Annotated in this window: 47 protein-coding genes and 2 tRNA genes (1 of these 49 running past the window's edge); 21 read left to right on the top strand and 28 right to left on the bottom strand. The window is 65.7% G+C overall.

What is annotated here, in order from left to right; genetic code table 11:
• From nadA to CJ028_RS15650, 5 genes are all read left to right on the top strand, one after another.
• A protein-coding gene (gene nadA / locus CJ028_RS15670) for a quinolinate synthase NadA (protein WP_105036152.1) crosses the window boundary here: on the top strand, positions 1-905 show its 3' portion. The gene continues 442 nt to the left of window position 1, outside the view; only the last 905 of its 1347 coding nucleotides appear in the window; its start codon lies off the left edge, out of view; the stop codon is at positions 903-905.
• A gap of 1 nt (position 906) precedes the next feature.
• On the top strand, positions 907-2511 hold the full coding sequence (nadB, locus tag CJ028_RS15665) for an L-aspartate oxidase (protein ID WP_105036151.1): 1605 nt from the start codon (positions 907-909) through the stop codon (positions 2509-2511).
• Positions 2505-3383, top strand: a complete 879-nt coding sequence (gene nadC / locus CJ028_RS15660) for a carboxylating nicotinate-nucleotide diphosphorylase (RefSeq protein WP_105036150.1) — start codon at positions 2505-2507, stop codon at positions 3381-3383. Before nadB ends, nadC begins: the two co-directional genes overlap by 7 nt.
• A gap of 3 nt (positions 3384-3386) precedes the next feature.
• A complete protein-coding gene (locus CJ028_RS15655; RefSeq protein ID WP_105036149.1) occupies positions 3387-4529 on the top strand; it encodes a cysteine desulfurase family protein in 1143 nt (380 codons plus the stop codon).
• Between the two features lie 90 nt (positions 4530-4619).
• A complete protein-coding gene (locus CJ028_RS15650) occupies positions 4620-5384 on the top strand; it encodes a GntR family transcriptional regulator (RefSeq protein ID WP_105036148.1) in 765 nt (254 codons plus the stop codon).
• Between the two features lie 65 nt (positions 5385-5449).
• Here CJ028_RS15650 and CJ028_RS15645 read toward each other — a convergent pair whose 3' ends face one another.
• The 12 genes from CJ028_RS15645 to CJ028_RS15590 form a co-directional block, all read right to left on the bottom strand.
• Positions 5450-6247 carry an ATP-binding cassette domain-containing protein gene (locus CJ028_RS15645; protein ID WP_105036147.1) on the bottom strand — a complete coding sequence of 266 codons (798 nt, stop codon included), beginning with the start codon at positions 6245-6247 and terminating at the stop codon, positions 5450-5452.
• Entirely contained in the window at positions 6244-7284 is a 1041-nt protein-coding gene (locus CJ028_RS15640; protein ID WP_105036146.1) for an ABC transporter permease, read from the bottom strand. Before CJ028_RS15640 ends, CJ028_RS15645 begins: the two co-directional genes overlap by 4 nt.
• Positions 7281-8252 carry a sugar ABC transporter substrate-binding protein gene (locus CJ028_RS15635; protein WP_105036145.1) on the bottom strand — a complete coding sequence of 324 codons (972 nt, stop codon included), beginning with the start codon at positions 8250-8252 and terminating at the stop codon, positions 7281-7283. Before CJ028_RS15635 ends, CJ028_RS15640 begins: the two co-directional genes overlap by 4 nt.
• Positions 8253-8317: 65 nt before the next feature.
• Positions 8318-9214, bottom strand: coding sequence for a TIM barrel protein (locus CJ028_RS15630; protein WP_240607345.1), 897 nt, complete (start codon positions 9212-9214; stop codon positions 8318-8320).
• Between the two features lie 2 nt (positions 9215-9216).
• Entirely contained in the window at positions 9217-10215 is a 999-nt protein-coding gene (locus CJ028_RS15625; protein ID WP_105036144.1) for a Gfo/Idh/MocA family protein, read from the bottom strand.
• A gap of 124 nt (positions 10216-10339) precedes the next feature.
• On the bottom strand, positions 10340-12226 hold the full coding sequence (gene iolD, locus CJ028_RS15620) for a 3D-(3,5/4)-trihydroxycyclohexane-1,2-dione acylhydrolase (decyclizing) (protein ID WP_105036143.1): 1887 nt from the start codon (positions 12224-12226) through the stop codon (positions 10340-10342).
• A gap of 47 nt (positions 12227-12273) precedes the next feature.
• Positions 12274-13179, bottom strand: coding sequence for a 5-deoxy-glucuronate isomerase (gene iolB, locus CJ028_RS15615; protein WP_105036142.1), 906 nt, complete (start codon positions 13177-13179; stop codon positions 12274-12276).
• 3 nt (positions 13180-13182) lie between these two features.
• On the bottom strand, positions 13183-14694 hold the full coding sequence (locus tag CJ028_RS15610) for a CoA-acylating methylmalonate-semialdehyde dehydrogenase (RefSeq protein WP_105036141.1): 1512 nt from the start codon (positions 14692-14694) through the stop codon (positions 13183-13185).
• Positions 14695-14730: 36 nt separating this feature from the next.
• Entirely contained in the window at positions 14731-15612 is an 882-nt protein-coding gene (locus tag CJ028_RS15605) for a Cgl0159 family (beta/alpha)8-fold protein (RefSeq protein WP_105036140.1), read from the bottom strand.
• The gene (gene iolC, locus CJ028_RS15600) at positions 15609-16571 is read right to left on the bottom strand and encodes a 5-dehydro-2-deoxygluconokinase (protein WP_105036139.1); all 963 of its coding nucleotides are present in this window, start codon (positions 16569-16571) and stop codon (positions 15609-15611) included. The genes CJ028_RS15605 and iolC overlap by 4 nt, the downstream gene beginning before the upstream one ends.
• 379 nt (positions 16572-16950) lie before the next feature.
• Positions 16951-17024 (bottom strand) — tRNA-Met (locus CJ028_RS15595).
• Between the two features lie 189 nt (positions 17025-17213).
• Entirely contained in the window at positions 17214-17900 is a 687-nt protein-coding gene (locus tag CJ028_RS15590; RefSeq protein WP_105036138.1) for a phosphatase PAP2 family protein, read from the bottom strand.
• A 230-nt stretch (positions 17901-18130) separates the two neighbouring features.
• Here CJ028_RS15590 and CJ028_RS15585 point away from each other — a divergent pair, with 230 nt between their 5' ends.
• A complete protein-coding gene (locus tag CJ028_RS15585) occupies positions 18131-18985 on the top strand; it encodes a PPK2 family polyphosphate kinase (protein WP_105036137.1) in 855 nt (284 codons plus the stop codon).
• 235 nt (positions 18986-19220) lie between these two features.
• Here CJ028_RS15585 and CJ028_RS15580 read toward each other — a convergent pair.
• From CJ028_RS15580 to CJ028_RS15570, 3 genes are all read right to left on the bottom strand, one after another.
• A tRNA-Met gene (locus CJ028_RS15580) sits at positions 19221-19294 on the bottom strand.
• A 174-nt stretch (positions 19295-19468) separates the two neighbouring features.
• Complete coding sequence (locus tag CJ028_RS15575) at positions 19469-22384, bottom strand: UPF0182 family membrane protein (protein ID WP_240607343.1); 2916 nt, start codon at positions 22382-22384, stop codon at positions 19469-19471.
• A gap of 133 nt (positions 22385-22517) precedes the next feature.
• Entirely contained in the window at positions 22518-23618 is a 1101-nt protein-coding gene (locus CJ028_RS15570) for a YlbL family protein (protein ID WP_105036136.1), read from the bottom strand.
• 210 nt (positions 23619-23828) lie between these two features.
• Here CJ028_RS15570 and CJ028_RS15565 point away from each other — a divergent pair, with 210 nt between their 5' ends.
• The 3 genes from CJ028_RS15565 (at position 23829) to CJ028_RS15555 (ending at position 27270) form a co-directional block, all read left to right on the top strand.
• A complete protein-coding gene (locus CJ028_RS15565; RefSeq protein WP_105036198.1) occupies positions 23829-25130 on the top strand; it encodes a zinc-dependent metalloprotease in 1302 nt (433 codons plus the stop codon).
• A gap of 142 nt (positions 25131-25272) precedes the next feature.
• Complete coding sequence (gene adhP, locus CJ028_RS15560; protein WP_105036197.1) at positions 25273-26283, top strand: alcohol dehydrogenase AdhP; 1011 nt, start codon at positions 25273-25275, stop codon at positions 26281-26283.
• A 141-nt stretch (positions 26284-26424) separates the two neighbouring features.
• Positions 26425-27270 carry a TOMM precursor leader peptide-binding protein gene (locus CJ028_RS15555; protein WP_129590525.1) on the top strand — a complete coding sequence of 282 codons (846 nt, stop codon included), beginning with the start codon at positions 26425-26427 and terminating at the stop codon, positions 27268-27270.
• On the opposite strand, the gene CJ028_RS15550 is transcribed toward CJ028_RS15555, so the two are convergent.
• Both CJ028_RS15550 and nudC read right to left on the bottom strand, forming a co-directional pair.
• The gene (locus CJ028_RS15550) at positions 27161-28870 is read right to left on the bottom strand and encodes an ATP-dependent helicase (RefSeq protein ID WP_240607353.1); all 1710 of its coding nucleotides are present in this window, start codon (positions 28868-28870) and stop codon (positions 27161-27163) included. The genes CJ028_RS15555 and CJ028_RS15550 overlap by 110 nt on opposite strands.
• A gap of 2 nt (positions 28871-28872) precedes the next feature.
• Complete coding sequence (gene nudC, locus CJ028_RS15545; RefSeq protein WP_105036196.1) at positions 28873-29856, bottom strand: NAD(+) diphosphatase; 984 nt, start codon at positions 29854-29856, stop codon at positions 28873-28875.
• Positions 29857-29942: 86 nt separating this feature from the next.
• Between nudC and CJ028_RS15540 the strand changes: the two genes are divergently transcribed.
• Positions 29943-31091 (top strand): phosphotransferase, encoded by a 1149-nt coding sequence (locus CJ028_RS15540; protein ID WP_105036133.1) that lies wholly within the window; start codon positions 29943-29945, stop codon positions 31089-31091.
• On the opposite strand, the gene CJ028_RS15535 is transcribed toward CJ028_RS15540, so the two are convergent.
• Together CJ028_RS15535 and CJ028_RS15530 are read right to left on the bottom strand one after the other, a co-directional pair.
• Entirely contained in the window at positions 30974-34369 is a 3396-nt protein-coding gene (locus tag CJ028_RS15535; RefSeq protein WP_105036132.1) for an ATP-dependent helicase, read from the bottom strand. The genes CJ028_RS15540 and CJ028_RS15535 overlap by 118 nt on opposite strands.
• Positions 34366-37578 carry an ATP-dependent helicase gene (locus CJ028_RS15530; protein ID WP_240607341.1) on the bottom strand — a complete coding sequence of 1071 codons (3213 nt, stop codon included), beginning with the start codon at positions 37576-37578 and terminating at the stop codon, positions 34366-34368. The genes CJ028_RS15535 and CJ028_RS15530 overlap by 4 nt, the downstream gene beginning before the upstream one ends.
• A 95-nt stretch (positions 37579-37673) precedes the next feature.
• On the opposite strand from CJ028_RS15530, the gene CJ028_RS15525 reads away from it, so the two are divergent.
• The gene (locus CJ028_RS15525; protein WP_092108379.1) at positions 37674-37898 is read left to right on the top strand and encodes a DUF3107 domain-containing protein; all 225 of its coding nucleotides are present in this window, start codon (positions 37674-37676) and stop codon (positions 37896-37898) included.
• Positions 37899-37903: 5 nt separating this feature from the next.
• On the top strand, positions 37904-38212 hold the full coding sequence (locus CJ028_RS15520; protein ID WP_105036131.1) for a hypothetical protein: 309 nt from the start codon (positions 37904-37906) through the stop codon (positions 38210-38212).
• Between the two features lie 17 nt (positions 38213-38229).
• Here the strand turns inward: CJ028_RS15520 and CJ028_RS15515 are convergent, their stop codons facing one another.
• On the bottom strand, positions 38230-38901 hold the full coding sequence (locus CJ028_RS15515) for a ferritin-like fold-containing protein (RefSeq protein ID WP_439099052.1): 672 nt from the start codon (positions 38899-38901) through the stop codon (positions 38230-38232).
• 256 nt (positions 38902-39157) lie between these two features.
• Between CJ028_RS15515 and CJ028_RS15510 the strand changes: the two genes are divergently transcribed.
• Entirely contained in the window at positions 39158-40759 is a 1602-nt protein-coding gene (locus CJ028_RS15510) for a DEAD/DEAH box helicase (protein WP_105036129.1), read from the top strand.
• Between the two features lie 109 nt (positions 40760-40868).
• Here CJ028_RS15510 and CJ028_RS15505 read toward each other — a convergent pair whose 3' ends face one another.
• A complete protein-coding gene (locus tag CJ028_RS15505) occupies positions 40869-41738 on the bottom strand; it encodes a PHP domain-containing protein (protein WP_105036128.1) in 870 nt (289 codons plus the stop codon).
• 88 nt (positions 41739-41826) lie between these two features.
• Here CJ028_RS15505 and CJ028_RS15500 point away from each other — a divergent pair, with 88 nt between their 5' ends.
• Positions 41827-42870 (top strand): endonuclease/exonuclease/phosphatase family protein, encoded by a 1044-nt coding sequence (locus CJ028_RS15500; RefSeq protein WP_105036127.1) that lies wholly within the window; start codon positions 41827-41829, stop codon positions 42868-42870.
• Positions 42871-42988: 118 nt separating this feature from the next.
• Positions 42989-44530 (top strand): aminopeptidase P family protein, encoded by a 1542-nt coding sequence (locus CJ028_RS15495; protein WP_105036126.1) that lies wholly within the window; start codon positions 42989-42991, stop codon positions 44528-44530.
• Between the two features lie 73 nt (positions 44531-44603).
• Here CJ028_RS15495 and CJ028_RS15490 read toward each other — a convergent pair whose 3' ends face one another.
• Positions 44604-45119, bottom strand: a complete 516-nt coding sequence (locus CJ028_RS15490; protein ID WP_105036125.1) for a YflT domain-containing protein — start codon at positions 45117-45119, stop codon at positions 44604-44606.
• Positions 45120-45230: 111 nt separating this feature from the next.
• Here CJ028_RS15490 and CJ028_RS15485 point away from each other — a divergent pair, with 111 nt between their 5' ends.
• From CJ028_RS15485 to CJ028_RS15475, 3 genes are read left to right on the top strand one after another with little or no spacing between them, the layout of a single operon-like run.
• Positions 45231-46562 (top strand): magnesium transporter MgtE N-terminal domain-containing protein, encoded by a 1332-nt coding sequence (locus CJ028_RS15485; RefSeq protein ID WP_105036194.1) that lies wholly within the window; start codon positions 45231-45233, stop codon positions 46560-46562.
• Positions 46549-47115 carry a DUF1003 domain-containing protein gene (locus CJ028_RS15480; protein ID WP_105036124.1) on the top strand — a complete coding sequence of 189 codons (567 nt, stop codon included), beginning with the start codon at positions 46549-46551 and terminating at the stop codon, positions 47113-47115. The genes CJ028_RS15485 and CJ028_RS15480 overlap by 14 nt, the downstream gene beginning before the upstream one ends.
• Positions 47112-48278 (top strand): Mrp/NBP35 family ATP-binding protein, encoded by a 1167-nt coding sequence (locus tag CJ028_RS15475; RefSeq protein ID WP_105036123.1) that lies wholly within the window; start codon positions 47112-47114, stop codon positions 48276-48278. The genes CJ028_RS15480 and CJ028_RS15475 overlap by 4 nt, the downstream gene beginning before the upstream one ends.
• Positions 48279-48281: 3 nt before the next feature.
• Here CJ028_RS15475 and ppk2 read toward each other — a convergent pair whose 3' ends face one another.
• On the bottom strand, positions 48282-49106 hold the full coding sequence (ppk2, locus tag CJ028_RS15470; protein ID WP_105036122.1) for a polyphosphate kinase 2: 825 nt from the start codon (positions 49104-49106) through the stop codon (positions 48282-48284).
• Between the two features lie 23 nt (positions 49107-49129).
• Positions 49130-49519 (bottom strand): sec-independent translocase, encoded by a 390-nt coding sequence (locus CJ028_RS15465; RefSeq protein ID WP_105036121.1) that lies wholly within the window; start codon positions 49517-49519, stop codon positions 49130-49132.
• An 87-nt stretch (positions 49520-49606) separates the two neighbouring features.
• On the opposite strand from CJ028_RS15465, the gene CJ028_RS15460 reads away from it, so the two are divergent.
• The gene (locus CJ028_RS15460) at positions 49607-50239 is read left to right on the top strand and encodes an O-methyltransferase (protein ID WP_105036120.1); all 633 of its coding nucleotides are present in this window, start codon (positions 49607-49609) and stop codon (positions 50237-50239) included.
• Between the two features lie 77 nt (positions 50240-50316).
• Here CJ028_RS15460 and CJ028_RS15455 read toward each other — a convergent pair whose 3' ends face one another.
• The 3 genes from CJ028_RS15455 to dapE form a co-directional block, all read right to left on the bottom strand.
• Complete coding sequence (locus CJ028_RS15455; RefSeq protein WP_092108645.1) at positions 50317-50493, bottom strand: DUF3117 domain-containing protein; 177 nt, start codon at positions 50491-50493, stop codon at positions 50317-50319.
• A gap of 93 nt (positions 50494-50586) precedes the next feature.
• Positions 50587-51813, bottom strand: a complete 1227-nt coding sequence (locus CJ028_RS15450) for a hypothetical protein (protein ID WP_240607337.1) — start codon at positions 51811-51813, stop codon at positions 50587-50589.
• Positions 51814-51825: 12 nt separating this feature from the next.
• Complete coding sequence (gene dapE / locus CJ028_RS15445; RefSeq protein WP_240607336.1) at positions 51826-52938, bottom strand: succinyl-diaminopimelate desuccinylase; 1113 nt, start codon at positions 52936-52938, stop codon at positions 51826-51828.
• 17 nt (positions 52939-52955) lie between these two features.
• Here dapE and dapD point away from each other — a divergent pair, with 17 nt between their 5' ends.
• Complete coding sequence (dapD, locus tag CJ028_RS15440; protein ID WP_105036118.1) at positions 52956-53939, top strand: 2,3,4,5-tetrahydropyridine-2,6-dicarboxylate N-succinyltransferase; 984 nt, start codon at positions 52956-52958, stop codon at positions 53937-53939.
• A 92-nt stretch (positions 53940-54031) separates the two neighbouring features.
• Complete coding sequence (locus tag CJ028_RS15435; protein WP_105036117.1) at positions 54032-56644, top strand: penicillin acylase family protein; 2613 nt, start codon at positions 54032-54034, stop codon at positions 56642-56644.
• Positions 56645-56794: 150 nt separating this feature from the next.
• Here the strand turns inward: CJ028_RS15435 and CJ028_RS15430 are convergent, their stop codons facing one another.
• Positions 56795-57499, bottom strand: a complete 705-nt coding sequence (locus CJ028_RS15430; protein ID WP_105036116.1) for an HNH endonuclease signature motif containing protein — start codon at positions 57497-57499, stop codon at positions 56795-56797.
• Between the last annotated feature and the right edge of the window lie 172 nt (positions 57500-57671).

Raw genomic sequence — 57671 nt, 5'->3', positions numbered from 1 at the left:
TGATCCTGCCGAACTTGGCCGCTGGCTGCTCGATGGCCGACATGGCCGACATCGACTCGGTCACCGAATGCTGGGAGCAGCTCGAAGAGCTGTACGGGACCGAAGCGGACGCCTCCGGCCGGGTTCCGGTGATTCCGGTCACCTACATGAATTCCTCCGCCGCGCTCAAGGGCTTCTGCGGCGAGCACGGCGGCATCGTCTGCACCTCGTCGAACGCCCAGGCAGTGCTTGAGTGGGCCTTCGAACGCGGCCAGCGCGTTCTGTTCTTTCCCGACCAGCACCTCGGCCGCAACACCGCTAAGGCTATGGGCGTGCCGCTCGATGCGATGCCGATGTGGAACCCGGCCAAACCGCTCGGTGGAAACACGGCCGACGAGCTCGCGGCCGCACGCGTCGTGCTCTGGCACGGTTTCTGCAGCGTGCACCGCCGCTTCACCGTGCCGCAGATCGAGGCCGCCCGCGTCGAACACCCGGGTGTGCGGGTCTTGGTGCACCCGGAATGCCCGATGGCTGTCGTCGACGCCGCCGACTCGGCCGGCTCTACCGACTTCATCGCCAAAGCCATCGCCGCGGCCCCGGCCGGCACGACCTTCGCCATCGGCACCGAGATCAACCTGGTAAACCGGCTGGCTGCCCAGCACCCCGAGCACGAGATTTTCTGCCTCGACCCGGTGATCTGCCCCTGCTCGACCATGTATCGCATCCACGCCGGTTACCTGGCCTGGGTGCTCGAAGCACTGATCGGCGGCGGCGAGGCACCGGGCGAGGTGCTCAATCAGATCACGGTCTCTGCCGATGTGGCCGATCACGCGCGGGTCGCCCTCGAGCGGATGCTGGCAGCCCGGCCACCGGCATCCACCGCACCCAGTAGTACCCTGCCGAACCCGCAGCTGATCGGCGTCTGACATGGCCTCGATCCTCGTCATCGGCAGCGGCCTCGGCGGCCTGCTGGCCGCGGTGCGGGCAGCGGATGCCGGCCACCGCGTGGTGCTCGTCACCAAGTCGCAGCTTTCGGAGAGCAATACCCGCTACGCGCAGGGAGGCATTGCCGCTGCCCTGTTTCTCGACGACTCGGTCGACGCGCACGTGCTCGACACCCTGCGCGCCGGCGCCGGACTCTGCGACCCGGCCGCGGTGCGAGTGCTCTGCGAAGAAGGTCCGGCGCGGGTGCGCGACCTCATCCGCTTTGGCGTGGATTTCGACCGAGATGAATCGGGCGTAGCCCGGGGCCTTGAAGCTGCGCACTCCCGCTCCCGAGTCGTGCACGCCGGAGGCGATGCCACCGGCGCTGCCGTCGAGGCTGCCCTCGTGGCGACCGTGCGGCGCCGGACCGCGATCGAGGTGCGGGAACACACCATGCTGGTCGACCTGCTGACCGCCGACGACGGCGCGGTGCGCGGCGCTCGGGTGCTCGGCCCCGACGGAGTTCAACGAAACCTCGACGCCGACGCTGTGATCCTCGCCACCGGCGGGGCCGGCGCCCTCTACAAGCACACCACCAACCCCTCAGTCGCCACCGGCGACGGGGTGGCGGCGGCGTGGCGGGCCGGGGCATCCGTTTCCGATCTGGAGTTCTACCAATTTCACCCGACCGCCCTCGCTGTGCCGGGGACGCCGCTCGTGTCGGAGGCGGTGCGGGGCGAAGGCGCAGTGCTGCGGGGCTCCCTCGGCGAGCGCTTCATGCTCGCCGAGCACCCCGACGCCGAACTCGCCCCGCGCGACGTCGTCGCCCGCGCTATCGCCCGCCAAATGGAACGGCAGAACGGAGCCCCGGTAGTGCTCGACGCCACCGGTCTCGGGCATGAACTACTCGAAACCCGTTTTCCCACCATCACCGCCGCCTGCCGGACTGCGGGCCTCGACTGGGCGGCCGAGGCGATTCCGGTGGCCCCGGCCGCGCACTACTGGATGGGCGGCGTCGAAACGGATGCCTGGGCTCGCACCACCCTGCCCGGCCTCTTCGCCGTCGGCGAGGTCGCCCGCACCGGGGCTCACGGCGCCAACCGACTCGCCTCCAACTCGCTGCTCGAGGCCGCCGTCTTCGCCGACCGCGCAGTGCGCGCCCTCGACCAGCCCTGGCGAGCCGGCACCCTTCCGCACTCGCGGATCGAAATCTCGACAATCTCGATCCACGGCCTGCCCAACGAGACCGCCATAGGATCCCCATCAGGCGATCTCGCAACGCTGGTCGATCGTCCCACTCTGCAGCATTTGCTCTGGCACTCCGCCGGAGTGCACCGCTCCGGCCTCGGCCTGGCCGCAGCCGCCGCTACGCTCGCTGAGTGGTCGTCACCCGCCGCTAGCAGCACCTCAGTTGCCGCCCTCGAAGACCGCAACCTGCTCGACCTCGCGCGTCTGCTGGTGACCGCCGCTCTGGCCCGCGAGGAATCACGCGGCGCGCACTACCGGTCGGACTTCACCGAGACCCAGCCCGAGCTGGCCCAGTCCAGCTCACAGGCACGCTCGCAATCCCTCGAACTCGTTCCGGCCAAGGAGGCCATCGCATGCTGAGCAATCACTCCATCGACGTTGTCGTACGGGCAGCCCTCGACGAAGACGCCCCCTGGGGCGACCTCACCTCGGCCGTACTCATTCCCGAGGACGCCGTCGCGACCGCCAGGCTCGAGGCCCGCGAACCGGGCGTGTACAGCGGCAGCGCCGTGTTCGCCGCTGCATTCCGCCTCACCGACCCCCGCATCGAGGTACGCCAGTTCGTCGCCGACGGTGACCACTTCTCCCGGGGCGCAACACTGGCCGAGGTGACCGGCCCGGCCCGCGGCATCCTGCAAGCTGAGCGTATCGGTCTCAACTTCGTGCAGCGGATGAGCGGAATCGCCACTCTGACCGCCCGATACGTCGCCGAGACTGCCGGTACCACGGCCCGCATCGTCGATACCCGCAAGACCACGCCGGGCCTCCGCGCCCTGGAACGGCAGGCCGTGCGCGACGGCGGCGGCCACAACCACCGATTCAGCCTCTCCGACACCGTCATGGCCAAGGACAACCACCTCGCCATCCTCGCAGCCGGGCCGCTCGGCCTCACCGAGGCGCTGCGTGACGTACGCGCCCGCCTCTCGCACACCACCCACTTCGAGGTGGAGGTCGACCGGCTGGACCAGATCGAGGACGTGCTCGCGGCCGGCATCGACACAATCATGCTCGACAACTTCAGCCCCGAAGACCTGCTCACAGGCGTCACGCAGGTCGCCGGCCGAGCGATCGTCGAGGCCAGCGGCGGCGTCTCGCTGGAAACGGTGCGGCACATTGCGGCATCCGGTGTCGATGTCATCTCGGTCGGAGCGCTCACCCACAGCGTGCATTCCCTCGACCTCGGCCTCGATATTGCCATTCGGGTGAACGCGCCGGCCGGGTTCGCGCTCTGAACCATGATCTACCTGGACAACGCCGCGACCACCCCGGTACGCCGCGAGGCACTTGAGGCCATGTGGCCGCAGCTCACGAGCGGCTTCGGCAACCCGTCGAGCCACCACCAGGTCGGCGAGGCCGCGGCAGCCGCGCTGCTGCAGGCGCGCGCCAGCGTGGCCCGATCGCTGGGATGTCGCCCCGGAGAGGTTGTGTTCACGAGCGGCGGCACCGAGAGCGACAACCTCGCCATCAAGGGAATCGCCCTCGGCGCCCAGCGCGGCCGTCACATCGTCACCACCCCGATCGAACACGAGGCCGCGCTCGAATCCTGCGACTACCTGCGCCGGCTGCACGGTTTTGAAATCACCCTGCTGCCAGTGGATGCTGCTGGCCGGGTCGACCCCGAAGACCTCGCCCGCGCGCTCCGCCCCGACACCACCCTCGTTTCCGTGCACTACGCCAACAACGAGGTCGGCACAGTGCAACCCGTCACGGAGCTCGCTGCCATCGCCCACACCGCTGGCGTACCGTTCCACACCGACGCGGTGCAGGCCGGCGGCTGGCTCGACCTCACTGTAACGACGCTCGGCGTGGACGCGCTGAGCCTCTCCGGCCACAAGCTCGGCGCTCCCCCCGGTATCGGAGCGCTCTTTCTGCGCGGTCGCCTGGTGATCGAACCGTTGCTGCACGGTGGCGGCCAGGAGCGCGGCAAACGCAGTGGCACCGAGAACGTCGCCGGCGCTGTGGCCCTGGCCGTGGCGCTGCGCCTGGCCGGCGCGGAACGCGTCGAAGCCGCCCAGCGAACCAGCGCCCTCCGCGATGAATTTATCGCCACCGTGTTGCGCGATACGCCCTCGGCCCGGCTCACCGGCCACCCCACCGAGCGCCTGCCCGGCACCGCGTCGTTCGTGTTCCCCGGCACGAGCGGTGAGGCGGTTCTGCTGGAGCTCGAAGCGCGCGGCATCGTCTGTTCGAGCGGGTCCGCCTGCGCGGCCGGAAGCAGCGAACCCTCCCACGTGCTCACCGCCATGGGCCTGCCCGCCGACGTGGCCCAGACGGCGGTGCGGTTTACGCTGGGTGCCGGTACGAGCGCGGCGGAAGCGGCCGAGGCTGCGGCATCCGTTCGTGAAGCGGTCGCCGCGGTTGCCAGCCTCGGTGACTGAACTACTGACAACGAAAACTTGACGTGATATTGTCATGACAACTGGCCAAAGCCCTGAGCTTGTCAGTTAACTCGTCAGCGAAGGGGTCACATGAGCGTGCAAGACGAAAAAACCCTGCCCATGGGTATGTTCATGGATCTGCAACGGTCCGGCCCGATTCCGCTGTATTTTCAAGTTTCCCAGCGCATCGAAAAAGCCATCCTGAGCGGCGAACTGCCCGCCGGGTCACGTCTGGAGAACGAGGTCGCGCTCGGCCAGCGACTGGGTCTCAGCCGCCCCACAGTGCGCCGCGCCATCCAGGAAATCGTCGACAAGGGTCTGCTGGTACGTCGTCGCGGCATCGGCACGCAGGTCGTGCACGGCCAGGTTACCCGCAAGGTCGAGCTGACCAGCCTCTACGACGACCTCACCAACACGCACAAGGTTCCGTCCACACACCTGCTCACGCTCGAATCCCAGCCAGCGGATGCGAAAACTGCCGAGCGCCTCGGCGTAGCCGAGGGTAATCCAACGTTGCACCTGCGCCGCGTGCGGCTGGCTGACGACGTGCCCGTCGCCGTAATGGAAAACTGGCTCCCCGAAGAGTTCATCGGCATCGAACCCAATGATCTCGTCGCGCACGGCCTGTATCAGGTGCTGCGCTCGCGCGGCGTGACGATGCGCGTGGCCCGCCAGCATATCGGGGCCCGCAAGTCCACCATCGAAGAGTCCGCCCTGCTGGAAATCGAGAAGAACTCGGCCCTGCTCACCATGGACCGCACGGCCTTCGACAACTCCGGTCGCGCGGTTGAGTTCGGCCAACACTGCTACCGTCCCGACCTCTACTCCTTCGAAGTGACCCTGGTCGAAAAGTAAAACGCGGTCTGGCCGTCTGACCCCGGAAGGTCAGACGGCCAGACTTTTTCGTGCCCGTAGCTGGGTCAGGCGCGCGCAAGCTCGTGCGCCAGAGCGTCGAGTTCCGCTCCGCCAGCCATGAGCTTCGTCATTTCTTCGATGGAGATCTCGCTCTTCTTGAAATCGCCGAGGCTGGTACCACGCTTCAGCAGCAGGAACCGGTCGCCGACCGGATAAGCATGGTGCGGGTTGTGCGTGATGAAGACCACGCCCAGACCGCGATCGCGGGCCTGCGCGATGTATTTCAGCACCACACCGGCCTGCTTGACGCCCAGAGCAGAGGTCGGCTCGTCGAGAATGACGACCTTGGCGCCAAAGTACACGGCTCTGGCGATGGCCACCGATTGGCGCTCACCGCCCGACAGGGTACCGATCGGCTGGTCAACATCGCGCAGGTCGATACCCATTTTGGCGAGCTCTTCCTTGGTGATCCGGCGCATCCCCTTCACGTCCAGCTGGCTGAACGGGCCGAACCCACGGGTCAGCTCGGAGCCCAGAAAGAAGTTGCGCCACACCGGCATCAACGGAACAACCGCGAGGTCCTGGTAGACCGTCGCAATGCCCAGATCCAGCGCCTCGCGTGGGCTGCCGAAGGTGCGCTCGACACCGTAGGCGAGAAGCTTTCCCTGGGTGTGCGCGTGCGCCCCGGACAGAATCTTGATGAACGTCGACTTGCCGGCACCGTTGTCTCCCAGCACACAGAGCACCTCGCCGATCCCCACTGAGGCCGAAACGCCCTGCAGCGCCAGAATGGAACCGTAGGTTTTACCGATGTCACGAACTTCGAGAATGGGCGGGGCAGCGGATGCCTCTGCGTGCGTCATGAGCGGACTCCTGCCTGTCGGCGTACATATAGGTTGACGAGCACGGCCAGTAACAGCATTCCGCCGAGGAACGCCTTGAGCCAGTTGTTATCCCACTGGGCGAACACGATGCCCTGCAGGGTCATGCCGTAGATCAACGCGCCAACGGCCGCGCCGATGGCCGATCCATAACCGCCGGTCAGCAGACATCCGCCGACCACTGCACAGATGATATAGATGAATTCCTGGCCGATTCCGGTCGTGGCCTGCACAGTTGACACGTCGAACAACTGGAGCATTCCGACGAGCCAGCCGGCACCAGCGGTCGTCATGAACAGGCCCATTTTGACCTTCATGACCGGCACACCCACCTGGCGCGAGCTCGTGATCTGGCCACCGACCGCGAAGATCCAGTTTCCGGAGCGGGTACGCAGCAGAATCCAGGTGGCGAGAGCAGTGATGGCGATCCACCAGATGATGGACACCTTCACGTTCATGCCCAAGAGGTTGAAGGAGGAGCCGAAGAACACCTTGACGGCATCGAAACCCGGCACGGCGCTCATACCCTGAATTGAGACCGTGCCGGTGATGATCTTCGTAACCGCGAGGTTGACCCCCTGGAGAATGAAGAACGTGGCCAGCGTCACGATGAAGCTCGGTAGACCCGTCTTCATCACCACGAAGGCGTTCGCGGCGCCGATGGCCAGTGCAATCGCCAGGGCGATCACGAGAGCGAGCCAGATATTGACGCCCCACTCGGTCGTGACGATCCCGACGATCAGGCCCGTGGTACCGACCATGGCACCGGCGGAGAGGTCGAACTCCCCGCCGATCATGAGCAGGGCCACAGCGACGGCCATGATGCCGAACAGCGAAGCCGAGTAGAGCCAGGTGGCCACGCCGGCAGGCGTCAGAAACGCCTGCGTCGCGACCGAGAAGAAGGTGAAAATGGCGAGGGCGGCAACCGCCGCGCCGACCTCGGGTCGGCGCAGCAGCTTGATGACCAGACCAGCTGGCTTGATCCGCTCATCGGTCACCGCTGGTGCGGTGAGCGTCATCGCGTTCCATTCTTCGCGAACTTCGCGACCTGCTCCGCGTTGTCCTTGGTAACGAAGCCGGGGCCGGAGTAGACCGGCATGCCGCCACCGACAACGTCGCCGTTCCGAGCCTGCAGGGTGAGGAAGGTCACCGGTAGGTAGCCCTGGGAGTAGGGCTGCTGGTCGACGGCGAACAGAATCTTGCCGTCCAGGATGAGCTGCGTGACGTCGGAGGACACATCGAAGGTCGCGAGCTTTGCCGAACTCGCCGCTTCTTCGATAGCCTGGCTCGCCGCAACTGCGACGCCCGGGTTTAGCGTGAGCACGCCATCGATGGACGAGTCGGCCAGAAGACTACTCTTGATGGTGTTCTGAGCATCAGCGACGTTCGCGACGTCGACCTGAACGTTGGTGACTTTGCCGCCGAGGGTGTCAGCTGCACCCCTGCAGCGTTCTTCCAGTCCGCTATTGCCTGCCTCGTGGATGACGCAGATGACGTTGCTGACATCGGCAGCGGCGAGCTGTTCCCCCGCGCCCTGACCGGCGATGAACTCACTCTGTCCCACGTGGGTCTGCGCTCCGAATGCCTTGGACTGCTCCAGGCCGGAGTTGATCGTGATGACCGGGATGCCAGCGGCGATAGCCTTTTCCACTGCGTTCTTGACGCCGTCAGGGTTAGCCATCGAGACGATGAGACCGTCGGGGTGAGTCGCAACGGCGGCGTCGATGAGCTGGCTCTGCTTGACCGGATCGCCGTCGCCCTGGTAGGTGACTGTTGCGCCGAGATCCTTGCCGGCCTGCTCCGCGCCGCTCTTGACCACGTCCCAGAAGGTGTCTCCCGGGGAGCCGTGGGTCACGACGGCGATCGTGACCTCGGCGCCGGCTGTCGCGACGTCGGTGGTGGCTACCGTGTTCGTGGTGGCCGTGCAGCCGGTGAGGGCGAGCGGCAGGACGACGAGCGCCGCCATCCAGCGAGATGTGAGCTTCATTAGTGGATCCTCCATTGGATACTTGTGAATGGTGCCGTGCTGTGTGTGCTGCAGGTCGTGAGAAGTTATTGGGGAGTCGCCAAACCGGCGATGAAGTCGATGCTGGCGCGCACGTCAGAGAGCGGACCCTCGCCCACGGGCGGGTTCTCGGTCAGGATCGTGTCCTGTTCGAGAACGTAGTAGCCGGCGTAGCCGGCCGCCTCAAGCGAACGAACGATCGTCGCAATGTCGATGTCGCCCGTGCCGAGCGTCGTGTACATGCCCAGACGCACAGCGTCGGTGTAGCTGAGGTCCTTGCGCTGCACCTGCTCGGCCAAGTCACGGCGCACATCCTTGAGGTGTACGTGGCTTATCCGGGCGGCGTTGCTCCTGGCCAGTTCGACCGGGTCGGTACCGCCGATCAATAGGTGTCCGGTGTCAAGGCAGAGCCCAATGTGAGAGCCGTTCAACACCCGCGCGACATCGTCGCTCGATTCGATCATCGTTCCGACATGCGGGTGAATGGATGCCACCACCCCACGCGCGGCCGCCGTTTGCACCAGACGATCCAGGTTAGACAGAAGTGTGGCCCATTGCTGCTCGCTTAGCGTCGGCCGGGAGTCATAGCCGATCTGGCCGGTGTCTGCCGACAGTACGAGCCGGGTTGCCCCAGCCGCCACGAACGAGTCGAGTTCAGCTTCAATCACCGGAACTGGGTCGCTGCCCGCGTCATGCAGCACAATCGGCACGAACCCACCGACGGCCTTGAGACCCGCGTCGGAGAGTGTTGCCGCTCTGTCACTCGGGCTGACCGGCAGGAACCCGTCGGGGCCGAACTCGGTCGCCACGACGCCAAGGTCACGCATCTCTCCGAGGACACGCTCGGGGGTGAGTTGAAATCCCCAGCCGGGAACCTCACACACTCCCCAGGAAATCGGTGCGGCGGCGATGCGGCTCAGCAGGGTGGCAGATGCCTCGGACACGGTCACCGCTTGACTTCGTCGAGACGTACGGGGCGGCCCTCGGCGCGGGACAGTTCGGCAGCCTCGGCGATATAGAGCGCTTCAAGGGCATCCCGCGGGGTGCACGGGCTCACGGTCTCACCGGCGGCGACGGTGACGAATCGGGCTAGCTCAGCCGCGTAGGCCGGAGCGAATCGTTCCTGAAAGTTCGGCCAGGCGGACTCGGTGGGAAAGCTTACGCCGGGCTCGGCGCTGGTCAGCGGCACGCGCTCGTCGAGTCCGACGGAACGGTTTCCGAGGCTGCCGGCCAGTTCCATGCGCACGTCGTAGCCTGCGCCGTTGTAGCGCGAGCCCTGCACGGTGACCAGGGTGCCGTCATCGAGGGTGAGCAGGGCTGCTGATTCGTCGACGTCGCCTGCATCGCCGAAGAAGGAGGCGCCGCGGTTGGCGCCGGTCGCGAACACCGTAGCGACCTCGCGGCCGGTGACCCAGCGCAGAATGTCGAAGTCGTGAATGTGGCAGTCACGGTAGATTCCACCGCTGGTGGGAATGTACTCGGCCGGGGGCGGTGTCGGGTCGCAGGTCAGCACGTGCATGCGGCGCAAATCGCCGATGTCGCCGTTTTGCAGGGCGCGCCTGGCCTCGGTGTAGCCGGCGTCGAAACGGCGCTGGAATCCGATCTGAACGGGAACGTCGTGACGCTCGACCTCGTCGACAAGCGCGATGCTTGAAGCAAGATTCTCGGCCAGCGGCTTCTCGCAGAAAGTCGGAATGCCGGCGCGCACGGCCCGCACAATGAGCTCGGCGTGGGCCGAGGTCGGCGCGGCAATCACGAAGCCGTCCGGCTTCGACGCGAATGCCTCGTCGATCGTGGCGGAAGCCGAACCGACCGAAGCGGCAGCGGCGGCTGCGCGGGCCGGGTCGAGATCAGCGATCAAGAGGTCGGTGACACCGGCCTGCGCCTTCAGCGTGCCGACGTGAGAGAGCCCGATCCTGCCGGCGCCCAGAACTACGAATCGCACGTTATTGCCTCCACAGTGAGTTTGTTTTGTTGTCCTGATGTTGTTGCTTTTGACCACGGTATACGGTTGCCAAACGGTCGTCAAGGGTTTGTCTTGACATACTGACAAATCTTGTCGACACGGTTTAGGCGCCGAGATACGGGCGCTGATTTTCACGTTGAGCCATGTAGTCCAGACGCGCTTGTGTCGTGCTGTCGAGAGCTGAAACTTCGGCCACCGGCACGTCCCACCAGCTCTCCGTATCGGGCGAGAACAACAAGGGATCGCTGTTGATGTGGATGAGGGTGGCCGTGCTGGATGCCTTCGCCGTTTTCATGGCCACGGCAAGATCGGCGATGGCGTTTGTCCCCGGTTCGACTCTGATCACGGCAATTCCGAGACTTGCTGCGTTGGCCGCCAGGTCGATCGGCAACGTCGCATCCGTTTCGAAGTTGTTGTGGGCCTTGTCCTGAAAACGATACTGCGTGCCATACCGTTGCGAGCCCACCGTGTCGCTGAGATGGCCGATGGAGGCGTAGCCGTGATTTTGTACCAGCACGATGATGACTTTAAGCCCCTCGGCCACGGCCGACACGATCTCGGTGTGCATCATCAGGTAGGAGCCGTCGCCGACCAGGACGATTGAGTCGCGGTCCGGTGCTGCACGCCGCACGCCGATGCCTCCGGCGATCTCGTACCCCATGCACGAGAACCCGTATTCCACGTGGTAGCCGAGTTCGTCGCGCACCCGCCAGAGTTTATGCAGGTCCCCGGGTAGCGAACCGGCCGCGCAGACGACCACGTCGCGCGGGTCCGAGGCGTGCTGCACGGCACCGATAATTTCCGACTGTGCTGGCAACGGCCGCCCGCTGGGCGCGATCGCTGCATCGACGACCGCGGTCCACTCTGCCTTTTCCGAGCGGATGCGATCGGCGTATTCAGCGTCGACGCGGTAGCGGTCGAGACCCCCCGTTAACTCCAACAGAGCTTCCCGGGCATCGGCGACCACCGCAATGGTGGCACCGTGCTTGATCGCGTCGAATGACGCCACGTTGATGTTGACGAAGCGAACCCCCGGATGTTGAAAGGCGGTGCGGCTGCCAGTCGTGAAGTCGCTGTAGCGGGTGCCGATTCCGATGATCAGGTCGGCGTCACGGGCCACGCGGTTGGCGGCGGTCGTTCCGGTGGTCCCCACGGCGCCGAGGCTCTGCGGGTGGTCCCACACCAGCGATCCGACGCCGGCCTGCGAGGTACCCACCGGAATACCGGTGAGTTCGACGAAGGCGGCGAGCGCCGCTGCAGCGTCCGAGTAGATGACGCCTCCGCCGGCGACGATCATGGGGCGATTGGCCTCGCGAATGGCCCGCACCACCTGGTCGATGACGCCGCGATCGGGTCGGGGGCGCCGGATGTGCCAGTCCCGGTCGGCGAGAAACTCTACCGGCACGTCCAGCGCCTGCGCCTGCACGTCCTCCGGAAGGCACAGCGTGACCGCACCCGTTTCAACCGGGTCGGTGAGTACCCGCAGGGCGCCGATCGCGGCCGAGAAGAGCTGTTCGGGGCGTTGCACCCGGTCAAAGAACCGAGACAGCGGTTTGAAAGCATCGTTCACGCTGATGCTCGCGTCGTGCGGCAGCTCCAACTGCTGCAGCACCGGGTCTGCCACCCTGGTGGCAAAGGTATCGGAGGGAAGGAGCAGCACGGGGAGCCGGTTGATCGTCGCCAGGGCGGCGCCGGTCAGCATGTTTGTGGCACCGGGCCCGACCGAGGCGGTGCAGGCGAAAGTCGACCGCCGCCGACGCATCCGTGAAAAGGCCACCGACTCGTGCACCATCCCCTGCTCATTTCGTGCCTGGTGATACGGCATCAGCGTGGGGTCTTCGACGGACAGCTGTTTGAGGGCCTGGCCGATTCCCGCGACGTTTCCGTGACCGAAGATGCCGAAGGTTCCCACGATCGTGCGCTCCCGCACGTCGCCATCAACGGTGTACTGGTGCGCGAGAAACTCGATGAGGGCCTGGCTAACTGTCATGCGACGAGTAGTCACTGCGTTGTGTCCTTTCGGTAATGCCTGGGAAGTCAAGAAGTGTAGGGAAGCCGGGAATCGAACTCCTGGCCCACCCAAGTGTCACGAATCCAGCCGTGCGCCGGATCATCGCTGATCTGCCACGAGCGGTCCGGATCCGGCCCGGCCATCACATTGAGGTAATAGAGGTCGTAGCCGGGGGCCGCCACGCACGGTCCATGCCAGCCGAACGGAACGAGGGCGACGTCACCGGTGCGCACCTCGGCCATGATGTCGATATCGCCGGCCTCGGAGGAATAGGTGCGCATGAGGCCGAACGGTTTCGCCGTCTCCGGCGCAATCTGGCCACGGGTGACGTTGCTCTCGAAGTAGTAGATCTCCTCCAGCTTCGACTCCACGCCGGGGGTGTACTCGTCGTGCTTGTGCGGCGGGTAGCTCGACCAGTTCTCGGCCGGAGTGATCACCTCACACACGATCAACCGGTCGGCCGCAAGGCTGGCCGGAGTGCCGAAGTTGTGCACCTGACGGCTGGAGCGACCAGCCCCGCGCAGCTCGATCGGGACATCCGCTTTCGGAATATAGGCCACCGGAAGCACCCGGTCGGTCGGCGCCTCGGCCACCGCGACCCGGCCTGCGCCTTCAACCGCCAGAGCGGTGCCGGTGGGCAGGTAGAGCGTGTCGGTCGGTCCGTGAAAAACGGATGCTCGCCCCGCGAGAACCCGCACCCGCGGCTCGGTCTCCCCCGCGAGCCTGTACCGCACCGTGAACGAGCCCGCGAGGGGCACCACGATGCGTTCGACCGCTTCCGCAGCCAGCGACACGGAGTCTCCCGCAGCCAGGGCGGCGACGCGGATACCGGTATAACGCCATCCGCTGATAGCGGTGTCGACGACGGATTCCCAGCCGTCACGCTCGAGGGAGCCCCTGGCATAGAACCAGTCAGCGGATGGCGTCGCCATCGTCTAGTTGTTCTCTGGGAAGCCGAGGTTGATGCCGCCGTGGCTCGGGTCGAGCCAGCGGCTGGTGATGGCCTTGCCGCGCGTGAAGAAGTGCACGCCCTCGACGCCGTGCGCCTTGGTGTCGCCGAACAGAGAGTTCTTCCAGCCCCCGAAGGAGAAGTACGACACGGGAACCGGGATCGGTACGTTGATGCCGATCATGCCCACCTCGATCTCGTTCTGAAAACGGCGAGCCGCGCCGCCGTCGTTGGTGAAGATGGCGGTTCCGTTGCCAAAGGCACCGGAGTTGATCAGCTCAACGCCCTCCTCGTAGCTCGCCACGCGTACCACCGAGAGTACCGGGCCGAAGATCTCTTCGGTGTACGCCTTGGACGTCACCGGCAGGGCATCGATCAGGGTCGGGCCGAGCCAGAATCCGTTCGGGTCGCCGTTAACCTCGATGCCGCGGCCATCGACGACGATGTTGGCACCGTCTTCCTTCGCAATGTCGATGTAGCTGGCGACCTTGTCGCGGTGCACCTCCGTGACGAGCGGGCCCATATCGCAGGAGCGACGACCGTCGCCAACGGTGAGGGTGTTCATGCGCGTGACAATTTTCTCGATCAGCACGTCGGCGACGGGTTCGACAGCGACGATCACGCTGATGGCCATGCAGCGCTCCCCCGCGCTGCCGAAGCCGGCGTTGATGGCGGAGTCAGCGACGAGGTCGAGGTCGGCGTCTGGCAGCACCAGCATGTGGTTCTTAGCTCCGCCGAGGGCCTGGATGCGCTTGCCGTGGCGAGTGCCGGTTTCATAGACGTACTGGGCGATGGGGGTCGAACCAACGAAGGAGATGGCCTTCACGTCGGGGTGCTCGAGCAGGCCGTCGACGGACTCCTTGTCGCCCTGTAGCACGGTAAACACACCGTCGGGGAGGCCGGCTTCCTGGAGCAGTTTGGCCATCCAGATGGCCGAGCTCGGGTCCTTCTCGCTCGGCTTGAGGATGACCGCGTTGCCGGCCGCGAGCGCGAGCGGGAAGAACCACATGGGAACCATGGCCGGAAAATTGAAGGGGCTGATCACGGCGACAACGCCGAGGGCCTGGCGGGTGGAGTATACGTCGACGCCGGTGGAGACGTTTTCTGAGTAGTCCCCCTTGAGCAGATGCGGAATACCGCAGGCGAATTCAACGACCTCCTGGCCGCGGGAAATCTCGCCGAGGGCATCGGAAAGCACCTTGCCGTGCTCGCTGGTGATGATCTCGGCCATTTCACCCTTGCGGGCGTTGAGCAGCTCACGAAAGCTGAACAAAACCTGCTGACGCTTGGCCATGGACAGGTCGCGCCAGGCGGGAAAAGCGGCCTTGGCGCTCGCGATGGCGGCCGCAATCTCGGCCTGGTCGGCGAGCGACACGTTTTTGCTGACCGTGCCCAGAGCGGGGTCGTAAACCGGGGCGGTGCGGCCGGAGATTCCCGGTTGCTCCTTTCCGTTGATCCAGTGCGCGACGAGGGCTAAATCCGTGGTTGTTCCGGGCATAGTGGTCTTCTTTCTGAACGAGAGTGGATGAAAGTTTCAGGCGCCGTGCACGAGGGCGGCGGCGGTGTCGATAGCCGACTCGACGTTGCCGTCGTGCGGGTAGAGCAGGCTGCGGCCCACGACGAGTCCGCGCACTCCGGGGAGGTCAAGGGCGTGGCGCCAGGATTCGAACGTTTCGGTCTGGTCGCCGACCGGGTCACCACCGAGGAGCAGAGTCGGTAGAGTGGTGGCCGCCATCACGCGGTCCATGTCGGCAACGACCGGCAGCTTCAGCCAAGAGTAGGCGCTGGAGTTGCCGAGGCCCTCGGCGATGGCAATCGAGAGGATGACGGCATCCGCCGTGAGGTCGTTCTTGACGCGACCGTCGACCCAGGAGCTCATGAACGGCTCCAGCATGATCGGGATACCGGCCGCTGCCGCCTCGCTCACGGCCAGCGCTGTCGCCTCGAGGGTGGTCAGCGAGCCGGCATCTTCGAGGTTGATGCGTACGAGATTCTTGGCGAAGTCGATGCGGTCGCGCTGGATGCGGTCGATGTCGTAGGCGGTGTAGCGGTCATCCATTTCGAAGGACGAACCCCACAGCCCGCCGCGGTTCATCGATCCGACCACGATCTTGTCGTCGAGCAGTCCGAGCAGGGCCAGGTCGTCGATGATGTCGGGGGTACCCAGCACGCCGTCAACGCCCGGACGGGAGAGCGCGGTCGCGAGGCTTTCGAGCAGCGCATATCGGTTGGCCATGGCTGTGGCATCTTTACGCACGCCGAGGGCGCCGCGGGCACGATGATCGGCGGCCACGATGAATAGTCGGCCATCGCCGCGAATCAGCTCGCGCCGCGTGCGGCTGGCCAGAATCTCGCCGATGCGCTCGGGGTTCGCCGCGCGGGCATGACGCAGCGCGTCGAAGTCAAGCCTGGTCATGCTGGCAGTCCCTTCATGATTTCTTCAACCTCAGTGGTCGTTGGCATGGCAGTCGAGCATTCCCGACGGCTGGCGACGATGGCGCCGGCCACATTGGCGAATTGCAGGATACGGCGCAGCGGCCACTCCTGCAGCAGTCCGTAGCAGAGCGCCCCGCCAAAGCTGTCGCCGGCGCCGAGGCCGTTGACCACGTCGACGAAATACGGCGGCACCTCGACGGTTTCGGTGCGAGTCTTCGCGAGCACGCCCTTGGGACCCTGTTTAACGATGGCCAGTTCGATGCCGCGTTCCAACAGCGCGTCGGCGGCGCGCAGCGGTTCGGTCTCCCCGACGGCGACCTCACACTCCTCCTTGTTGCCGACAGCGACGGTGACGTGACTGAGGGCCAGTGCGACCTGGGCGCTCGCTTCCGCGGGCGAAGCCCAGAACATGGGCCGGTAGTCCAGATCGAGAATGGTCAGCGGCCTGCGGCCTCTGGCCTGCCAGGCCGCGAAATGAGCGGATCGGCTCGGTTCTTCGCTCAGACCGGTCACGGTCGACCAGTAGATGCTGGCGTTCGCGATGGCCGCGAGGTCGAGTTCATCAGGATTAATGACGAGGTCGGGGGCTTTGGGTGCCCGGTAGAAGTAGAGCGGAAAGTCATCCGGCGGAAAGATCTCGCAGAACACGACGGGGGTGTTCAGGTCGGGCACGCCGGAGACGTACTCATCGCTCACGCCCAGGCGGCGCAGTTCCTGGTGAATGTAGTTGCCGAACGGGTCGTTTCCGGTACGCGTGACGACCGCTGAGGCCAGGCCATGCCGCGCCGCTGCGACGGCAACGTTCGTGGCACTGCCACCGAGGTACTTGCCGAAGGTCGAGACGTCTTCGAGGCCGACGCCATCCTGCAAGGGATAGATGTCAACGCTGACGCGACCAATGGTCAGCACATCGTGGGGGGTTCGCGGTGAGGTCGTCATACGTCGATGGGCAACTTTCAGAACTCGAAGCGGTCGGCGTTGCGCCGTTTACCCCACAGTAGCGCCCTTTGCGCTTAATGTCATGACATATTCACAACAACTTCGATCAGAGTCAGCGCGGAGCGTCGGGAACGGCGCCGCCGGGCGAGGAAACTCTTGTTCTAGTGCGCCCGGTGCCCGATCCGGTCGAGTCAGCAAGGGGGCCGGAACTCGACGCCAGGCCGTCCTGGTTACGGAGGCTTTACCTAGTCGGGGCCGTCAGATCGCGACGGATGCCGCCGTCAGAGCAAGCCAGGAACCGGTGAGCGCAGCTGCGGTGGTGTGGAGGGAGACGGGCACGAGAAAAAGCCCCCGGAACCAAGGGTTCCGGGGGCATCGGTTGCGGGGGCAGGATTTGAACCTACGACCTCTGGGTTATGAGCCCAGCGAGCTACCGAACTGCTCCACCCCGCGACACTGACCACTTTGCGGCGGTCGTCCTTCGAAAAAAGCCTAGTCAGATCGGGTTTCTCGATCCAGCTGTTTGCGTTGGTGCTCTTAGTTTAGCTCACTCTTCGTGATAGCTCGGCCAACTTCGACCTCGTTGGGGACGCTATCGCGCCGAGTTTTCGCCGAGTGCTCGAGCGGGAGGGTGGGGTGCCCTCAACCAGACGGATGCTGGCGCGCGAGTTCACGTTCGCCGTCCAGTTTGGCCGCAACCGGCGCCCAGAGCACGATCGCCACACCGATTCCGAGCAGCATCGCTCCGATCGTGTCGGACAGCCAGTGCGCGCCGACGTAGGTGCGGCTGAGCATCATTCCGATTGTGTAGATGGTGCCGGCCACTCGCATCCACCAGAACGGGAAGAGAATCGACAAGACCACGGCCATGACCGCCGCATTGGCCGCGTGACCAGACGGGAAAGATCCAAAATCCACGGTGACGATGATGTCCCCTGGCCGGGCCCTGCCGAACAGGTGCTTGAGCACCTGCACCAGGCCTCCGGTCAGCGCGGTCGCTACCAAGAAATATCCGGCGCCCCACGGTCGTTTCAGCCAGACCAGGACGGCAATGATCAATACCGGGATGATCAGCGTGCCTGGCCAGCCGCCGCCGATGAAGCTCATTGCCAACGCGACGACGGTGAAGGCAGGCGCTCGGTGCGGGTCGATGAAGTTCATCCACGCCGTGTCGACCGTGAAGGGCGCGCCGTTGTCGCGGAACACAATGTACGCACCCAGGCCGGCACACAATAGTAGGGCGGCGATACCGCTGATTAGTGGCCAGCGGCGAGTGACACGTTTCGCCGGTGGTGTGGCAGCAACTACCGGATTCCCGTGGGCGTTCATGAGGTAATGCTAGATCGTCCGTGGCGGGACTACGAGGGTGGACCCGGAACGGGACCGCGCACCGTGAGCGCAACCTTTGGTCTGGCGGTTGGCCGCCTGGGCTCGAACGGATCGGGCCCGCGGAGGGGAATCAATGAGATGCAGGGATTTTACTCGCACAGCCCGGCCTGCTCTGGCTCTAGCATCGGCGCGGGCAGCGGTGCAGAATATGCAGCAGCGAAGGGTGCACCATGTCCAGCAGAAGCTATTGGAGCGAAGATTCACTCAACCAGCTGAGGGTGACCCCCGGGTTCACCCTCGCAGGTGTAGATACGCGGGCGACGCCGGGGTTCTACGGAAGAAAGAAACACGCGCCCGCGGCGGCAAAGCAAGCCGCCGGCGTTCTCTCGCAGCTACAGGAGAAACTCTTCGCCAACAGCAAGTCTGGCGACAATCGTAGAATTCTGCTCGTGCTGCAGGCCATGGACACGGCGGGCAAGGGCGGCATCGTACGACACGTGATCGGTGCCGTCGATCCGCAGGGCGTCAGCCTCTATGCGTTCAAAGCCCCAACCAAAGCGGAACTGACGCACGACTTTTTGTGGCGCATTCGCAAGCGGGTGCCGGCGGCCGGAATGATCGGGGTGTTCGACCGCTCCCATTATGAGGACGTTCTCATCGCGAGAGTGCACGAGCTCGCGCCGCTCGCCGAGATCAAGAAACGTTACAACCAGATCAACGCGTTCGAGCAGGAACTCGTCGACGACGACACCACCGTGATCAAGGTCATGCTACAAATCAGCTCCACCGAGCAAAAATCACGCCTTGGCGAGCGACTCGTCCGACCAGACAAATACTGGAAGTATCACACGGTCGACGTCGACGAGCGGATGCACTGGCCGGCCTACCAGGAGGCCTTTCAGATTGTCTTGGAACGCACGTCAACGGCGGCAGCGCCCTGGTTCGTAGTGCCGGCCGACCGCAAATGGTACGCCCGCCTCGTCGTGCAGCACCTGCTCATCGAAGCGCTCAAGAGCATGGTCCTCACCTGGCCGACGGCAGACTTCGACGTCGAGGCCGAGAAGGTACGCCTCTCGACCACCTGACCGAGTGGTGCCGGTGTCGGGGTCACATGCAGTACAGGTCGCCTGCGTGTGCTGTCTCAGTCATACCAGACAGGTGTACGAACCCGTCCGAGCGTCGACGAGGAGGTTCAGGCGCGCCTCCACTGGAGATAAAAAAAATCCGGCGTAGCCAGGGGCTACGCCGGATTTGCGCCGAGTCAGTCATCTTTATTCCCTATTGCGGGGTCAAAAAACTTTTCTGATCTGGACTTCTCTGTTGCGGGGGCAGGATTTGAACCTACGACCTCTGGGTTATGAGCCCAGCGAGCTACCGAACTGCTCCACCCCGCGCTACAAGTACAAATTTAGCACACCCTGAAAGCACGGTCGACCACTTTGGGCTGATATCGCCAGTTGGGCACCGAAAATGGATTCCTCTACTGGCATCAAACACCATCGGTTAGATACGCTGCAAGCCCCCACCCAAGACTGGATGGGGGCTTGCAGATGGTCGTGCGGGTCAGACTACTCGCCGAGCAGGGCGAGCATGCTCGCGATCGTCTCGGAGAGCTTGGCGTCTGCCGTGCCGTAGTCGGCGAAGTTGCCGGCGGCGAGTGCGGCTGCCTTGTCGGCGAGCGCGGTCTTGGCGACGGCGAGCAGCGACTTGAGTTCAGCATCCGTTGCGGCATCGCCGGTCGAGCCGGTGGGCACATCCGTGCCTGCTGCCGGCGTCTCACCGGTCGCACCACCTGAAGCAGCAGTGTCCGGCACAGCCGTATCACCGGCCGTCGCACCCGAGTCACCGCCGAACAGAACGTCGAGGGCACCGTCGAGGGTGTCTTCGAACGCGATCTGGTCGCCGAAGGCCACGAGCACCTTCTGCAGCAGCGGGTAGCTGGTCTCGCCGGTTGACTTCACGTAGACCGGCTGCACGTAGAGCAGTCCGCCACCAACCGGGAGGGTCAGCAGGTTACCGTTGAGAACGGTGGACGACCCCTGCCGCAGCAGGTTGAGTTCGGTCGACACTGTCGGGTCGGCGTTGAAGACGTTCTGCACCTGGCCGGGGCCGGGAACGGTGCCGTCCTTGGGCAGGTTGAGCAGTCGCAGCTGACCGTAACCGTCGGCGCGCACACCGTCTTCGGATCCGGCGTCGGCGTCAACGGCGAGGTAACCGTAGAGCACGTTACGGCTGGATTCACCGGTTGCTTCCGGCTGGAAGGTCGAGTACAGCGAGAACGACGGCTTGTCCGATCCGGGTACCTGCATGGTGAGGTAGTAAGGGGGCTGCAGCGTGGGGTCCGTCGGCGGGGAGTCCGGGTCGTTCGGCGAGATCCAGGCGTCGTCCTTGGAGTAGAACGACCCGGGGTCGGTCACGTGATACTGGCCGAGGATGGCGCGCTGTACCTTGAACAGGTCGGCCGGGTAGCGGACGTGGCTCATCAGGTCGCCGCTCATATCGCTCATGGGCTTGAGAGTCGAGGGGAAGATCTTTTGCCAGGTCTGCAGCAGCGGTTCTTCGTCGTCCCAAGCATAGAGGGTGACCTCGCCGCTGTAGGCGTCGACGGTGGCCTTGACCGAGTTGCGCATGTAGTTGATGCTGTCGAGGGCGTACGGCTGCGGCGGTGTCTGCGTGTCGGCGATGGCCTCACTCAGGCTCACTGGCGTTGAGTACGGGTAGTTCGCCGAGGTCGTGTACCCATCAACGATCCAGACGACCCGGTTGTCGACGACGGAGGGGTAGGCGTCGGAGTCAAGCGTCAGGTACGGCGCAACTTTCTGCACGCGGGTGACCGGGTCCCGATCGTAGAGAATCTCCGACTGGTCGTTGACCGAAGAGGCCAGGAAGATCTGCTCGGACTGGAACTTCAGCGCATAGATCAGTTTTTTGAACGCGTTATCGAGCTTCGGTCCGCCGTCGCCGGAGAACGTCGTGTAGGTCTGGCCGGCACCCTCTTCGCCGGACGGATAGTCCAGTTCGATCGGGTCGGCGCCGTCTTCGTCACCGACGATGGAGTAAACGGGCGAGGTCTCGCCAAAGTAGATGCGCGGTTCGAAGTCACCGAGCGCACCGCTCGTGGGGATGCCCGATTCAAGGAACACGGGCTGGCCGTCGACCGAGCGCTGGTTGCCGTATGCGGCCACCACGCCGTAGCCGTGGGTGTAGACGGTCTTCGAGTTGACCCAGGTGTTACCGGTGTTGAGACCATCGATGTTGAGGTCACGCACTGCAACGACGGTGTCCTGAGACACTCCGTCGATCATGTAGCGGTCGACGTTCAAGTTGTCCGGGAACTGGTAGTACTGGCGGAACTGTTCGAGCTGACGAAATGAGTCACTGACCAGGGCCGGGTCGAGAATACGGATGTTTGCAGTCGTCGCGGCGTCCGCGCGAAGGGCGCCCGGCTCGGCCGTGGTCTTCGCGTTGTACGGAATCTCCTCGATGTTCGAGACGCCGTAGGCGTCCCGGGTGAGATCGATATTGCGGTCGATATATTCGGCTTCAAGCGCCTTCGCGTTCGGCTCCACCTGGAAACGCTCGACGACCCAGGGGTAGAGCGAGCCGATCAGCAGGCTCGACACGATGAGCAGTGCGGTGCCGATGACCGGCAGGCGCCAGCGGCCGATGATGGCCGTGAGAATGAAGAGCAGGGCGACGACGGCGGCGATACCGGCAAGGATGGCTCGGCCGGGGATGGTGGCGTTCACGTCGGTGTAGCCGGCGCCGGTGATGAGCGAACCCTGGTTGGTCAGGGTGGAGTACTGGTCGAACCAGATGCTCACGGCCTGCAACAGCAGATACAGACCCGCCGTGACGGCGATCTGTACCCGGGCAGCCTTGGAGATGAGCACCTCACGGCCGGATACCCGGATGGACCCGTACAGGTAGCTGGTCGCGACCGTGACGAGGGCGGAGATGAGTACGACAGCGGATGCGAAGGCGAGCACGGCCTGGTAAAACGGCAGATCCATCAGGTAGAAGGAGATGTCAAAGCCGAACTGTGGGTCAACGCGGCCGGTCTCGGTGCGGTTGAGCCACATGAGCACGGTTTGCCAGCGAGTCGCGGCGGCCACACCAGCGAAGAGACCGAGAAGGGCTGGGATGCCGTACATGGCGAGGCGACGCAGCGGCTCAATGACCTGCTGGTAGCGATCGAGCTGCGAGTTGAGCTTCGCGTACACCGGGCGCAGGCGGTAGGCCAGCTGGATGCTCACCCAGACCGGCACGGCCATGGCGACGAACCCGATCAGGAACAGCACGGTGCCGGCGATCCACTGGGTGGTCAGCACATTGAGGAACCCGAGTTGGTCGAACCATAAGACATCGGTATACAGTCCGGCGAAGATAAAGAACAGGATCACCAACCCCGCGATAATTGCTGCGGTAATTGCTAGCGGGGCTCGGCTGCGCCGTGGGGCGTTGTCGGCTGCTGATGAACTCACGAATTGGCCTCTTGCGCTCAGTCGTTGGGTACAGGGTGATCATTGACTACATGATCAGGGTCAGCCTCCATCTTACTTAAGCGCCCCTGAGAGAGTCATCACTACCACTCATTCAGAGGACTACCCGGTCAGGCTATTTAACCGGGCAGGTGGGCAGGTTGCTCGTGTCGCCCGTTTTGATTCCATCGAGGGCCGTGAGCGCCTGATCGAGTGTCGAAACCGAGAATACGGTCAGACCATCGGGGATATTGCCGGTCACCTCGTCGCAGTTGTCGGCGGGAGCCAGGAACCAGGTTGCCCCACTCTCAAGCGCGCCGTGCAGTTTCTGCTGGATGCCGCCGATCGGGCCTACCTCGCCGGACTGATCAATGGTTCCGGTTCCGGCCACGTTTTCGCCGCCCTGCAACTGCCCGGGGGTGAGCTTGTCGATGATGCCGAGCGCGAACATCATGCCGGCGCTGGGGCCGCCGACCTTGTCGAGTTGAATCTGCACCTCGAACGGAAAGTCGTAGGCGACCGACACGTTGACTCCGGCGACAATCGTTCCGTCGTTGTCGATCGGCGTGACCGAGACGGTTTGGGCGACGCCACCGCGCACGATGTCGATGCTCGCCGCGTTATCAGCGCCGTTGACCTGCAGCGCAGCGCGAAGTTCGGCGACATTGGCCACCGGTGTGCCGTTCACCGCGGTGATCTGATCCTCACCTTCGATGACCCGCGCGGCCGGCGAACCGTCGGGCAGGCTCACCACTGAAACCGTCGTGGGGTAGTCGTAGCCGAGGTGCGTGAGAGCGGCGGCAATGGCATCCTGTTGAGAATTGATCATGTCGGCACTGGAACGCGCATCGCGCTGCTCGGTACTGATGTTCTCGGGAAAGACCTGGTCAATGGGCAGTACGGCCTCGCTCGGGTCGAGCCAGGCGCCGACCACCGTGAGCCAGCTCGGGCGGTTCTCCCGGTTGCCGAGCAATGACACGGTGAGCAGGTCGAGGGTACCCTTGGTCGGGTAGACCGTCTCGTCAGGGATGGTGATGAGTGCCGTCTCGACGTCGTCGTAGGTGGCCGAGCCCAGAGTGTTATAGACCGGGCCGGGCTTCTCGATGACGTAGGGGGCCGGCATAATGCCCAGGATCACCCCGGCAACGAGGGCGATCAACAGCGCCATCCAGCCGATCGATGGGCGACGGCGCCGTGCACTGGCGAGTGCCGGTGAGTCATCGGTGAAGAGAGCCACCGTGCTCCTTCCGTGTTGGTTCTGGCCTGGTTACGGGTCGTGTTCGCGACGGGCGCACAGCAAGCCCTTCAGCCTAGGATATTTCCCAGCCCCAAGCGGGCTACTCGCACTAGCGTAGAAGTATGCAACTGAGAGGGGCCTGAAGTGGCCGACGACTCCCTACCCCCGAACGACCAGAACCCGAACGAGCCGAGCGACGAGTTTCGTGACATGCTGCGCGACATTCTGAGCGGCAAGAGCGGCATCGACCCGAGCCAGCTCGCCGGCGCGGCCGGCCTACCCAATGACCCGGCCAGCGTGGCCGCCCTCATGCAACAGCTCCAGGGTGCCATGAACTCTCAGGGCACCGGCGTGGACTGGCAGATTGCACTCACCCAGGGCCAGCAGCGAGCGTCCAACGGCCAGCTCACGGCGACCGATGAGCAGCAGACCCAGTTGCGCCAGGCCTTTCACATTGCGGCGCTCTGGCTCGATGACGTCATCTCCGTGGCCGAACTGACCGTTGAACCACGCCTGATGACCCGCCGCGAATGGGTCACCGCGACCATGCCGCTCTGGACCCAGCTGGCCGAACCCGTCGCCACGAGCATCTCCGATTCGCTCACCCGGGTGTTCGCCGAACAGGTACCCGAAGAGATGCAGGGCATGGTCGCCAACGCGAGCCAACTGGTGCGCAGCATTGGCGGAACCCTGTTCGCGATGCAGCTCGGCCAGGTCGTCGGTCAGCTGGCCAGCGAGGTCGTCAGCGGCGGCGACGTCGGCATTCCGCTGCTCGGCGAGCAGCAGGCCGCCCTACTCCCCCAGAACGTTGCCGACTTCGGCACCGGCCTCGACGTTCCGACCGACCAGGTGCAGATCTACCTGGCCGTGCGCGAGATCGCCCACGCCCGACTGTTTCGTCACGCCCGTTGGCTGCGCCTGCACCTGACCAGCGCAGTCACCGCCTACGCGCGCGGAATCAGTATCGACTCCAGCCGGCTCGAAGACCTGGCCGGAAGCTTCGATCCGTCGAACCCGGAAGACCTGCGCCAGGCCATGGTGGACGGCTCGCTGATACAGCAGAAGTCCGAGTCGCAGATTTCGGCCCTGTCCCGCCTCGAAACGATGCTCGCCCTGGTCGAAGGCTGGGTCGACGTCGTCACCGCGCGCGCCACAGTTCGGCTGCCCAAAGCGGATGCCATCGCCGAGACGGTCAAGCGCCGCCGGGCCTCCGGTGGCCCGGCCGAATCCGCGTTCGCAACCTTGGTCGGTCTCGAGCTGCGCCCGCGCCGACTGCGGGAGGCCGCAGCGATGTGGCAAGCCGTGACGGATGCCGTGGGTAACGAAGTGCGCGACGCACTCTGGTCGCACCCTGACCTGCTGCCCACCGAGCAGGACATAGACGATCCCCAACAGCTCATTGCTCGCCTCACGAGTGCGGCTCGCGGCGAGCCCGAAGTTCTCGACGACATCGACCAGGCCCTCGAAGACCTGCTGCGCGATGACGGTGCCGAGCGCCCGCACGAGGAATAGTTTCTCGCACTCTACCCCGCAACGTTGCCGCAACCTTTGCTGATCTACCGTCGTTCAACGGACGAAATGTCCCAAACGAAGGAGTTTGGCAATGACGATTACCGCGAGCGATACGAAAAAATCCACCCGGGTGCCCACGACCATGCACGCGGCCGTCGTGCACGAGTTCGGCCAGAACCTCACCATCGATGAGGTACCGGTACCAACGCCCGGCCCCGGCCAGGCCCTGGTCAAGCTGATCAGCAGCGGTGTCTGCCACACCGACCTGCACGCTGTGGAGGGCGACTGGCCGGTCAAGCCGAGCCCGCCGTTCATTCCCGGCCACGAGGGTATCGGTGAAGTTGTCGCGCTCGGCGACGGCGTCGATGACCTTGCAATCGGCGACCTCGTCGGCAACGCCTGGCTGTGGAGCGCCTGTGGCAGCTGCCAGTACTGCCGTACCGGTTGGGAAACCCTGTGCGAAGCCCAGCAGAACGGCGGCTACAGCGTGGACGGTTCGTTCGGGCAGTATATGCTCGTCGACTCCCGCTTCGCCGTGCGCATTCCCCACGGCGCCGACCCGGTCGAAATCGCCCCGGTGCTGTGCGCCGGCGTCACCGTCTACAAGGGTCTGAAGATGACCGAGGCCCGTCCGGGCCAGTGGGTCGTCATCTCCGGCATCGGCGGTCTCGGTCACATCGCCGTGCAGTATGCCAAGGCGATGGGCCTGCGCGTTGCCGCCGTCGACATCGCCGACGATAAGCTCGCGCTCGCCCGCAAGCACGGCGCCGAACTCGTAATCAATGCCCTCGACGGCGACCCGGTCGCCGCCATTCAGAAAGCCACCGGCGGAGTGCACGGCGTACTCGTAACGGCGGTTCACCCTGCCGCCTTCGGCCAAGCCATCGGCATGACCCGTCGTGGCGGCACCATCGTCTTCAACGGCCTGCCGCCGGGAGACTTCCCAGCCCCGATCTTCGACATCGTGCTCAAGGGCCTCACCATCCGCGGCTCCATTGTGGGCACCCGCCAGGACATGGAAGAAGCCCTGCAGTTCTACGCCCGCGGCCAGATCCATCCCACGGTCTCCGAACGCCGCATCGACGAAGTCAACGAAATACTCGGGGAGATGAAGCACGGCAAGATCGACGGTCGTGTCGTCATCCGCTACTAAGTCACCGCGCCACGATCTGCGCTGAGGTGCGGGCCGCGGACATGTTCGAATCCCAATGTTCGAGCGTGGCCGCGCCCGCAACTCTGTGCGTGCCTGTGCATAACTTTTTCGAGTTTGCGACATGTGCGTCATCATGTCGGCATGGCCCTTCGACTGAATCCTCGATACCCCCTGGTGTGGCGCACACCGGATTGCGTCCAACTCGGCGTCGACCACGCCATCGTCACGATCGACGGGCTCACCCTCGCCCACGAAGCAGTGCTGTCGGCCCTCGCTGCGGGAGTGCATCGATCTGGTGCGATGCTGCTGGGAACGCTGGCCGGGGCATCCGCTGCGGAGGTGACGCACCTACTCGAATTGCTCGCGCCTGCGCTGCTGTACGTGCCGGACGATGCGCCAACGCCGGTCACGCCGCTGCCCCGCACGGTGCTCGTTGACGGCGTTGGACCGACAGCTTTTCGCGTGCGCACCCTGCTGGCCAACCTCGGCATCGAGGATCCGCTGCCCGGCAACGAACCCGACCTGGCCGTGCTGGTCGGGCAGTACGTTTTCTCACCCGAGCGTCACGGGCACTGGCTGCGCCGTGATATTCCCCACCTGCCGGTGGTGTTCAGCGACAGCGCAGCGCGGGTCGGACCACTGGTCGAACCGGGCCAGGGGCCCTGCCTGACCTGCCTGGAACTGGCACACGTCGACAGTGATCCGGCCTGGCCCGCCATGGCCTGCCAGCTGGCCCCGCGGCAGGCCCCGAGTGAAACGCCCAGGCTGAGCTTTGAGGTGGCGGCCCGAGTGGCCGGGCTCGTACAGGATCGCCTGGAGACGGGTCAGTCAGCGGTGTTCGCCCGGTCCTTGCGCATCGACGCCGTCACCGGCACCGTCACGCGGAGCGAGCACCGGCTCCATGAGCGGTGCGGCTGCCAAGCTCTTGCAGAAAACGAGACCGTTCCCGAGGCGCGCGAGCCTGCACACCCGAGGACGACCAGCTGAGCGCGAGTCGGCGCCGGGCCCGCGTGATGCCGACGTAGAGCAGTCGACGTTCCTCATCGATCTGGTCGAATGTGCTGGCATAGCTGATTGGCACGAGACCTTCGCTCAGCCCGACCACGAATACGACGTCCCACTCCAGGCCCTTGGCCGAGTGCATGGTGGCGAGCGTCACCGCCGACACGGTCGGTTCGTGCTGGCCGGCCTGGCGCTCCATCAGCTCGTCGGTGAACTGGCGAAACGTGGTTTTAGGGGCGGCCTGGTCGACCAGCCCCATCAGAGCATTGAGCGATTCCCACCGAGCCTGCACCGCGCCGCGCGTCTCCGGGGCGCTCTGGCTCCAGCCGAGCGAACGAAGCACGTCGCTGACCGACTTGAACAGCGGTTCCCCGACGATGGAAACGGATGCCGCCCGCAGGCTCATCACCGCCTGCTTCACCTCCGGCAGGTCGAAGAACCGTTTCGCCCCGCGAATCTGGTAGCTCACGCCCACCTCGGTGAGCGCGGTTTCGAGCAGCGCTGCCTGCACGTTGACCCGGAACAAAACGGCCACGTCTTCGGGTTTGGTGCCGGTGCCGATGAGCTGCAGAATCTGCTCGGCGACACCGCGCGCCTCGGCCATATCGGAGGCATAGCCGCGCACCGAGGGATCGGGGCCGATGTCGGACTGTGCGGCGTGCAGGGTCAGCGCGCCGGAACGGCCGCGCATGAGCTGGTTGGCGGTGGCCACAATCGGCGCGGTCGACCGGTAGTTCTGCTCGAGTCGCACCACTGTGGCGTCTTCGTAGTGTTTGGGAAAGTCGAGCAGGTAGTCGCTGCGGGCCCCGGCGAAGGAGTAGATGGTCTGGCTGGCGTCGCCGACGACGCAGAGGTCGCGGCGGTCGCCGAGCCAGAGCGCGAGCAGGTCGTGCTGAAGCGGGGAGACGTCCTGGTATTCGTCGACGACGAAGAAACGGTACTGCTCACGCACCTGCAGCGCCACCGACGGTTCCGCCTCGATCATTCCGGCCATGGCGAGCAGCACGTCTTCGAAGTCGATCTGTTTGCGATCGTCCTTGAGCTTCTCGTAGGTCTGCTGCAGGGAGACCACCTGGTCAACGGAAAGCCGACCGGGCAGGCTGCGGCGGGCGATGCCGGCCGCGTACTGCTCGATGCTGAGGCCCGACGTTTTGCGCCATTCCACCTCGGCGGCGAGATCGCGCAGGGTGGCCGTATCAATTTTAAGGTGCAGTGCCTCCGCGGCGTGGCCGAGAATGCGTCCCTTGCCGTCGAGGATGCGCGGTGCCTGACCGCCGACGACGTGTGGCCAGAAGTAGTTCAGTTGGGACAGCGCGGCTGCGTGGAAGGTGCGCGCGGCCACTCCCCCGGCACCGAGCTGCCGCAGACGACCGCGAAGTTCGGCGGCCGAGCGGCTCGTGAAGGCGAGCGCCATGACTCGGTTGGGGGCGTAGGCGCCGGTCAGCACACCGAGGGCGATGCGGTGGGTGATGGCGCGGGTCTTGCCGGTACCGGCCCCTGCGAGCATGCAGACCGGGCCGATCAGCGCTTCGGCGGCGATCCGCTGCTGCTCGTCGAGGCCAGCGAGCAACGAATCGGCGGTCACCGTCACGGGCGGATCAATTCCGTCGCGGCGGGCAATGGGGCGCCGAGCCAGCGCTCGATCATGGCGTGCGCGATCGAGGACGGGCCGGGCAGCAGTATCCATTCGCCGGCGTCCTGCAGTTCCTGCCGGCTGAACCAGCGCAGCGCCAGAATCTCGGCACCGTCGGGCTGCAGGTCATGGGCCTGCTGGTCGTCGGCGAGGCGGGCGGTGAACCCGCACATGACCGAGGCCGGGAACGGCCACGGCTGCGAGCCGACGTAGGCCGGGTCTGTGACACGGAGGCCGGATTCTTCAAACATTTCGCGGATCACGGCCGATTCGAGGGTCTCGCCGGGTTCGACGAATCCGGCGAGCAGCGAGTACCGGTTGTTCTCCCACATGGCGTTTGATCCGAGGAGAATGCGATCGTCGGCGTCGGTGATGAGCACGATCACGGCGGGGTCGGTGCGCGGAAAGACCTGGCTGTTGTCGACCGGGCAACGGCGCACCCAGCCGCCCTCTTCCACCGTGGTGGCGGCGCCGCAGCGTGGGCAGTGAGCGTGCGAAGCGTGCCAGTTGAGCACGCCGAGGGCCTCGGTGAACAGCCCGGCGTCACGGTCATCGAGCACGGTCGCGACCGAGCGCAGGCCGACCCAGCGGTTCTCGTCGGGTTCGAGGCGGGCGGCGTCGGCGTCGTCGAGCTGCACCGCGACGATGCGGGTGCCCGCCGATTCCGGCAGGCCGGTCGGTAATGACCGGCCGAGGTAGACGCGCAGGCCGGGGTCCTGTGGGCTCAGGGGCAGGCTCGTCGGCGGCAGCAGGGCGAGGTGCACGGCGCTGGTGTGGTCGCGCGGCGCGAGCAGAATTTTGCCGTGCCAGATAGGTAGAACGCGGGTGGCGGCATCCGCCCAGAGCTGGTCGAACAGCCCGGGAACGCTGCGGGTGAGGTGATCGCGGTCGACCGCTTGCCGAGACAGCGGCAACCGCGTCGTGAAAGTGAACGACATGGTGAATCTCCGAGCTCTGCGAGAACGTGGGTGTGGAGGCGTGGCGAACAACCGGCAGGTGCGTAAGTCGATCTAACCTAGTAGGTATGGCCAGAACTCAACTCACTCTAGCCGCGTTAGCCACCTCCGCTGTTCCGGGGCTCGACGTGGCCTACGCCCGCAAGCACAGTGCCGGCGCGCACGGACTGTTCGACTCGGCGCTCGTTATCGACAGAGACGGGAGGGCGCTGATCATTCGCGTTCCCACGAGCCAGTCGGCCGAAACCGAGCAGTCCGCCGACCTCGTGGCGCTGCGCGCGCTCACCACCGGCAATCGCAGCCGGCTGCCGTTCGATGTGCCTGAATATGTCGGGCAGACGCCGATTCAGGGCACCCGCGCGGTCGTCTATGAGCTCTTGGCCGGCGACAGCTTCGAAGCGGATGCCCTTACCGGACACGAGGGCGTCTCGGGGTCGATCGGCCGGGCCATCGCCGCGATCCACTCGCTGCCGAGCGCCTTCATCGGCACCGCCGGGCTGTCGCAGCAGAGCGCCGAACAGTGCCGCACTGATGCGATCGACCTGATCGACCGGGCTGCCAATACCGGCTACCTGCCCGCCGCGCTGCTGCGCCGCTGGGAACAGGCCACCGACGACGACGCCCTCTGGCAGTTCGCGCCGGCCGTGGTGCACGGGTCGATGTCTGCCGATTCCATTCTGATCACCGACGATGCCGTGTCGGGCATTCTCGGCTGGTCTGGCTTGGCCGTCGGCGATCCGGCCCGCGACCTGCACTGGTTGCTCGCGGCGCGCGGTGATTTTGCCGAACAGGCCATCGACGCCTATTCGAACGCACGCCAGGGCAGCGATACCCACATCACCCAACGCGCCATGCTCTATGCCGAGCTCGAGCTGGCCCGCTGGTTGCTGCACGGCGCGAGCAGCCACGACCAGTCCATCGTCGATGACGCCGTCGCTATGCTCGACGGGCTCGTCGACACGGTGCACAGCCACACCCAGCAGCCGCTCTCCCCCGAAACCGGCCCGATCATGACCGTCGGCGACGTTGAGAACATGCTCGACCACATGCCGCGCGCCGCCCGCGATTACGATCAGCACGCGGCGATGCACACCGACAGTTACAACTTCTCGGGACTGACCATCGATTCCGAATCAGACGACGACTCTGAGGACGATTCGTCGAGCACTGGGGTCATCGCCCCAGACCAGGCGGCGAGCAGGTCCGCCTCCGAGTAAAGACGCTCGGGGGCGATGACGGTGTCATCGGCCACGAAGTAAAACACCGCGTCGACAATACTCGGATCGATGCCCTTCCACCGGGCGTAGGCCAGCCGGTAGAGCGCGAGCTGGGTCTGCTTGAGTTCGAGGTCGGCGGCGTTCTTGGGTGCCCGCCCGGTTTTCCAGTCCACCACCTGGTACCCGGTCGGCGTTTGGTAGACGGCGTCGAGCTTGCAGACGAAGACCTGACCCCCCAGCACGTGGTGAATTTCAATCTCGACGTCAACGGGCGCTCGATCGGCCCATTCGGACCGTTCGAAGGTGGCCTGCAGCGCCGCAAATTGTTCCTGCTCTGGCACCCCGAGGTCGCTCAGCGTGCCGGTACCGCCGTCGTTGTCATCGATACCGAAGTCCAGTTCATTGAGTCCGGCATCGACGCGGTCGGTTCCGGTGGCACCGCCGGCGCGCCGCTCTACCCAGGAGTGGAACAGGGTGCCCAGTCGGGTGGCCCGATAGGGACGTTGCGGCATCGGGCGCCGCAGCTCGGCGGCGACTCCGGCCGGGTCGTCGACGTAGTCCTTGAACCGGGAGGCCGGAATGCGGGTGGGTACGGCGGCCACTGCGCCGCCGGCCAGCCGCAGAGCCCGTTCCTTTAGCAGCAGGGTGACCACGTGGGACCAGCGGGTGGGGGCATCCGCATGGCTGCCCCGCACGCGGGTCGCGGCGGCTTCGACGAGCACCCGGCGGGTGCCGAGCGGGTCGAACGGCCACACTTCGGTGCCGTCTTCGGCGGAATCCGGTTTGACGGCCTCGTCGCTCGTGTCGGGGACGGCGGGGATGAGACCGGACTCGGCGAGTTCCGTCAGGTAACGGCTGGGCTTTCGCACGGTCGATCCGGCACCCCAAAACGAGCCGGTCAGTAGCAGTTCCCGCTTGGCGCGGGTGGTGGCCACGTAGATGAGCCGGCGTTCTTCGTCGTCGTGCCGCATCGCTAGCTCAGCTTTGTAGGTCTGGAAGGCCAGCTCAAAGTCGAGCTGGGTCTCGTGGCCGACAACGTCAAGTTCGGGCAGCTCGGAGCGGTCGCCGCGAAAACCGTATGGCAGTTCGCCGAAGCGCAACCAGCCGCTGGAATCCTGCGATAACGCGGGCAGGCTCTTCTCGGTGAGGTTAGGGATGGCGACGAAATCCCATTCCAGCCCCTTGGCGCCGTGAATCGTGAGCAGCTGCACGGTGCCCTGTTCAGACAGCTCGCCGCGCGGGCCGAGGTCGTCCTGCAGCTCAGCTCGCTTCAGCCAGCGCAGAAAGCTGGCCAGCGTGCCCTGCTCGTCGCTGTCGAGGAAGGCGGCAACAGTGTCGTGGAAGGAATACAGGTTGGCCAGGCCGAGATCGTTGGCCTCGTTCGCGGTCAGTTCGATATCGAGCCGAAATTCCTGCTCGATCAGGCGCACGAAGTCGAGCAGCGGTAGGCCGGCGCGGGATCGCAGCCACGCCAGCTGCCGACCCGCCGACTGCACGCGGGCGCGCCCCAGCTCGCTGAACCCGGCGAACTGGCCGTGGGAGTCGGAGGCGGTGCCGAGAAAATCGAGCGCATCGACGAGAGAACTGCCCTCGTCTCCGGCGACGGATGCCCGCAGCTTGCCACGCAGGTCGGCCGAGATGGCCTGCTGGGCCCAGTCGTGGCCGGCCAACCAACGCGCCACGTCGGCGAGCGCCGCGAGGTCCCGGGCGCCGACCCGGTAGCGGGCTCCGCTGAGCAGGCGCACCAGTTCGCTGCCGGCAGCGGGGTCGTGCACAACGCGCAGCACGCTCACGACGTCGGCGACCTCCGGGGTCGAGAGCAACCCACCGAGGCCGAGCACGTGGGCGCGCACGCCGTGCGCCCGCAGCACCTCGGCGAAGTAGTCCATCTCCCGGCGCGCACGAAACAGCATGGCACCGCTGTAGTCGGCGGGGCCGTGGTCGCCGACTAGCCGGGAAGCGAACCAGTCGGCGACGGCGCCGGCCTCCTCGGCGATGGTTTGCGCCATGAGCGCGTCGACGCCGCCAGGCCTGGTGCCGGCCGGCACCTTGAGCGTTTCGACCTGGATTCCGCCCGGTTTGGCCCGCAAGGCTTCGCTGAGCGGAGCGACGAGGGCGTTGGCGGCGTCCAGAACGCGGGCGGGGTTGCGCCAGGTGAACGACAGCGACATGGTCGGGGCGAACGCTGCGGGGCGGGTGTTGAAGTCGCGCGCGAAGCCCAGCAGGTTTGCGGAACTGGCGCCGCGCCATCCGTAAATCGACTGGTGTGGGTCACCGACAGCCATAACCGGGTGGTCACGAAACAGGGTGTGCAGCAGTTCGGTCTGCAACACCGAGGTGTCCTGGTACTCATCGAGCAGCACCACCCGGTACTGGTCGCGGTAGCGATCGACGACCGCATCGACTTTCTGGCAAACCTGGAGTGCGAGGGCTACCTGGTCGGAGAACTCGATCAGGCCGAGGCGGCGTTTCTCACTGCTGTAGTGGGCGGCCAGTTCGGCCAGCACCGGCAGCGGTGCGACCGCGGCCAAAGAATCCACCACCGAATCGTACGGCTTCTTCTTGCGCGCGTTGCCGTAGGGCAGATCGGTGAGGTAGGCAAAACTCTGGGCCAGCCCGGCGAGATCGTGCGGGGTTCCCGGAGCGCCGCCCTGCCACGCCGACGGGTTCTCGGCGAGGGCACGACTGAGTTGCAGCACGGCGTCGGTGACCTGATCGAGGCTCTTGCCGAACGGCACGAGCCGGCCGTCGCCGTGCTCGATGACGACCCTCCGGGCGAGCAGCCAGGCGCTTGTTTCGCTCAGCAGAACGGATTCCGGTTCGCGGCCGAGCAGCAGGGCGTTGTCGGTGAACAGCCGACTGGCGAAGGAGTTGTAGGTGGAGACGTTCGGGGTGTTGAACAGGTCGGAGCCCGCGGCCGCCGTGGGGTCATCGGAGGTGCTGTCATCGGGGCCGGCGATCGTCGGCATGAGGCCGACTTGGTCGAGCTCGGTGATGCGCCGGTTGATGCGTTCGCCCAGTTCGCCGGCGGCCTTGCGGGTGAAGGTGAGCCCCAGAATCTGATCGGGACGGGCATGGCCGTTGGCGAGCAGCCAGAGCACCCGGTTGGCCATGGTCTCGGTCTTGCCGCTGCCCGCCCCGGCGACCACCAGGGTGGGGGTGAGCGGCGCTTCGATGACCGCCTGCTGTTCAGCCGTGGGCGGCGGCAGTTCGAGCTGCGCGGCGATGTCGAGGGCGGAAACCGTGCTGAATGTGGTGGCCGTGGTGGTAGGGCTCATGAGCTGACCTGCTTGATGACGTGGATGCGGCAGGACCCGTGGGACCGCGGGTCGAGGCAGTGCGAGGTGATTTCGGCGATGAAGGTGGCGCCGCCCATGCCGGCCGCGTCGGCACCGACCCGCTCGCGAAAGGCATCGAGCTGTTCCGGGGTGAAAGCCGGCTGGGTGGGATTGCGGTAGTTCTGTTTGACCGTGCCGGAGGAGACGATGACCAGGCGGGCCCCGGCCAGGTCCATGTCGCCGGAGACGCCGTCGATGACACCCTCCTGGAACGCCAGCTGGTAGGCGCCGAGTTGCGGATGCTCGGCGACGCCGAGATCGCTCGTGGCGTCGCCCTTGCCGGTTTTCAGGTCGACGATGACGGCCCGTCCGTCGAATTGGCGTTCTACCCGGTCGATGGTGCCGGAGAGCATGGCACCGTTCACCTCGAGCTTGAAGGTACCCTCGGCGCTCAGCAGTTCGCCGCCGCCCTGTTCGAAATCGAGCAGGTAGGAGGCGAGCCGGTCGGTGAGCTCCCTGGCGGCAACCTTCTGAACACGGGACTGCCAGTCAGCATCGAAGTCGAGCTCATTCCAGCGCGCCTCGACCCCCTGCCAGAGCGCTTCGGGCCGCCGGTCGGTCGCGTCTTCCATGACCTTGTGAATGATCGTGCCGAGGTTGGCTGCGGTGTTGGAGCTGTCACCGCCGACCTGGCCGATCAGCCAGTGCAGGGGACAGGTTTCGAAGGCGGCCATGCGCGACGGCGAGATGCGCACGAGCTCATCGCCGGCCTCTGGGTCGTTGAGCGGGCGCACGGTGCTGGGATCGGTCAGCCCGTACCACTGATCGGGCGCGGCGCCGGGCACGTTTTCGCTGGCCAGGCGGGCCAGCGTGGCCGCGGCATCCGCTGCCCGGGCGGCCGTCTCGGAGTCGGTTCGGGCTGGCGAGCGGCTGGCGCGGTTCAGGTCGCGGCGAAGCCGTCCCGCCAGGCCGCGAAGCGACAGGGGGTAGCGGGCGAGATCGTCAACGCCCCGCTCGGACTTCGGGTCGGGCAGCAGGCGCAGGAATACCGAGGGTTCGTTCTCTTCGTTGCTCACGGCGGTAACGAGCAGTTCGGTTGTGGCCCGGCTGGCAGCCTGGGCGAACATGCGCAGTTCGTCGTGGAGCACCTGGGTGCGGGCGTCGGTACCCGTGGTGCCCCGACCGGACGCGACCTGCCCCGAAGCAGCCAGGGACAGGTCACCGGCGCCGAGCAGCGACCCGCGGGTGCGCAGGTCGGGCCAGACGTTGGCCTGCACGCCGGCAAGAATCACGATGTCGAAATCCCGTCCGATGGTGCCGCTCGGCGTTGACACGGTGACGGCAGCGCCGAGGGCGCGTGGAGCGAGGGTGTCTTCGGGTACATCGGTGTCGACCAGGTGTTCGAGGAACAACACCGGCGGGGCCGACGGGGTGCGCTCGACATAGCGCTGCGCGGCGGAGAACAGGGCCACGACGGCGTCGAGGTTGTGGTTGGCTTCGTCGGCAACGATTCCGGTGCCGGCGGACTGTTCCTTCCACTCCCGCTCGAGGCCGCTGCGCTGCCACAGGCCCCAAAGCAGTTCTTCAATCGTGGCGCCGGCGTCGTATTCGATTGTCGCCTGGCGCAGGCTCGCTCCGCAGCCCGCCGCGCGCCGGGCGGTGCGGTTATCGATGGTGGCGAGCAGGTCGGGGTTGAGGAGGGCCGCAACGAGCAGGTCATCGGCGCTGCGCGGTTCGGCGCTGTCAGTGCTCAGCTCCTGTTGGCGCAACGCTGCGCGCAGCCGGCGCAGGGTGATCGGGTCGAGCCCGCCGAGCGGACCGCGCAGCAGATCGATCGCTGCCGCCGGGTCGAGCGGCTTGCGACCGAGGGTCACTTCGAGGGCCAGAATGAATGCCCGCACCGCGTACTCGTCCCGCAGCGCGCTACTCGCCGTGGAAATCTGGGTCGGCACCTCGAGGGCCGCGAGCCCCTTGGAGATCGAGGGAACCAGCGATCCGGTGCGCACGATCACGGCCATGCGGGACCAGGGAATGTCGTTGATCACGTGGCGTTCGCGCAGCAGCCGGGCAATCACCGCGAGCTGATCGGCCGGGCTGGTCGTAACGACGGTGTGCACGGATTGGTCGAGACCTTCGCCCGGAACGGCCTCTCCACTGGTCTGTTCGAGAACGGCCGACTCGACGCTGGCCGCCGCACGCTGGGTTCCTGCTGCGGCGGCACCGATCCGGCTGGTGATCTCCGCGACCACCCGACGGATGCCGGCCCCGTGTCGATAGACCGTCTCCAGCACGATCGGCGCGGCTACCCGACCACTGTCTGCGGGCAGGCCGGGCCGCAGGTACCAGCCGAGGCGACCGAGGGCATCCGGGTGGGCGCCGTGAAAGGAGCCGGTGCTGATGTCGGGGTCGCCAACGGCGAGGATTGCAACCCCACGCGCCTGAAACTGGGCCAGCAGGGTCAGTGTGGCCTGAGTGACTTCCTGGGCGTCGTCGAGCACGATCAGCCGCAGGCAGGCAAGGGTACCGAGTGTGGCAAGGCCGGCCGGACCGGCCTCGGCACCGGCCACGATCGCTGCGGCATAGCGGGCCAGCTCGGTGGAGTCGTACTGGCCTGGACGGGCCTGGTCTTTGGCCTCTTCATAGCCGCGAATGAACTCGGCGGCCGCTACCCACTCCGGGCGTATGAGGCCGAAACGCTCGAGCTGGCCGGGGGTCACCCCGTATTCCACCGCCCGCATCATGAGGTCGCGCAGTTCGGTGCGAAAACCGCGCAGGCGACGCACGTCGGCGCCGAGGGTACTCGGCCAGACCGGACCTGCTCCGTCATCCAGGTGTCCCTGGAGCAGTTCGGCGATGATCTGGTCTTGCTCCCCGCCGGTGAGCAGCGTGGGCGTTGGACCACCGGCCTGGGCCACAGCGGAGCGCACAATCTGAAAGGCCACCGAGTTTGCGCTGCGAGCCAGCGGACCGTTGGTGGGCACACCGAGGCGCAGTGCGAGCCGGTCGCGCAGGGCTGTGGCACCGGCGCGGGTCGGCACGAGTACCAGAACCTCGCTCGGCGAATAGCCACGGTTCAACACCCGATCGGCCACGAGTTCGACGAGCGTCATCGTCTTGCCGCTGCCGGGCGCGCCGATCACCGCGGCACTCACCCCGTCGGGGAGGTCGAGAACGGCTTGCTGGGCGGCATCAAGGTCGAGGTTGGTCACATTTCAACGGTAACGGGTTGCGCCGACAGTGAAATCGGTCAGGGCGGTGGTGCGTTCTGTCGTACTCTGGGCGCAAGGCTACGAAAGGCAGTTCGGTGGATATTCGCATTGGTATTTTCAACTCTCCCCGGGAGATCGGTTTTGAGACTTCGCAGCCAGCGACCGAGATTGAGGAGACCGTTGCGGCGGCCCTCTCCGGTCAGACCGGCTACCTGAAGCTGAGCGACAGCAAGGGTCGCGTTTACATCGTTCCGACCGTGGGCCTCGCCTACGTCGAACTCGGCAGCGAAGAGTCCCGCCGCGTCGGTTTCGTCGCCTAAAGCCCGTGGAACTCCTGTTCGTCGCGCTGTTCGGCGTGGTCATCGGCCTGGGCGCGCGGTACTTTCTACCCGGGCGGTCCACTCAGGGGTCGGTGCTGGTTCCGGCGATCGGGACGGTCACGGCATCCGCGCTCTGGGTCGGACTCACCTGGCTCGGCTGGGATTGGGCCGGGGGGTGGATCTGGTGGGTGTCCCTCGCCGCCGCCTGTGCTGCATCCGTTTCACTGAACCTGGTTATCAGTCGGCGACGCATTCACGCTGACCAGCGGATGCTGCAGCGCCTCGCCAAAACCGGCTCCCCCGACACGGCCTAGCGTCTCGGCGTTAAGCCCTAGGCAGTGAGGCCGAGTCCGTCCATGCGGCGGGTGTGCGCGGCGATGAGTTCGGTGAAGACCNGGCCGAGTCCGTCCATGCGGCGGGTGTGCGCGGCGATGAGTTCGGTGAAGACCGGCTCGATGCGCGCGTCAGCGCCAGCGGTCGAGTTGGCATCTGGGTCGGCGGCCGGCATCGCCGACCGGGCAACGAGCAGGGTGTCGCCGACGAGTCGGCGACCCCACATGGCCAGCCGGGAGCCGAGCGCCACGTCGTTCTCGATGGCCGACTGCAATTCGTGCACGAGCACGTCGGTGCCGGAATCCTCGCCGAGCAACTGCGCCACCCGCGGCCCGATGTCGCGCGGCAGGCCGTCCGAGAGCCGAATGAAGAAGTCGTCGAGCAGACCGCCGGCGAGGTAGCAGCTCAGCAGCAGCTCGTGCCAGTCGGCACCGCTGGTCTTCTGGCGAAACTCGTCGAGGCTGGCGACGAACGGCGCCATCTCGGTGGACGGTTCATGTCCGCGGCGACGAATCTCGGTGATCAGGCCGTGATGCTTGCTGAGGGCTCGACCGGCGGCGGCGCTGAGCCCTTCCTTCACGGCGAGGTTCGGTGCGGTGGCGACGGCGTGGGCCAGGCTTTCGAACTCGCCGAGCTCGCAGTACGCGGCCTGACCAAGAAAATGCTGCACTCCGGGAGCCAGGGAACTGATGTCCACTTTCTCGGTTGGCTGGGGCGCTCCGCGGGCGGAAAGCCGAGGAGCTTCATTGCGCTGCGGGCGCCGACCGAACCACGTGACCACGGGCTTAGCTTAGGACAGCGCGCCTGTGGCCGCGGTACAGGCGGGGCAGTAAGGTGGAATTACGTCGCCGGCATGGATCGGCGGCCGCTGCCCGAGACGCAAAAACGGGCGCACTTCGCTTCCAGTTAATGACAGGCATACATTCGTGACTTTCTCCGAACTTAATATTGACCAGGACATGGTCGACTCCCTCGCCGCCAAGGGCATCCTCGAACCGTTCCCCATTCAGACCCAGACCATCCCCCTCGCCCTGGCCGGCCAGGACATCATCGGCCAGGCCAAAACCGGCACCGGCAAGACCTTTGGTTTCGGCCTTCCGGTCATTCAGCGCCTCGGCCTCAGCCCCGAGCCCGGCGTGCAGGCGCTCATCGTCGTTCCGACCCGCGAACTGTGCGTTCAGGTCTCCGAAGACCTCGAGCTGGCTGCGGCCGGCCGGGACACCAAGATCGTCTCGATCTACGGCGGCAAGGCCTACGAGGGCCAGATCGAACAGCTCAAGGCCGGCGCGCAGATCGTCGTCGGAACCCCCGGCCGCCTCCTCGACCTGGCCAGCCAGCGCCTACTCACCCTGGCCAACGTGCGCGAAATGGTGCTCGATGAAGCCGACAAGATGCTCGACCTCGGTTTTCTCTCCGACATCGAAAAACTCTTCGCGCAGACGCCGTCGACTCGTCACACCATGCTGTTCTCGGCGACGATGCCCGGACCGATCGTGGCCTTGGCCCGCCGCTTCATGAACCGCCCGATCCACATTCGCGCAACGGACCCCGACGAAGGCCTCATGCAGGCCAACATCGAGCACCTCGTCTACCGTGCCCACAACATGGACAAGGACGAGGTCATCGGCCGCATCCTCATGGCCGAGGGCCGCGGCAAGACCATCATCTTCACCCGCACCAAGCGCGCCGCCGCGAAGCTCGTCGAAGAACTCGGCGACCGCGGCTTCAACGCCACCGCCGTGCACGGCGACCTGAACCAGGAACAGCGCGAACGCGCCATGGCCAGCTTCAAGAGCGGCAAGAAAGAGATTCTGATCGCAACGGATGTCGCTGCTCGCGGTATCGACGTCGAAGACGTCACCCACGTGATCAACCACACCATTCCCGAAGACGAGAAGGCGTACCTGCACCGCGTCGGTCGCACCGGCCGGGCCGGCAAGACCGGCATCGCCGTGACCTTCGTGGACTGGGATGACCTGCACAAGTGGTCGCTCATCAACAAAGCCCTCGACTTCGGCCAGCCCGAACCGATGGAGACCTATTCCTCGTCGCCGCACCTCTACACCGACCTGAACATTCCGGCCGGTTCCAAGGGCCGCCTGCGTGCGACTCCGGTGAAGGATGTCAGTGCCCACGAAGGGCACGCTCGCACCGGCGGCGGCGGCCGCTCCGGCGGGGCACGCAGCGGCGCCGGCGGCCGTTCAGACTCTGGCCGCTCCGGCGGTGCACCGCGCAATGGTCGCTCAGAGGGTGGCCGCTCTGAGGGTGGTCGCGGATCTGGCCGTGGCGATACCACGCGCAGTGCCGACCGGGCGGCAACCAGCCCGGTGACCACGGGCACCGATGAAAGCCGACCCGCTCGGTCGCGCACCCGCGTGGGTTCCAGCACCAACCCGGATGCCCCGGCCGCGACGCCCGCAGCCGGCACGCACGATGGCGGCGGAGCCGAGCACCACGACGGCAACAACGCCCCGCTGCGTCGCAGCCGCACCCGTCGTCGCTCGCCGCAGACCGGCAGCAGCATCTAGTACCTGATCAGATCATGATTGCCCGGCATCCGGGCTGACACCGTTTCGACCGTGGCAGCCTGGGGCCGGGCATTTTTGTAGCGGAACTGCCGGCATCCGCTCTGAAAGATCAGCCGTAGACGGGAGCTGAGCCGCGCCCCTCAGCGATGATGCGATCGAGCACCTCGGGGGCCGTCGTGTTCTCGCCGAGCCGGTTTGGTTTGCCGGTGCCGTGATAGTCGCTCGAACCGGTGACAAAGAGCCCGAGCTCGGCGGCGAGTTTGTAGAGGTGCGCCGTGGGTTCGGGGTTGTTCTCGCGGTGCTCGAGTTCCAGGCCGAACAGGCCGGCCTTCACCATCGTCTTCAGCCGGGATTCCTCGACAACATCATTGATACCGCGTGTTGCGGGGTGTGCGATCACCGGTACTCCCCCGGCGGCCCGCACCAGTTCGATCGCGCGCAGCGGGTCGGGCGCGTAGTGCGGCTGAAAGTAGCCGGCTTTCCAATGCAGAATATTGGCGAAGGCCGCGCTGCGATTGCGCGCGTGACCTCGGGCCACGAGTGCGTCGGCGATATGCGGCCGACCGACGGTAGCATCGGGGGCGGTCTGGGCGAGTACGTCATCCCAGCTCAGGTCGTAGTCCACCCCGATGCGTGCGACCATCTGCTCGGCCCGGCTGAGCCTCGCCGCGCGCACCCGGGTCATCTCCGCCAGCAGGGCCGAATCCGTCGGGTCAAAGAGATATGCCAAAAGGTGCACACTCGCGTATTGCACCCGGGTGCTGAATTCCATTCCGGGAATAAGCGTGAGCTGTTCGGTGCGCGCCGCAGCGGATGCCTCCGCCCAGCCGGCCGTAGAGTCGTGGTCGGTGAGGGCAATTGTGCCGAGGCCCGCCGCAGCAGCGGCACGAACCAGCTCGGCCGGCGTCTCCGTACCGTCCGACACGCTCGAGTGCGCGTGCAGATCGATCGGACCCTGGAATTGCCGCGCGACTGCCATGACCCCATGCTAGTTGGCCACCCGCGCCCACTTTTCGCTGCGGGCGGCGCCGGGGATTCCCCAGAATTCTCATTTACAGTTCAGAACAATGTTCACGCGACTTTTCCGGGCACTGTTTCTCATCGTTGCCGCCGTTTTTCTGCTGGTCCTGACCTGGCCACAGGCGTTTGGCCTGCACAATACCTGGGTCGTCGCACACCTCGTGTCGTTTCGGACGATAGCCGTGATCGGTGCAATCGTCGGCCTCGTGCTGTTCGGCCTGCTGCGATTCATTCGACCGCTGCGGCGAACCCTCGGCATGGTCATGGTGCTGCTCACCCTGTTCGCCGTGGCCAATGTCGGTATTCTCGCCTCCCGCGGTTTCACTGCCGATAGCGCGGATGCCAGTACTGCGCCGTCCGGTTCCGCCGACTCCGTCACCGTGCTCAGTTGGAACACCCTGGGTGACGCTCCCGGCGCCGCGGTCATCGCCGCGGAAGCGGTGGCTCAGAACGCGGACGTCGTCACCCTGCCCGAGACCACGGAGGAGACCGGCATTCTGATCGCCGAACTGATGCGGGACGCTGGCCGGCCCATGTGGGTGCACACGCTTGCCTTCGATCTGGTGTCGAAGGCTCGTTCCACCACCCTGCTGATCAGTCCAGACCTCGGCGACTACGCCGTGAGCAACGCGGCCGGTTCCGGCCCGCCCGGCAACACCAACGTGCTGCCGACCGTAGTGGCCGAACCGGTTGACGGGAGCGGACCGACCATCGTGGCCGTGCACGCCGTCGCCCCGATCCAGTATGAGATGTCGAACTGGCGCAGCGACCTCGACTGGCTCGCTACCCAGTGCCAGGCCGACAACGTCATCATGGCGGGCGATTTCAACTCCACGCTCGATCACATGGCCGGCCGCGCGAGTGGCGAGCCGGACGCTGTTCTCGGCAACTGCGCGGATGCCGCCCTCTCGTCCGGTGCTGCGGCCGTTGGCACCTGGCCCACCAGCATTCCCGCGCTTCTCGGCAGCCCCATCGACCATGTCATGGCTACCCCGAACTGGCACGTGAGCGCGCTGCAGGTGATCGAGTCGCTCGACGGTGCCGGCAGCGATCACCGGTCGATCGTGGCCACGCTCACGCCGGCAACCTAATTGGCTGGACGCGGAATCGACCGGCCGCGCAGCATCCGCTGATCGAGGCGGCTGCACGTCGCAGCATCTGCGCCATGGTGATCGGCCGCTGCCCAGAGTGCGGTGCGAGAATGGTGCAATGGCTGATACCACCGCTTCCGCTCTTATTCCCGCTGCGCGTTCGAACGAGAACCGTTCGACGACACCGGGATCCACCGGCTTCAAATCGTTCATCGCGAGCGGCTGGGCCGATCGCACCGATGTGCTGCCCCGCGCGCGCGCGCAGGCTCCGTTCGCCGCCGCCCGCCGCGCACGGCTCTCGGCGCAGTACCCCGGAGCGCGCCTGATCATTCCGGCCGGCCGGTTGAAGCAGCGCTCCAACGACACCGATTACGCCTTTCGCGCGCATTCAGCCTTCGCGCACCTCACCGGCTGGGGCAGCGACAGCGAACCGGGCGCCGTGCTCGTGCTCGAGCCGACGGATGCCGGCCACGACGCCACCCTGTATTTTCGCGAACGAGCCGGTCGCGATTCCGACGAATTTTACGCCAACCCCGACATCGGCGAGTTCTGGATCGGCCCGCGCCCCTCGGTGGCCCAGGTCGCGAGCGACCTCGCGCTCGACGTGCGCGGCATCGCCGAGCTCGCCGGCGTGCTGAGCGCCGTCGACAGCGAAACCCTCGTGCTGCGCGAAGCCGACCCGACGTTCACCGAGCAGGTCGACGAAGCCCGCCTGCGCTTCGCCGCCGAACGTGTACTCGACAGCCGTGCCACCGACTCCCCGTTCAGCATCGAGATCAACGCCGAACACGAGCCGGATGCCGGTCTGGCCCGCGACGTCTCCGAGCTGCGCCTGGTGAAGGATGCCTACGAGATCGCGCAGATGCGCCTCGCCGTCGCCGCGACCGCGCGTGGCTTCGACGATGTCATCGCCGACCTGCCACGCTCGAGCGGGCACGCCAGGGGCGAGCGTCTGGTCGAGGGCGTATTCAACACTCGGGCCCGCAGCGACGGCAACACGGTCGGCTACGACACCATCGCCGCCTCCGGCCCCCACGCCTGCATCCTGCACTGGACCCGCAATGACGGCGTCGTCGCCCCCGGCGACCTGATTCTCATCGACGCCGGCGTGGAACTCGACAGCTACTACACCGCCGACATCACCCGCACTCTGCCGGTCAACGGCGTCTACAGCGAGGTGCAGCGTCTGGTCTATGAGACCGTTCGTGAAGCAGCGGATGCCGCCCTCGCCGTCGTTCACCCGGGCGCTGTGTTCCGCGACGTGCACGCTGCGGCGATGAACGTCATCGCCCGCCGTACCGCCGAGTGGGGCATGCTCCCGGTCACCGCCGACGAAGCCCTGCAGCCGGAGAACGGCCAGCACCGCCGATACATGGTGCACGGCACCAGCCACCACCTCGGCATCGACGTGCACGACTGCGCGCAGGCCCGCCGCGACATGTATATGGACGGCGTTCTCGAACCGGGCATGGTCTTCACCATTGAACCCGGCCTGTACTTTCAGCCCGACGACCTCACCGTTCCGGCCGAATTCCGCGGCATCGGCGTACGCATCGAAGATGACATCCTGGTGACCGAGAACGGTGCCGAGAACCTCTCAGCGGCCATCCCGCGCACCGCCACCGAGGTAGAGGCGTGGATCGCGGCGTCGAAGCGCTAACCCCGTGATCGCGAAAGCGGGAAATTCGCTGCTTCGACACGGCTGAAACAACGAATTTCCCGCTTTCGCGTGATTAGTCCGAGGGGGTGGTGGGTACCGGGGGCTCTTCACCGATGAGATTACGGGCACGGTGCACCAGCTCCGGATCGACGACGATTTGGTAGCTGGTCGCGATGACCTGCATCGTCGACGTGAAGTCACGGCGGCGCCGGTTGATCGCGTAGCTCGCGATCCCGAGCAGCATGCCGAACCCCGCACCCATGATCAGGGCGGCAAACACGAACGGCAGGCTTGATCCGGTGGGCGAGAACAGAAAGAACAGAATACCGAAGAAGATTCCGAGCCAGGCACCGGATACCGCCCCCGCGAGCGCGACCCGGCCGTAGGTCAGTTTGCCGGTCACCCGCTCAACGCTCTTGAGGTCGTTGCCCACGATCGAGAGTTGTTTCACCGGAAAATCAGCCTTCGCGAGCGTGTCGACCGTGGCCTGCGCGTCGGCGTACGTGCTGTAGGTGGCAAGCACCTCCCCGCGGGGCAACACGGGGGGCAGCACCGGGCGGCGTCGAGAGAAGAGGCTCTGGTTGCTCATAGCCCCATTCTTTCACGTCGGCCGGGCTGCGGGGCTGAGCGGCCATTCAGCGAAAAAATGAACCCTTCGTGCCGGGCCACCAATATCAGGCCAGTGGCCTACATTTATAGTGTGAGTGCCACCAGAGTTTTTGTTGCCCGACTGGCCGGGTGCACCGTTTTCGACCCCGCGGGCGACCGCGTGGGCAAGGTGCGCGATGTTCTCGTCGTGTATCGAAAAAACGACCCGCCCAGCGTCGTCGGTCTAATCGTTGAGATCCCCGGCAAACGCCGCGTGTTCGTGTCGATCAACCGGGTCACCAGCATCGGCAGCGGCCAGATCATCACGACCGGCCTCATCAACGTGCGCCGCTACGAACAACGCGGCGGCGAAGTGCGCGTCATCGCCGAATTGCTCGGCCGCAAGGTGCTCTTCACCGACGGTTCCGGCGAAGCCACCATTGAAGACGTGGCGATCAAGGAAGGCACGGAGGCCGACTGGGCCATCAGCCAGCTGTTCGTGCGGCGACCTAAAACCAGCGCCTCACCCTTCGTCAAGGGCGTCACGACCTTCGCCACCTGGGCCGAGGTACGCGAGAAAGAGACCAAGGGCCAGGCGCAATCCGCCGAGCACCTCATCGCGACCTACTCCGACCTCAAACCCGCCGACCTTGCCAATACCCTGCTCGACCTACCACGCGAGCGCATGTTCGAGGTGGCCGGTGAGCTGCCAGACGACCGACTCGCCGACGTGCTCGAGGAGATGCCCGAAACCGACCAGGTCGGCATCCTGACCAGCCTCGGCGATGCCCGCGCCGCCGACGTGCTCGACCAGATGCAGCCCGACGACGCCGCCGACCTCATCGCCCAGCTGCCCGAAGAACGCGGCGAGCAACTGCTCGACCTGATGGAGCCCGAAGAGGCCGAAGACGTACGCTTTCTGCTCTCCTACGCCCCTGACACCGCCGGCGGGCTCATGACGACCGAACCGATCATCGTCTCGGCCGACGCCACGGTCGCTGAGGGGCTCGCCCGCATCCGTCGACACGATCTGGCCCCGGCGCTCGGCGCGGCGATCTGCGTCACCCTGCCGCCCTACGAAGCTCCCACCGGTCGTTTTCTGGGCATGGTGCATTTTCAGCGGATGCTGCGCTACCCGCCCCACGAACGCCTCGGCACGCTGCTCGACGCCGGTCTCGACCCGGTCACGGCCGACACGTCAGCCGCCGAAGTCAGCCGCATTTTGGCCAGCTACGACCTGGTCTCGGTGCCGGTGGTCGACGAGAACTACCGACTGGTCGGGGTGGTGACGATTGATGACGTGCTCGACTACCTACTGCCCGACGACTGGCGCAGCCATGATGGCAATGACGACGTACGCCGCCGGGCCGCTGCCCGCAGTGAACTGAGAACCGGTAGCATTCCGCTGCCCGGAGCGCAGAGGACACCTCGTGGCCCGCAATAACCGCGCCGACCTGCGCCTCGACGCCCCCAAGGGTCTGCGCACGAGCAACATCGTTGGGCTGAATCGGAGCGGACACAGCAGGGACCGGTTCGGCCGCTTCACCGAGGCGATCGCCCGCGGCATGGGCACCCCGTGGTTTCTGCTCGGGCTCACCCTGTTCGCCGTCGCTTGGATCTCATGGAACACCCTCGCGCCGGTGGACTGGCGCTTCGACTCCGTCGCGCTCGGGTTCATCGCGCTGACCCTGGTGCTGTCGATGCAGGCTTCCTATGCCGCGCCGATGATTCTGCTCGCGCAGAACCGGCAGGACGACCGCGACCGGGTGCAGTTCGAACAGGACCGGCAGCGGGCCGAACGTACCCTCGCCGACACCGAGTACCTCGCCCGCGAGGTCGTGGCCCTGCGCATCGCGATCAAGGACATGGCCTCGAAGGATTTCATTCGCGCCGAACTGCGTGCGTTGCTCGAGCATCTCGACGAGCGCAGTAATGAGCGCATTAACCCCGATGAAGACCCGGAACCAAGCACCAACGAAAGCCGCCCTACCAGATGAATTCTGCTTCCCTGACTCCAACGCCCGACAGCATTCGCTCGCGAGTATTCACCGCCCTGTCCCGGGTGACCGACCCGGAGATTCGAAAGCCCATCACCGATCTCGACATGGTGTCGGGGGTGACGGTGAGCGACACCGGGCAGGTGAGCGTCGGCATCCGCCTGACCATTGCCGGTTGTCCGGCCGCTGCACGCATTGAGAGTGACGTTCTCGCCGCCGCCGAGTCAGTGGCCGGGGTCGGCCAGGCGAGCGTCGAGGTGGCGATCATGACGCGCGAGCAGCGCACCGCACTCACCGAGAAGCTCCGCGGCGGCCAGATGGAACGCAGCGTGCAGTTCGGCCCCGAATCCCTCACCCGCGTCTATGCGATCACGAGCGGTAAGGGCGGGGTGGGCAAGTCCACCGTTACCGCGAACCTGGCCGTGGCCCTGGCCGGCGAGGGCCTGCGGGTGGGCATCGTCGACGCCGACGTGCACGGCTTCAGCATTCCCGGTCTGCTCGGCCTCGTGCACGACGGCCTCGCGGTCAAACCGACCCAGGTCGGCGATATGATTTTGCCGCCGATCGCGCACAACGTGAAGGTCATCTCGATCGGCATGTTCATCGACGACAAGTCAGCTGCGGTCGCCTGGCGCGGCCCGATGCTTCACCGCACGATCAAACAGTTTCTCACCGACGTGTACTTCGGCGACCTGGACGTGCTGCTGCTCGACCTACCGCCGGGTACCGGCGACGTCGCCATCACGGTCGGCCAGCTGCTACCGCACGCCGAAGTCATCGTCGTGACCACCCCGCAGGCTGCGGCGGCCGATGTGGCCGAGCGCAGCGGAATCGTGGCTCGACAGACCGGGCAAAGTGTCTACGGCGTGATCGAGAACATGTCGGCGATGATGCAGCCCGACGGCAGCCTGCTTGAACTGTTCGGTTCGGGTGGCGGCGCTGAAGTGGCCAGGCGGCTCTCTGTCGGGCAGGAGACACCGGTGCCGGTGCTCGCGCAGGTTCCTTTGAGCCTGGCACTGCGCACCGGCGGAGACGCCGGCCTGCCGGTCGTGCTCGGCGCGCCCGACGACCCAGCAGCCCGCGCCATTCTGGCGCTGGCGCTCGCCATGAAGACCCGCGCGCGGGGGCTCGCTGGGCTCAGCCTCGGGCTCACGCCCCGCTGAAAACTATTCCTCCGGCTTGGCCAGCGTCGCCGCGTGGTCGGGCACCTGGTGGTTCATCTCGCGCGGCGGTCGCTCATAGTCGGAGGCCGACGGGCGTGGCGGAATGCGAACCTTGGGCGGGTCGGTCTTCTCGTACGGCACCAGCGAGAGCAGATGGCTGATCGCGTTCAGTCGGCTGGCCCGCTTGTCCTCACTCTCCACCACCCACCAGGGTGCTTCGGCGATGTCGGTGTGCACGAACATCTCGTCTTTTGCCTTGGAGTAGTCCACCCACTTGATGATCGACAGCACATCCGTTTCAGACAGCTTCCAGCGGCGCATCGGATCCTTCAGACGTGAACGAAAACGGCGTTCCTGCTCCTGGTCAGACACCGAGAACCAGTATTTGACCAGCAGGATTCCGTCTTCGACCAGCATCCGCTCGAACAGGGGCGCCTGGTGCAGAAACCGGCGGTATTCGTCACTCGTGCAGTAGCCCATGACCCGTTCGACGCCCGCCCGGTTGTACCAGGAGCGGTCCATGAGCACGATCTCGCCGGTCGACGGCAGGTGCTCGATGTAGCGCTGAAAATACCACTGGCCGCGCTGGCGTTCGGTGGGCATCGGCAGAGCTACCACGCGCGCGACACGCGGATTAAGATACTGGGTGATGCGCTTGATCGCCGATCCCTTGCCTGCAGCATCGCGGCCCTCGAAAATCACCACCACCCGCGCACCGGATGACTTCACCCACTGCTGCATAGTGACCAGTTCAGCCTGCAGACGGGCAAGTTCGGCCTCGTACGGCTTCTTCTTGACGCGCACAATCTGCGGCGGGCTTTTCGACATCGAATCTCCTTTGCGAATGGGCTTTAGGTGGCCTCAGAATCGAATGGGGCCGGCTCGAGCGCGGCCAGGGCCGCCTCCCGGGCACGCTTGCGTTTCAGATAGGCGCCTTCGGGATTGGGTTCAGCACGGGAAATCGTTGCGGACTGTTCCTTCAACGGATCTTCGTCGGCGAGAGCTTCCCGGATGATCCGGCGCGGGTCATACTGGCGCGGGTCCAGTTTTTTCCAGTCCAGATCGTCGAACTCCGGGCCCATTTCATCGCGCATACGATCCTTGGCACCGTTGGCCATATCACGGAGCTGCCGCACGAGGCGACCGAGCTGGGCGGCATAGTGCGGTAGCTTATCGGGGCCAAGCAAGAAGACAGCGATGATCCCGATCAGAAGAATCTTTTCGAACGTCAGCCCAAACATGTCCTTAGAGTAACTGCACGGCGAGGCATCCACAGACCACACGCGCCCCGGCCCTAGTCTTGACCTAATCATCTACTGGAGTTATTTGTGTCTGACATTGAACTGAACTGGAAATTCTCCGACGACTATGTCGTGGAGTCCGAAGCCATCACCCGAGCGCGCCAGCAATCCCTCGAGCTGGGGATCGATGCCATCCCGCCCGCGGTCGGGGCGCAATCGGCCGTTCTGGCCGCCGCGACCGGGGCACGCAGCATCCTTGAGGTTGGCACCGGGGCCGGAGTTTCGGGCATCTGGCTGCTGACCGGAGCTCCCGGCGCAACCCTCACCTCGATCGATACCGAGGTCGACCACCTGCAGCACGCCAAGGCGAACTTCACCGAAGCAAAGATTCCAGCCAACCGGGTGCGCCTCATCACGGGCAAGGCCGGCGAAGTTCTGCCGCGCATGAATGAGAATTCTTACGACATTGTGTTCATCGACGCCGACCCGCAGTCGGTCATCGAATACGTCGAACACGGGCTGCGCCTGGCCCGTCCGGGTGGCACCGTCCTCGTCGCGCACGCCCTCTGGCGCGGACGGGTAGCCGACCCGGCCCAACGCGACGATGTCGCGACCGGGTTTCGCACCCTGCTGACCGAGATCGCCGCGTCGAGCGCCGTGATCAGCGCGCTCTCCCCCGTCGGCGACGGACTGCTGCAGATCACCAAGCTGCGCGCCTAGAGCGTTCCCAGCTACACCAGAACGGCCGCGCAGTCACTGCGCGGCCGTTCTGGTGTATCAACTACAGGAACACGAGGCTACTTCGCCGCAGCGACAACCCCGGCAAGTGCATCGTGAAGTTCCTTGGCCTCGGCGTCGTTGACGGAGACAACGAGCCGACCCCCACCTTCGAGCGGTACACGCACGATGATCAGGCGCCCCTCTTTTACAGCCTCCATTGGACCGTCTCCGGTACGTGGCTTCATGGCCGCCATGAACTCCCCTTCCATTCGTCTTTGTATACCCATTATCGACTATCTCGGCCCGAGACGTAAATTCGGGTCGGACTCAGTGTCAGGTCCGGGCATTTACGGTGGAGTCCAGTCGTAACCGTCGACGCCCCAACAGATCAGCAGCCAGCCCCATTGGCCGGCCACAAAGACGAGAACGATCGACACCCGATAGATGCGGTTGGGCGGCAGCGCGGCCGCGCCGAGCAGGGGAAACATCGGCATGAGCAGCCGGAACGTGCTGGACTGCGGAAAGAACACGGCGAGCAGGTACAGACCGTAACTAGCCACCCACAGCCGCAGGCCCACGCCGAGCCGCCGAACGGCGGGCGTGAACAGCAGCACCGCGAAAGACAGGATGAGCGCAGTGACCACGACTACGCCCCACGGGTTACCGAGCCACCAAATGCCGCCCTGGAACCAGGCCGTGAACGGAACCAGTTCCACATACCCGATGTATGGTGCCCGCCAGGCTAACTCGGTGTCGGTGTAGGCCATCAGGTCGCCGGTGGCGGCCCAGGCCGCGATCGGCCAGGCCAGTCCCATCAGCGCGCTGAACAGTGCGACGGAGGCCGCCAGCATCCGCTCGGCAACGGGGAAAGGGTCACGCTCGCGCGTGACGAAACGGTAGATCACGTGCAGGCCGAGCGCGAGGGCGAACGCGAGCCCGCTCGGCCTGGTGAGGGCCATCACCGCGATGACCGGGTAGAGCAGCCAGTAGCGGCGCTCGAGCAGTAGGAAGAGCGCGAGCGTGAGAAAGAAGAGGTACATCGATTCGGCGTAGGCGAACTGCAGAATTGGTGACAGCGGGGCGACACAGAACAGCACGACCGAGAACAGGGCGGTCGCTGGCGACTGCACCCGCGTCATGAGGCGGTAGAACAGCAGGGCGGTTCCCAGGCTGAACATGACCGACACGAACACGGCTATCGGCGCCCACGGAAAGTTGGTCAGTTCCATGAGCAGGCGGGCCGCTACCGGGTAGCCCGGCATGAAGGCCCAGGCGTTCTCACCGATCTGTCCGGTTTCGGTGACCGGCAGCACGCTCGGATAGCCGACCGCCGCGACGATGTTGTACCAGCGGCCGTCCCACATGGTGGCAAAATCGGTGTATTTCGGGCTGGCACCGGTCCAGGCGTTAGGGCCCTGCACGCTCGCCAACACCAGCACCAGGCTCGTCGTGACCACCCGGGACAGCGCCCAGACCACGAACACCTTGCCCCACCACGGGGTCAGCCGGTAGCGGGCGTGCCAAGCGGCCGGCAGCCGGCGGCCGCGCGACGGGCGGAGCATCCGCTCAGTCATTCCTGTTCTGCTTTAACGAACGGATGCGCTCAGCCACGCGCGCAGACCGTTCTCGCAGGCTGTGATCTCGGCCACGGCGACGCGTTCGTCGTCGGCGTGAGCCTTGAGCGGGTCGCCGGGGCCGTAGTTGACGGCCGGAACGCCGAGCGCAGAGAAGCGGGCGACGTCGGTCCAGCCGTATTTGGGTGTGGCGACACCGCCGACGGCAGCGAGGAATTCGCGGGCGAGCGGGGCGTCGAGGCCGGGCCGGGCGCCCTCGGCGCGGTCGACGACCGTGAGGTCGTAGCCGGCGAACAGCTCGCGCAGGTGGACGACAGCTTCGTCGGCGCTGCGGCTGGGGGCGAAGCGGTAGTTGACGTGCACCATGCACTCGTCGGGGATGATGTTGCCGGCGACGCCGCCGGTGATGCCGACCGCATTGAGTCCCTCGCGGTAGACCAAGCCCTCAACTTCGACCTCGCGGGCTTGGTAGCCGGCCAGAATGTTGAGAATCGGGGCGGCTTTGTGAATGGCGTTTTCGCCGACCCAGCTGCGTGCCGAGTGCGAGCGCAGGCCGAACGTGCGAATCTCCACGCGCAGGTTGCCGTTGCAGCCGCCCTCGATCTGGCTTCGGGTCGGTTCGCCGAGAATGGCGAAGTCGCCGGTGAACAGGTCGGGACGGTTGCGGGCGAGCCGGCCGAGGCCGTTGAGCTCGTCGGAGACCTCTTCGTGGTCGTACCACATCCAGGTCACGTCGACCCCGGGGTCGGTCAGTTCCGCGGCGAGCTTCAACTGCACGGCCACGCCGGCCTTCATATCGACGGTGCCGCGACCCCAGAGGTACTCGGTGCCGTCGATGGTCTCATAGCGCGTGGGCAGGTTGCCGTTGAGCGGCACGGTGTCGATGTGGCCGGCAATGACGACCCGCTGCGCACGATTCAGGTTGGTGCGGGCGACGACGGTGTCTCCGTCGCGAATGATCTCGAGGTGGTCGAACCCTTGAAGCGCCGCCACGATCGCGTCGGCGAGCGCGGTCTCATTGCCCGACACCGACTCCAGGTCGCAGATTTGTCTGGTCAGTTCGATTGACGTCGCCGTCAGGTCGAGCACGGTGGTTTTTGCTGGGGCCGGAAGTCTAGAAGTCACCCTACTAATCTAGAGGTATGCCCTCCGTAGTTTCCGAAAACGCTCCTGCCACACCGACCCAGGCCTGGGGGTACGGTCTCGCCACCGTTGCCGCCGACGGCACCGTTCTCGACACCTGGTTTCCGACCCCGGCACTCGGTGCCCTGCCGACCGGCCGCGATCGCTGGATCGTTCCGGCCGAACTGTGCGAAGCGGCCGGCGACGATGCCCGCCGCGCGGTGCGGCTCGAAGCCGTCACGGTGGAAATCACCCTCGACGCCGCCCCAGCCAGCACCTCGGATGCGTACCTGCGGCTGCACCTGCTCTCGCACCTGCTCGTCCTGCCGAACAGCATCAACCTCGACGGCATTTTCGTGTACCTGCCGACCGTGGTCTGGACCAACGCCGGACCCATTCTTCCGGCCGATTTCGCCCGCCTGCGGCCGACCCTTCAGCGCGCCGGCATTCAGGCTAGCGGTGTCGACAAGTTTCCGCCGCTGCTCGACTATGTCGTTCCGGCCGGCGTGAGAATAGCGGATGCCTCCCGCGTGCGGCTCGGCGCCCATCTCGCCCCTGGCACCACCGTGATGCACGAGGGCTTCGTCAACTTCAACGCCGGCACCCTCGGTTCCTCCATGGTCGAGGGCCGTATCTCACAGGGTGTCGTGGTCGGAGACGGCGCGGATATCGGTGGCGGGGCATCCATTATGGGAACCCTCTCCGGCGGTGGAACGCAGCGCATTTCGATCGGTGCCCGCGCGCTGCTCGGTGCTAACTCGGGCGTGGGCATCGCGATCGGCGATGACAGCGTGGTCGAGGCTGGACTCTACGTCACGGCCGGCACCAAGGTTGTGCTCGTTGGCGAACCACGACTCACCGACGGCACGTTCCCGACGGTGAAAGCGGTCGAGCTCTCGGGCGTGCCGAACCTGTTGTTCCGCCGCAACTCCCTTTCCGGCGCCGTCGAGGTGCTCGCACGCTCAGGCAGCGGCATCACGCTGAACGCCGCGCTGCACGCCTGAGCCGGTGCTGACAAGCGGATGTCGGTGGGTTCCGCTAGCATCCGGGTAGCGGTATCCGCTCTGGCAGGTTGCAGAATTCACGAGGGAGTGATGTGGGAACCGACGCACCGCGCAGCAAGGGGCACCGCCGTGTTCGGCGACTGCTGATCGCGGTCGCTGTCGTGATCGGCCTGGTGCTCGTCACCGCAGGGCTCGGCCTCTATACGGTCGCGCGGTCGTTTCCCACACTCGCGGGCAGCGTCGACATCACCGGTCTGTCGAGCACGGTCACCGTCACCCGCGACGACGCGGGCATTCCGCAGATCACCGCGAAAACCGCCAGCGACCTGTTTCTCGCTGAGGGTTACGTGCACGCCCAGGACCGGTTCTGGGAGATGGACTTTCGCCGCCACGTCACGAGCGGCCGGCTCTCGGAGCTGTTCGGCGAGAGCCAGGTCGGCACCGACAGGTTCGTGCGCACGCTCGGCTGGCGAGCCGTCGCCGAGCAGGAAGTTGCCTTGCTCGACCCGGTGACGCTCGGCTACTACCAGTCTTATGCCGACGGTGTGAACGCCTACCTCGACACCCATCACGGTGCCGACCTGTCGCTGGAGTATGCCGTGCTGGGCCTGCAAAACCCCGGCTACGAGGTCGAAAAGTGGACCCCGGCCGATTCTGTCGCCTGGCTAAAAGCCATGGCCTGGGACCTGCGCTCCAACCTCGACGACGAGATCGACCGGGCCCTGCTGTCAACGACGCTCACGCCTACCGAGGTGAGCCAGCTCCACCCCGACTTTCCGGCCGGGCAGCATCCCACCATTACCGGAAGCCAAGCCGTCACCGCGCCGTCTGCCGAGGCACCGCAAGCCCCCGAACCGGCCCCGGATTCAACGGATGTCCCCGCCGCGCTAGCTCCGATCGACGCCTACGCTGGGGCTTTAACCGAGCTGCGCACACACCTCGGGTCCGTGCCAGAGCTGCTCGGGCCGGCCGGCGGGGAGATCGGCTCGAATTCCTGGGTGGTCTCCGGTACCCTGACCGATACCGGCAAGCCGCTGCTCGCTAACGATCCGCACCTCGGGCCGGCGTTGCCCTCGGTCTGGTACCAGGTGGGGTTGCGCTGCCAGTCCATCACCGTCGATTGCCCGTTCGACGTGGCCGGATACAGCTTCTCGGGTATGCCCGGTATCATCATCGGCCACAATGAGCGCATTGCGTGGGGGTTCACCAACCTCGGACCCGACGTCGCCGATCTCTATATCGAGAAGGTCACCGGCAACAACTACGAATTCGACGGTGCTCAGAAACCCCTGCTGCTGCGCGACGAGAAAATCTCCGTTGCCGGCGGTGACGACGTGAAGATCGAGATTCGTTCGACCGAACACGGGCCGCTGCTGAGCGGGTTCGACGGAACCACGTACCAGCAGATCGCAAGCGACTTTCCCGCGGCCACGGGGCTGACTCCGGCCCCCGCCGCCGAGGCCGGCGCGGAGCAGACCAGCTACGAACTGTCCCTGCAGTGGACGGCGCTCACGCCGGGGCACACGGCATCCGCTATTTTCGCCCTGAACCAGGCGACCGACTGGACCAGTTTTCGCGCTGCGGCCGCCCTGTTCGAGGTGCCGGCGCAGAACCTCACCTACGCAGATGTCGACGGCAATATCGGCTATCAGGCCCCGGGGCTCATTCCCATTCGAGCCAGTGGCAACGGCACTCTGCCGGTTCCAGGCTGGACCAGTCAGTACGGCTGGACCGGCTACATCCCCTTTGACGCTCTGCCCAGCACGTTTAATCCGCCGAGCGGATACATCGTCACGGCCAATAACGCGGCCGCTGACCCGAGTTACCCGTATCTGCTGACCGCCGACTGGGATCTCGGCTATCGGGCGAACCAGATCACGGCTCGGTTACAAGAGCTCGTCGCCGTGAAAACCCCGATGACAGCAGAGCTGATGAGCGAAATTCAGGGTGACAACTACAGTGCCATCGCGGCGACGCTGGTTCCGGCTCTGCAGCAGGTGCGACTAACCGGCGACGCTGCCGAAGCGCAGAAACTGCTTGACGGCTGGGACTACCAGGTCGACGCCGATAGTGCGGCCGCTGCATACTTCAACGTGATCTGGCGCACGCTGCTGCACGACATGTTCACCGGCAAGATCGACGACGGCGCTGCTCTCACCGGTGGCGACCGGGCGTTCTCCGTGGTCACGAGCCTGCTCAGTCAGCCGAACTCCCCGTGGTGGTCGAACGCTGCCTACGGCACCATCAGCCAGGAGAGCATGCTGCGGCGCGTAATGACGGATGCCGCGGCCGAGGCCGCGGACCTCATGGGCTCGAACCCGCAAGACTGGCAGTGGGGCAACATCCACACGCTGGAGCTCACCAACCAGAGCTTCGGTGAGTCCGGAATCGCCCCTCTCGAGTGGTTGTTCAACCGCGGGCCGTACGAGCTTGCCGGAGGTTCCGCCGTCGTCAACGCGGTCGGCTGGGATGCCACCCAGGGCTACCAGGTGGACTGGGTGCCGTCGATGCGGCAGGTGATCAGCCTCGAGAACTTCGACGACTCCACCTGGATCAATCTCACCGGGGCATCCGGTCACGCCTTCCACCCCAACTACACCGACCAGGCGCCGCTCTGGCGCGACCACGAGACCCGTGCCTGGTTGTTCACACCCGCCTCCATCAACGACAACGCAACCAACACCCTGACCCTCGAGCCCGCCTAGCGTCACTGAAGCGGCAGCACAAACCGCCCTCGCTGCGACGCCCCCTGTCTACGGGGCGCCACCATCCCGCCGGTCGAGCTCGTCGAGACCGCCATCGCCCAACGCGCCGCTGCGGGTGTGTCTCGTTAACGGTGTTTCCGGCGTTTTTTATTAGTAGGATTCTGCGGTCGGGTCGAGCCGCAGTGGCCGCTGCATGAGTGGGTTCTTGCTGGGCAGTGCAATCAGTGTCTGTTCGGGGTCGATTTCGACGGCGGGTTGCCACCAATACTGTTCGTCGAGGAGCAGGATCTTCCAGTGCCGGTTATGGAGCAGCAGGTGATGGAGAACACAGAGCAATATGGCCTGATCGATGTTGGAAAAGCCCAAATCAGCCCAGTTTTCAACGTGGTGCGCTTCACTCCACGACGGTGGTTGGTCACAGCCGGGCCAGCGGCATCCGCCGTCGCGTGCGGCGAGGGCGCGGCGTTGCTCCCGGTTGAACAGGCGTGCATCCCGGCCGACATTGAGGGGTTGCCCGGCCTGGTCGAACAGAATGCCCCGGTAGCCCGTGTCGCACAGATGTCGGGCAATCGTCTCCGCTGACACCGGAGCCGGATTGCCTTCGAGGTAACCGAACGCCCCCGTTCCTATGGCGGCCGGGGAAGGCCGCGTGCTCGGCGTGGCCTTTGTGGCCTCGCTGCGCTCAGCGGTCCCGACTGCCTGGGCCTCCTGGGTGCCTGCGGTGGCCGTGGCCTGGGTCGTAACCGGAGCGTCGGCTGGGGTAGCCAGCCGCGGAGACGCTGTCGCGCTGGGTTCCGCGGTGCTGGGGGCGGGGATGGTGGTGGGGCGGTCGTGTTCGGTGACGATAACCTGCACGACCGGGCGGCGACCACCGAACAGGGTGTTCGGATCGGCCTCAGCGAGGGTGTCAGATGGTTTGTGTAAGGGGTTGCGGATTCATTTGAAGGAGTGACACTAATGGTCATGACAGAACGAAATGAGAAGCTGAAAGCACCGAAGTCCCCAGCCCAGCGGGCGGCCGCCGATG

Origin of the sequence: Cryobacterium aureum (genome assembly GCF_002954245.1) — a bacterium.
Taxonomy (GTDB): Bacteria; Actinomycetota; Actinomycetes; order Actinomycetales; family Microbacteriaceae; genus Cryobacterium; species Cryobacterium aureum.
This window is presented reverse-complemented; position numbering and strand designations above follow the sequence as displayed.

Excerpts from the sequence above, each read along its gene's own strand:
- nadB (WP_105036151.1), top strand. The coding sequence starts at position 907 with ATGGCCTCGATCCTCGTCATCGGCAGCGGCCTCGGCGGCCTGCTGGCC.
- nadC (WP_105036150.1), top strand. The coding sequence starts at position 2,505 with ATGCTGAGCAATCACTCCATCGACGTTGTCGTACGGGCAGCCCTCGAC.
- CJ028_RS15655 (WP_105036149.1), top strand. The coding sequence starts at position 3,387 with ATGATCTACCTGGACAACGCCGCGACCACCCCGGTACGCCGCGAGGCA.
- CJ028_RS15650 (WP_105036148.1), top strand. The coding sequence starts at position 4,620 with ATGAGCGTGCAAGACGAAAAAACCCTGCCCATGGGTATGTTCATGGAT.
- CJ028_RS15645 (WP_105036147.1), bottom strand. The coding sequence starts at position 6,247 with ATGACGCACGCAGAGGCATCCGCTGCCCCGCCCATTCTCGAAGTTCGT.
- CJ028_RS15640 (WP_105036146.1), bottom strand. The coding sequence starts at position 7,284 with ATGACGCTCACCGCACCAGCGGTGACCGATGAGCGGATCAAGCCAGCT.
- CJ028_RS15635 (WP_105036145.1), bottom strand. The coding sequence starts at position 8,252 with ATGAAGCTCACATCTCGCTGGATGGCGGCGCTCGTCGTCCTGCCGCTC.
- iolD (WP_105036143.1), bottom strand. The coding sequence starts at position 12,226 with ATGACAGTTAGCCAGGCCCTCATCGAGTTTCTCGCGCACCAGTACACC.
- iolB (WP_105036142.1), bottom strand. The coding sequence starts at position 13,179 with ATGGCGACGCCATCCGCTGACTGGTTCTATGCCAGGGGCTCCCTCGAG.
- CJ028_RS15610 (WP_105036141.1), bottom strand. The coding sequence starts at position 14,694 with ATGCCCGGAACAACCACGGATTTAGCCCTCGTCGCGCACTGGATCAAC.
- CJ028_RS15605 (WP_105036140.1), bottom strand. The coding sequence starts at position 15,612 with ATGACCAGGCTTGACTTCGACGCGCTGCGTCATGCCCGCGCGGCGAAC.
- iolC (WP_105036139.1), bottom strand. The coding sequence starts at position 16,571 with ATGACGACCTCACCGCGAACCCCCCACGATGTGCTGACCATTGGTCGC.
- CJ028_RS15590 (WP_105036138.1), bottom strand. The coding sequence starts at position 17,900 with ATGAACGCCCACGGGAATCCGGTAGTTGCTGCCACACCACCGGCGAAA.
- CJ028_RS15585 (WP_105036137.1), top strand. The coding sequence starts at position 18,131 with ATGTCCAGCAGAAGCTATTGGAGCGAAGATTCACTCAACCAGCTGAGG.
- CJ028_RS15565 (WP_105036198.1), top strand. The coding sequence starts at position 23,829 with ATGCTGCGCGACATTCTGAGCGGCAAGAGCGGCATCGACCCGAGCCAG.
- adhP (WP_105036197.1), top strand. The coding sequence starts at position 25,273 with ATGCACGCGGCCGTCGTGCACGAGTTCGGCCAGAACCTCACCATCGAT.
- CJ028_RS15555 (WP_129590525.1), top strand. The coding sequence starts at position 26,425 with ATGGCCCTTCGACTGAATCCTCGATACCCCCTGGTGTGGCGCACACCG.
- nudC (WP_105036196.1), bottom strand. The coding sequence starts at position 29,856 with ATGTCGTTCACTTTCACGACGCGGTTGCCGCTGTCTCGGCAAGCGGTC.
- CJ028_RS15540 (WP_105036133.1), top strand. The coding sequence starts at position 29,943 with ATGGCCAGAACTCAACTCACTCTAGCCGCGTTAGCCACCTCCGCTGTT.
- CJ028_RS15535 (WP_105036132.1), bottom strand. The coding sequence starts at position 34,369 with ATGAGCCCTACCACCACGGCCACCACATTCAGCACGGTTTCCGCCCTC.
- CJ028_RS15505 (WP_105036128.1), bottom strand. The coding sequence starts at position 41,738 with ATGGCAGTCGCGCGGCAATTCCAGGGTCCGATCGATCTGCACGCGCAC.
- CJ028_RS15500 (WP_105036127.1), top strand. The coding sequence starts at position 41,827 with ATGTTCACGCGACTTTTCCGGGCACTGTTTCTCATCGTTGCCGCCGTT.
- CJ028_RS15495 (WP_105036126.1), top strand. The coding sequence starts at position 42,989 with ATGGCTGATACCACCGCTTCCGCTCTTATTCCCGCTGCGCGTTCGAAC.
- CJ028_RS15490 (WP_105036125.1), bottom strand. The coding sequence starts at position 45,119 with ATGAGCAACCAGAGCCTCTTCTCTCGACGCCGCCCGGTGCTGCCCCCC.
- CJ028_RS15475 (WP_105036123.1), top strand. The coding sequence starts at position 47,112 with ATGAATTCTGCTTCCCTGACTCCAACGCCCGACAGCATTCGCTCGCGA.
- ppk2 (WP_105036122.1), bottom strand. The coding sequence starts at position 49,106 with ATGTCGAAAAGCCCGCCGCAGATTGTGCGCGTCAAGAAGAAGCCGTAC.
- CJ028_RS15465 (WP_105036121.1), bottom strand. The coding sequence starts at position 49,519 with ATGTTTGGGCTGACGTTCGAAAAGATTCTTCTGATCGGGATCATCGCT.
- CJ028_RS15455 (WP_092108645.1), bottom strand. The coding sequence starts at position 50,493 with ATGGCGGCCATGAAGCCACGTACCGGAGACGGTCCAATGGAGGCTGTA.
- CJ028_RS15450 (WP_240607337.1), bottom strand. The coding sequence starts at position 51,813 with ATGACTGAGCGGATGCTCCGCCCGTCGCGCGGCCGCCGGCTGCCGGCC.
- dapD (WP_105036118.1), top strand. The coding sequence starts at position 52,956 with ATGCCCTCCGTAGTTTCCGAAAACGCTCCTGCCACACCGACCCAGGCC.